Below are 56943 nucleotides of genomic sequence, written 5' to 3'. Positions count from 1 at the left end.
CGAGAGATACTTGCCACCGGTGTTTTCCGCCAAGCACGCCACCTGCTTGCCCTCGTCATCCGACAGGCCAAAGCCCAGCACATGGACGGTGAAGTCAACGCCCTTCTGCTCCAGTTCGGTCCCTAGCGCGCAGGGATCAACCTCGCAGGTCTCCAATCCATCGGTAATCAAAATCACCGTGGATTTCTCCTCGGTATACTTCAAATCTTCGGCCGCCAGCCGCACTGCGTCCGACAGCGGCGTCATCCCCTTGGGGTTGATATCCGCCACCGCCGCCTTGATCGCCTCCGCAGTCCCCGCCGCCGGCTCGACCAGCATTTCGATATCGCCGCAATTGCCTTTCTCGCGATGCCCGTAGGCCATCAGCCCGAGCTCGATGTCCGGCGACAGCGTGGACAACACCGAATCCAGCGTTTCGCGCGCAATGGTAATGCGCGCCTTGCCATCGATCTGCGCCCACATCGAGCCCGACGCATCGAGCACGATGATCGCCCGCTCGGCGGCCATGGCCGGCATCGCCAGCCCCAGCACCGCAACCGCGCCGACGAGAATTTTGTGAAGTAACCGCATGACCGACGCCCTCCATTGGCCTTGTCTGTAGAAAGACTGTAGTGCCGTCCGCAATTCACAGCATGCGTCGGCTGACGCCAAACTGAACACATCGTTCAGAGAGTACTCAAACTCTCAGAGATTTATGAAACTTGATCGGCGTCGCGGAAGCCAGACCGAGATATTCCAAGACCTAGACCACAGCCACGATGACGTGTGCCTGAATTTTGGCCGCAACCGCGCCGTGGCCATGCTTGTCTGCGATCACGGAGGCGACGTAGTCGGTTGCAGCGTCCAGTTTCCCCGCCTCTCTGGCCTCGATTTCGGTGCGAAGAACAGTTCCTTGGCAATAGGCAACCGCCGGAATGCGCGGCGATGACGCGCGGCTTTGTTCGGCTCTCATCTCGATCGTCACACGGGCGAAACCTGCGTCCTCCAACTCGCGACGGATCAGTGACGTGTCGTGGTAGCCGTGCGGCGTGCGTGCCAGAAAACGCGGCGGATCGTTTGGAAAAAGCTCCGCGAGAGCATTCGTCACGTCATTGGCAAATACATTCTCCTCGATACGGTCCCATACGTTGAATAGGAAATGTCCTCCGGGCCTCAGGACACGCTTTGCTTCGCGGTATGCAGATGAGCGATCGGGGAAGAACATCGCGCCGAACTGACAACACACGAGATCGAATGTCCCATCTTCAAACGGGAGCGCCTGAGCGTCCGCCTGGCGCCATTCGATACGACTGTCCGGCGCTTGCCGCGAAGCGGCATAGTCGAGCATAGGCTGGTTGAAGTCGGTGACCACATAGCGTGCGCCGGCGGGCAGTTCCGGCGCCAATGCGCGGGTGACAATCCCGGTCCCCGCAGCGGTTTCCAAAACAGCGTTCGGCGACAGGAACGCTGCCCGTCGTGCAAGATCTGCGGCGAACGGCTCGAAAATCAAAGGTACCATATAGCGGTCGTAGTTTTCCGGAATCGAGCCCGCGAATACCTTGTCCGTTTCCAACATTGCTATCACCCGCCGTCGTTTGATCGCTCGCTACACTAGCATATATTTGCCTGTTCCGGATTGTTTTCGGCCGCCTGCCGTCTACCACCAACTATCTGGCGTTCGTAAAACTTGGATCAATTCGGATTTGGCTGCGCTAATGAGCGCACGCCCAGTTTTCCGGTCGACGCCAATGGCCGTGCCCACTAGGCTGAAATCCTCCTGCTTATTCCAGCCATCGGTAGTCTCATGCCCGTCGGGGTCCTGTTCGCAATCGGCGCCTATTCGATCTATTCGGGCGGCGATGCCATCATCAAAGGCTTCGGCACGACCATCAGCGTCTTCGAAATCGGCTTTTTCGTCGCCCTGTTTTCCCTGCTGCCGGCCATATTCGCCAAGCCAAAGGCCGAACGCTGGCGCGACGCATTTCACCTGACCCGGCCCGCCCTGGTGCACCTGCGCTCATTCAGCGGCGTCATGTCCTCGCTGCTGGTCACCTACGCCTTCGTCCATATCCCCTTCGCCGAAACCTACTCGCTGGTCTTCATGATGCCGCTGTTCATCACCATGCTCTCGGTGATCCTGCTCAAGGAGAGCGTCGGCTTCACCCGCTGGGCCATGCTGCTCATCGGCTTTTGTGGTGTTATGCTGGTCGTGCGCCCCGGCTTCCGCGACCTCGAACTCGGCCATCTCGCGGCCCTGGCCTGCGCCGTCTTCGGCGCAACCTCCACCACGATCCTGCGCGTCGTTGCGGGCGACGAGAAGCGCGTCAGCCTCATCGCGCTGCCCGCGCTCTATCTCATCGTCGCCACGGGCCTGCTGATGCTGCCCGGCTTTGTCATGCCCAGCCCGGCCCAATTCGCCCTGCTGGCCCTCAGTGGCAGCCTTGTCGGCATGGGCCATATCCTGCTGATCGCCGCCACCCGCAACGCGCCCGCCAACCAGATCGCGCCGATCCAGTATATCCAGATTCTCTGGGCCATCGGGCTAGGCTCGTTCTTCTATTCCGAGCATCCCGACGCGCTGGCCTATGTGGGCATGGCGATCGTCACCCTGTCCGGCCTGATCAATGTCCTGCTCGATGGCGCCCGCGCCCGCATCGCCGGCCGTTATGCCGAATATCGCGCCCGCCAGGGTACATCGCCGACCGACATCGCCGAGGTTCAGGGACCGGAAATCTAGCGCCACCAACAGCTTCGTTCTCGACGCCGTTGCCACGATCTTGTATGGTAACGCTTATCCCCCGCCTTACCTCCTATACCCGGACTATTCGATGCCGATCGGCGTCATTCTTGCTTTTGTGGCCTATGCCAGTTTCTCCATGGGCGATGCGCTGATCAAGGCGGTCGGCCCGGGCTTCAGCGTCTTCGAAATCGCTTTCTTCACCACCAGTTTCTCGATCATCCCGCTCGCGCTGACCAACCGCCGGGAGCGTTGGCGTGAAATGTTCAAGATGAAGCATCCCTGGCTGGTGCAATTGCGCTGCCTGACCGCAATCTGCGGCACCTCCCTCATCGTGTATGCCTTCACCCACATTCATTTCGCCGAAACCTATGCCATCGCCTTCACCACGCCGATTTTCGTCACCCTGCTATCGGTATTGATCCTCAAGGAGCATGTCACGCCACTGCGCTGGGTTCTGCTGCTGGTCGGTTTCGTCGGCGTGTTGTTGGTGGTGCGGCCGGGATTCCGCGAACTTGGCCTGGGGCACCTCGCCGCCTTTGCCAGCACCCTGGTCGGAGCGGTGACCACCGTCATCCTGCGTCATATCGCGCCCACCGAGAAGCGGGTCACCCTGGTCGGCGTCCTCGTGGTCTATTCCGTCATTTTCAACGGAACGATGATGCTGCACAGTTTCGTCTGGCCCACTTGGGAGCAGTTCGGCCTCCTCGCGCTCTGCGGCGCCTTTGGCGGCTGTGGCGGCCTGCTGCTCATTGCCGCCACCAAGGTCACGCCGGCCAACCTGCTCGCACCGGTGCAATATAGCCAGCTGATCTGGGGCATTATCCTGGGCACCGCGTTCTATCACGAATATCCCGACGCTCTGGCCATCGGAGGTCTCTTCGTCGTCCTCGGCGCCGGCCTGATGAACGTGCTCAGCGAAAAGACCAAAATCCGCTGGAAACCCCGCGTCTTCTTCTATCGCAGCGGGCTGTGAGAACGACGAAGCCCGCACCGGTCAGGATGCGGGCCTCGATAAATCACGCGTAAGATCAGAGGGCCGCTCTGATCGCCGCCATGGCCTCATTGGCCTTGCTACCATCCGGACCACCGGCCTGTGCCATGTCGGGGCGTCCGCCGCCACCCTGCCCGCCCAGCGCAGCCGAACCGGTCCGCACCAAATCGACGGCCGATACCTTGCCGACCAGATCCTCAGTAACGCCGACAGCGAGCCCGGCCTTGCCGTCTTCGGTAATGCCGATCACTACGACAACGCCCGAGCCGACCTGCTTCTTGGTCTGGTCGACCAGGCCGCGCAAATCCTTGGGCTGCAGGCCATCGACGATACGGCCGACAAAATTGACGCCGTTGATCGTCTCGGTTTCGGCCGAGGGACTATCCGCCCCGCCGCCCATTGCCAGTTTCTGGCGAGCATCAGTCAGGGCCCGTTCGGACTTCTTGAGCTGATCCTGCAAAGCCGCGATGCGATTGAGCACCTCCGCTGGCTGGGTGTGCAGCACATCAGCCACGCTGGCGACCAGATTGGTATTGGTGCGGGCATGGTGACGGGCCCCGCGCGCTGTCAGCGCCTCGATGCGACGCACGCCGGCGGCCACGCCGGACTCCCCGAGCACTGAAATCAGCCCGATATCGCCTGTGCGGCCGACATGGGTGCCGCCGCACAATTCGACGGACCAGCCCACCGCATTGCCGGTTGGATCGCCCATCGAGACGACCCGGACCTCATCGCCATACTTTTCGCCGAACAGCGCGCGCGCGCCCGATTGCTTGGCTTCCTCAACGCCCATCAACCGCGTTTCCACGCGTGAGTTCTGCAATACGATATCGTTGGCGATATCCTCGATCTGCGCCATTTCCTGTGGACTGATCGGCTTGGAATGAACGAAATCGAAGCGCAGCCGGTCGGCCGAGACCATCGAACCCTTTTGGGCGACGTGATCACCCAGAACGATGCGCAACGCCTCGTGCAGCAGGTGGGTGGCCGAGTGATTGGCGCGAATAGCCGAGCGGCGGCTATGGTCCACCATCAGGCTAAGCGGCGCACCCAGTGCAAGCGTGCCCTGCCGGACAGTAACCTTGTGGCCGAAGACGCCATGATTCTTGACCGTATCTATGACGTCGGCGGCCACGCCTTCGCCCGAGATCGTACCGGTATCGCCGACCTGCCCACCACTCTCGCCATAGAATGGCGTCTGGTTGAGCACGACGAAGCCCTCCTCGCCGGCGGCAAGCGTCTCGACCATCGCGCCGTTGCGCACCAGAGCCGTGACGACGCCCTCGGCAACCTCGGTTTCATAGCCAAGAAATTCCGTCGGACCGACTTTGTCGGCGACGGCAAACCAGACCTTGTCCTCGCCGGCCTCGCCCGAGCCCGACCAGCTCTTGCGGGCTTCGGCACGCTGGCGCGCCATGGCGTCCTCAAAACCGGTCAGGTCGACATTGACGCCGCGCATGCGCAGGGCATCCTGCGTCAGGTCGAGCGGAAAGCCGTAGGTGTCGTAGAGCTTGAAGGCGGTTACACCCTCAAGCATGTCGCCATGACCAAGGCCGACAGTGGCTTCGTCAAGCAGTTGCAAGCCGCGGCTCAAAGTCTTGAGGAAGCGGTTTTCCTCAAGGCGGATGGTCTCTTCGATCATCCCCTCGCCGCGCACCAGCTCGGGATAGGCCTGGCCCATTTCGCGCACCAGCGTCGGCACGATGCGGTGGATCACCGGCTCCTCGGCACCTAGTAGCGTGGCGTGTCGCATGGCGCGGCGCATGATGCGGCGCAGCACATAGCCGCGGCCCTCATTGGAGGGCAGCACGCCCTCGGCAATCAGGAAGCTCATCGAGCGCAGGTGATCGGCGATCACGCGCAGGCTCGGTGTCGTCGGATCGCCATTGAAGCCGGTCGCCTGCATGGTCGAGGAGATCAGCGTCTTGAACAGGTCGATTTCGTAATTGTTGTTGGTGCCCTGCATGACCGCGGCCACGCGCTCGAGCCCCATGCCGGTGTCGACCGAGGGCTTGGGCAGCACGGTGCGGCTGCCGTCCGGCGCCTGCTCGAACTGCATGAACACCAGGTTCCAGATCTCGACGAACCGGTCGCCATCCTCCTCGGGCGAGCCCGGAGGGCCGCCCCAGTACTTGTCGCCATGATCAAAGAAGATTTCCGAGCACGGGCCGCACGGGCCGGTATCGCCCATCTGCCAGAAGTTCGACTTGGCGCCGAGCCGAACGATCTTGTCGTCGGAGAGGCCCGCGATCTTCTTCCACAGCGCGAATGCCTCGTCATCGTCCTGATAGACGGTGGCGCTGAGCTTGTCCTTGGGCAAGCCCCATTCCTTGGTCATCAGGTTCCAGGCGTATTCAATCGCCTGTTCCTTGAAATAGTCGCCGAACGAGAAATTGCCCAGCATCTCGAAGAAGGTGTGATGGCGCGCGGTGAAGCCCACATTGTCCAGATCGTTGTGCTTGCCACCAGCGCGCACGCTCTTCTGTGCCGTGGTGGCGCGCTTGTAGTCGCGCTTTTCGACGCCGGTGAAGACGTTCTTGAACTGCACCATGCCCGAATTGACGAACATCAGCGTTGGGTCATTGCGCGGCACCAGCGGGCTCGAGGCCACCGGCTCATGCCCGTTGCGGGCAAAGTAATCCACAAAACTCGACCGGATATCGTTTACGCTCGTCATCAGACACTTTCATCGCGGGAATGGCGCAGCAGAGTGGCACCGAAGAAGGTACGGCTTTCTATCGCGGGCCCGCCTTCCCTGTCCAGCATTGGCGCCTCAGTCGCGCCGCAATCCGCTCAGAAAAGCGCCATCCGCTAAAATTGCCGGCGCAAGAACACAAAAAAGGGGCAGTGCTTGCGCACCACCCCCTAAATCCCTGCATGGGATAATCTTATTCGGCGTCGTCCGCCGCATCCTCGTCACCGGCCACGGCCAGCAGCACTTCGCCCAACAGGCCAGAGCTCTCGCGCACGCCCTGCTCGATAGTGGCGGCAATCGCCGGATTGTCCTTGAGGAACTGGCGCGAATTCTCGCGGCCCTGCCCCAGGCGTTGGCTGTCATAAGAGAACCAGGCGCCCGCCTTCTCGACGATGCCGCTCTTGACGCCGAGATCGAGCAATTCGCCGGTCTTGGAAATGCCTTCGCCATACATGATGTCGAACTCGACCTGGCGGAACGGCGGTGCCAGCTTGTTCTTGACCACTTTGACGCGGGTCTGGTTGCCGACGATTTCTTCGCGATCCTTGATCGCGCCGATGCGGCGGATATCGAGGCGCACCGAAGCGTAGAACTTGAGCGCATTACCGCCCGTGGTGGTCTCCGGCGAACCATACATCACGCCGATTTTCATGCGGATCTGGTTGATGAAAATGACCAGGCACTTGGACTTGGAGATCGAGCCCGTCAGCTTGCGCATCGCCTGGCTCATCAGGCGGGCCTGCAGGCCCGGCAATGAATCGCCCATTTCGCCTTCGAGTTCGGCTCGCGGCGTCAATGCCGCCACCGAATCGATGACCAGCACGTCGATGGCGCCGGATCGAACCAGCGTATCGGTGATTTCCAGCGCCTGCTCACCGGCATCGGGCTGTGAGATCAGCAGGTCATCGATGTTGACGCCCAGCTTGCGGGCATAAATCGGGTCCAAGGCATGCTCAGCGTCCACAAAGGCGCAAATGCCACCAGCGCGCTGCGCCTCGGCGATCACATGCAGCGCCAGCGTGGTCTTGCCCGAGCTTTCTGGCCCGAAAATCTCGACGATACGGCCCTTTGGCAACCCGCCAATGCCCAACGCAATGTCGAGGCCCAGCGAACCCGTGGAGATCGATTCGACCTCGATCGCGGCGCTTTCGCCAAGGCGCATGATCGAGCCCTTGCCGAAATTGCGCTCGATCTGGCTGAGTGCAGCCGCGAGCGCCTTATCCTTATCCATCGATCCACCTTCAACAACGCGAAGCGGCGAGCCAGCCATGATTCTCTCCTTATTTCACGCTCTTGGGGGCCTGGCAACGCGCTGGCACCGTAAACAGTCGTGCATTGAATGTGCCCTATTTGTTCTCATTTTGTTTCCGTGCTGTCAATGGGGAATTTTTGCCTTTCGCGCAAACGTCGCCAACACTCCAAGAATACGCCCGCCCCGCCGACCGCGTACCATTTTCCGCTTGCCCCTGACTAACATGTTGCGTTTTATGCCCGCCAATCAGCCCGAACCGGGCCAGCCACGGCCAGGAGCCACGCTATGAACCTCATTCAGTTTTTCGACCTCAACGGCGAACGCGCCGTCGGCCAGGTCGATGGCGACATCACCCGGCAGGTTAATGACGCCGCCAGCGTCTACGATCTGGCCATCGCCGCTCTGGCCCGCAATATCGGCATCGGCGCGCTGATCGCGGAAAAAGGCCTCGGCGCCGCCGTCGACAAGGCCGCTATCCTCGCCGAAGGCCGCATGCTGGCGCCGGTCGATCACCCAGATCCGGCCCATCTCTACGTCACCGGCACCGGCCTCACCCATCTCGGCTCGGCCTCGACACGTGACGCCATGCACAATTCCAACAAGCCGGCCGGCGAGCTGACCGACTCGATGAAGATGTTCCAGATGGGCCTGGAAAACGGCAAGCCCGCCGATGGCAGCAAGGGCGTGCAGCCCGAATGGTTCTACAAGGGCAACGGCTACACCGTGGTCAATCCCGGCCACCCGATCCCCTCCCCGTCCTTCGCCCGCGATGCCGGCGAAGAGCCCGAGATTGCCGGCATTTATGTCATCGATCAGAACGGCCAGCCGCGCCGGCTCGGCTTTGCGCTGGCCAATGAATTTTCCGACCACGTCACCGAACGGGTCAACTACCTCTACCTCGCCCATTCCAAACTGCGTGCCTGCGCCTTCGGACCCGAACTACGCGTCGGCGACCTGCCGTCCCATATCGAGGGCATGTCGCGCATCAAGCGCGATGGCCAGGTGATCTGGGAAAAGCCGTTCCTCAGCGGCGAGGCCAACATGAGCCACACCATCGCCAACCTTGAATATCACCACTTCAAATACGAGCTGTTCCGCAATCCGGGCGATATTCACGTCCACATGTTCGGCACCGCGACGCTGAGCTTTGCCGATGGCGTGGTCACCCAGCCCAATGACGTGTTCGAGATCGAGGAAGCCCAGTTCGGCGCGGCTCTGCGCAACCCGATTCGCATCGAAGCCGAGCATCCCGTCATCGTCGGCAACGTCTACTAAGCGCAAACTTTGCGCGGCCCCCGGCTTTACGCCGCGCTACTAGCATGTCAGTTGTCCCTCCATCCGGAGGGACAATCATGACCAAGCTCAGTTTTGAAAAACGCCGCGTCGGCAAGACCGCGCTCGAAGTGACAACCCTTGGCCTCGGCGGCGCATCGCTCGCTGGCATTTTCAGCGCCGTGCCGGCCGAACAGGCCCGCGCCACGGTAGCGCACGCGCTCGATGTCGGCATCAATTATGTCGATACCGCACCGCAATACGGCCTCGGGCGCTCCGAGCATCTGGTCGGCGACGCGCTACGCGAGCGCCGTGGCGAAGCGATCCTGTCCAGCAAGGTCGGCCGCCTGCTGAAGCCCGTCAAAGTCGCCGAGCAGGACAAGGGCGCCTGGGTCGATCCCCTGCCCTTCAACCAAGCGTACGACTATTCCTACGACGGCATCATGCGCTCGTTCGAGGACAGCCTGCAGCGCCTCGGCGTCAACGCGATCGACGTTCTCTACGTGCACGACATAGGCGTCGCCACCCACGGCGTCGAAGCCAACAAGCCGCTCTGGGCGCAACTCGCCAATGGCGGCTACAAGGCGCTGCGCGAACTGCGCGACAGCGGCGTCATCTCGGCCATAGGCCTCGGCGTCAACGAGTGGGAGGTGCTTATGGACGCCTTCGCCCTCGGCGATTGGGACGTGTTCCTGCTCGCCGGCCGCTATACGCTGCTGGAGCAGACCTCCTTGCATCCCTTCATGTCCACCTGCATCGAGCGCGGCGCATCCGTCGTGGTCGGTGGTCCGTTCAATTCTGGTATCCTCGTGGGTGGCGACAAATTCAATTATGCCAAGGCGCCCGAGGAAATCGTCGCCAAAGTCAAGGCCATCGAAGCCGTCTGCAAGGACTTCAATGTGCCACTACCCGCCGCGGCGCTGCAGTTTCCGCTGACCCACCCGGCCGTCTGCAACGTCCTCCCCGGCCCGCGGTCACCAGCCGAACTGGATGGCATTCTCGATTGGTGGCAGGTCAAAATTCCGGCCGAACTGTGGACTGCGCTGGCCGACAAAGGCCTGCTCGCGGATGGCACACCGATCCCTCACGCCGCTGGCTGATCGCTTGACGTCGCGCGGCGTCCAGCATTAATATAACCAGATAGTTTTAGAACTCTTGGGTTATAGAAATGTTGGACGCAGCGCGCCTCGATGCCACCTTTGCGGCCCTGTCCGATCCGACGCGGCGGGCCATTCTGGCGCGATTGGCGCAGGGCGACGCCTCGGTCACCGAGCTCGCCGAACCGTTCGCCATGAGCCAGCCGGCGATTTCCAAGCATCTCAAGGTGCTCGAAGGCGCTGGCCTGATTTCGCGGGGCCGCGACGCCCAGCGCCGCCCTTGCAAGCTGGAGGCAGAGCCGCTCGCCGAAGCCACTGGCTGGCTGATCGAATATCGCCAATACTGGGAAACCAGCTTCGAGCGCCTCGATGACCTGCTGGACGAATTGAAGCGGCTCGAAAAACTGGCTGGCAATCGCAACTGAGGAGGACCGCATGGGCTTTGCCGGGCCATTGACCGTCACGACGCCGAGCGACCGCGAAATCGTCATCACCCGCCAGTTTGATGCCCCGCGCCATCTGGTGTTCGCCTGCTACACGCAGGCGCCATTGATCCGCCGCTGGCTCAACGGCGCGCCGGGCTGGACCATGCCGGTCTGCGAGTTCGACCCCAAGGTCGGCGGCCGCTATCGCTATGAATGGAAAAGCCCGGATGGCTATGTCATGGCCATGGGCGGGGTGATCCGGGAAATCGAGCCGGTGGAGCGCATCGTCAGCGCCGAAATCTTCGATGAGGACTGGACCGGTGGCGAGACGGTTTCCACAATCGTGCTGAATGAAGCCAACGCCCAGACCACGCTGATCAACACCATAGTTTACAGCTCCAGGGAAGCCCGCGACGGGGCATTGGCGACGCCGATGGCTGAGGGCATGGAATACGGCTACAGCCAGCTCGACCGGTTGCTTGATGAGGGTTTTGATCCCTGAATCATCAATTCAGGTCGCGCGCATAAGCCCTTAGCGTCTCAAGCGAAATCAGTTCCAGCACGGCTTGGTTGGTGGCGCGCAGATAGACTCGTGGCGCCATGCCGGCTGCGTGCGCCTGCTTCCAGCGCATGGCCACCAGACACCAGCGGTCCCCGGCCTTGAGTCCGGGGAATGCAAAGGCGGGCATCGGGCAGCTGAGATCATTCCCCATCGACTTGGAATAGGCCAAAAATTCCTCGGTCGCCTCGATGCAGACCAGATGCTGCGCCGCCCCGTCGGGGCCGGCGGCACAATAGCCGGTGCGAAAGAACCCGGTCAGCGGGTCGTTCGAGCATGGCTGCAGCGCCTCGCCGAGAACGTTGAATTCAGTTGGTCCCTCGAAACGTCCGGCGACGTTCACGCCTCGTCGCCCTTGCCGATTTTCTGCAGCACTTCCTTGACCTTGGTATTGATCTGGTCGAGCGAATAGGGCTTGGGCAGGAACTCGACGCTCTGGTCGTCCTCGATATCGCGGCGCACGCTTTCCTCGGCATAGCCGGACACGAAGATGACCTTGAGATTGGGCATGGTCTCGCGCACATGCTTGAGCAGCGTCGGCCCGTCCATTTCGGGCATAACCACGTCGGAGATCATCAGGTCGATCTTGAACTCAAGCTCTTCCAGCACTTCCAGTGCCTCTTCGCCGCCATCGGCCTCAAACACCTCATAGCCGGTGGTGCGCAGCGCCCGCGCGGAGAAGGCACGCACGCTTTCCTCGTCTTCCACCAGGAGGATGCGCTCATGCCCGGTCAGGTCGCGTACCGGTGCCGCCACGGCCGCCTTGACCGCCTCGGCTTCCACCGGGATGTGGCGCGGCAGGTAGATCTTGAAGGTCGTGCCGACACCGACGACTGAGACCGGGTAAATGAAGCCCTCGGTTTGCTTGACGATGCCATAGACCGTCGACAGACCCAAGCCGGTGCCCTTGCCCAATTCCTTGGTGGTGAAGAACGGCTCGAAGATCTTTTCGATGATCTCGGCGCTCATGCCCGTGCCGGTATCCTGCACTTCGATCAGCACGTAGTCGGCCGGTACCATGCCCTTGAAGGTCAGCTTTTCGGCGTCGTCATGGGTCACATTGCCGGTTCGGAGCGTGATCGAGCCACCGTCGGGCATGGCGTCGCGGGCGTTGACGACGAGGTTGATGATCACCTGCTCCAGCTGCACCACGTCGGCGCGTACCGGCCAGATATTGCGGCCATGCTCGACTTGCAGCGTGTTCTTCTCACCGATCATGCGCTTGAGCAGCACGGTCAGGTCGTCGACGATCAGCGGCAGTTCCAGAGTTTGCGGCCGCAGCGTCTGCCGGCGCGAAAAAGCCAGCAATTGCCGCGTCAAACCCGCGGCGCGATTGGCATTCTGCTTGATCTGCATCAGCTCGCTGAACGATGGATCGCCAGGCTTGTGCTTGAGTAGCAATAGATCCGAAAAGCCGATTATTGCGGTCAAAAGGTTATTGAAATCATGCGCAACACCACCCGCCAATTGGCCCACAGCCTGCATCTTCTGGCTCTGCGCGAACTGCGCTTCGAGCTTGCGCTGGTCGGTCATATCGAGCGCATAGACGTTGACCTGCTCTGGCGAGCCGGCGCTCATTTCCGAGCCGGACACATAGAGCCGCACCGCGTGATCGCCCTCGGCGGTCAGCAGGGCATCGACCGGGTCGATTTCGGACTGATGCGCCGCCGCGTCCTCGATTGCACGGGCGAACTTCTCGCGGCTGCCCTCGCCGATCAGATCGGCCAGCGGTTGGAGTTCGAGGCTCTTTTCCTCGCCCGACCATTTGAAGATGCGCCCGAAAGGCGCATTGGTGCGGATGATCCGGCCAGCGCCATCCAGCGTCGCGATGGCAAATGGCGTATCGTTGAAAAAGCGCGAGAACCGCACTTCGGCGGCTCGCAATTCTTCCTCATTGTCCGGCGCGCTCGAGCGATCCAGCACCAGCGTGCGCGTTTCACCCAGTTCGCCATCGGCCATGCGCGCCGCCCGGTGCAGCAAGCGCACCGGAAAGCTGGTGCCATTGCGCCGCACCAGGTCGATATCGATGATCTCGGTACGGATTTCGCCGTCGCTGCGCCCGCGCATCAGCAGGGTCGCCCCATCGCCGCGCACGATATCGGCCATGCTCAAATGGCCCGAATTGAACTCGGCCAGGTCATAGCCCAGCCAATCGGTCAGCGTCGAATTGAGATACTGGATCGCCCCATGCGCGTCGGCCGAGAAAAAGCCGGCCGGCGAATGGTCGAGATAGTCGATTGCGCGCTGCAGGTCGCGGAAGGCGCTCTCGTTGTTGTCGCGGTCGCGGGTGATGTCCTCGACAGACCACATGATCAGCGGTTTGCGGACCTCGTCGGTCTCCGGCAGCGGCCGCACTGCCACGCGATACCAGAATGCCCGATTGCTCTCGGCCTGCGAACCGCCGAGCCCGCCGACCAGCCGAATGTCCTCGACCGCTCCCCGGCCATCCTTGGCCGCTCGCGACAGCCGGTAGATCGCCTCACTAGCCTCGGACTGCCCGGCAAACAGCCGCGGAACGCCCAGCGGCACGCCATTGCTGACCCCGCCAGCGAACGAGCCATAGTGGCCGTTCACATAAGAAATCTTGCCGTCCCGGTCCGCCACCACCGCCCCATAGGGCAGGCTATCGACCACAGCGCGAGAAACCGTCCGCCGCTCCTCGGTGCTGCCGAAGCGGAACAGGCCCGCCGCCAGCCCGAACAGGCAGAACACGCCGACCACAGCCAGCACGCCGACAAAAGCGATGATCCAGTCGCCAGGAATCTGATCTCCGAACACCGAAAACACCACGGCCACGGCGACCAGCACCAGGCCCAGCCCGGCCACGCGCCACACGCCGGCATTGCTGCGGGACGATGCCAGCAGCGGCTCCGGATAATTACCCTCGCCCAGCGGCGTCGATGTCATGGATGTCGCGCTCCGATGCCGAATCAGTGGCTGCCCCTAGCTCTAGCAAATGGCCCGCCCGTGCGGGAGGTGCATGCGGGTTATCAACATAGTGCACCCACCCGATGGCGGTAAAAAGACCATACAACCTGCGCCATTCGGTCTATTTTGCCGGAGTGCCCGCTTTCCATCCGGTCCGGCTCTTGAGCCGCATCACGAAGCCGATGACCTCGGCGACGGCCTTGAAGTGATCGGCCGGGATCACTTCGTTGACATCGACGCTGGAGAACAGCGCTCGCGCCAGTGGCGGGTTCTCGATGATCGGCACATTGTTTTCCGTCGCGACCGTGCGGATACGCAGCGCCACAGCATCGGCACCCTTGGCGACGCAGATCGGCGCCCGCATGGCCTTGTCATAGCGCAAAGCCACGGCAAAGTGGGTCGGGTTGGTGATGACCACCGTCGCATTGGGCACGGCCGCCATCATGCGCGAGCGCGAACGCTCCTGCCGCAATTGGCGCAGGCGGCCCTTGATCTTGGGATCGCCTTCCATCGATTTGTATTCTTCGCGGGTTTCCTGGACCGTCATCATCTGCCGCTTCCACCATTTCTGGCGCTGATAGATGAAATCGGCCATGGCGATGATGGTCATCACCGCCAGCACCGCGGTAAAAATCTTCACCCCGATTTCCTGGAAATCCATCAGGATCATCCGCGGATCGGCGGTCATCATGGTGTCGAGGCGATCGCGCTCGGGCCAGATCGTGAAGAACAGCACCGCGCCCATGATGCCGATCTTGGCCAGGCCCTTGCCGAAATTGACCAGCGCCTCGGCCGAAAAGAGCCGCTTAAAACCGGCCAGCGGCGAGACCTTGGAGAATTTGGGCGTGATCGGCTCGGCCGACAGCAACGGCCGATGCTGCACCAGGTTGGAGGCAATGGCGCAGGCCGACAGAATGGCCAGCGGTGGCAATACGATGCCAAGCAATGACAGCGCCAAACCGTTGAAGAAATTGCCAAATGCCGCGCCGCCAACTTCGAACTGGTCCGAATTGGCCACCAGGACCCGAAGCGACGCCATCAGGCTGGCACTGGCCGATGGCGCAAACATCGCGAACACCGCCGCCGAGCCGAGCAGCATGAACCAGGTCGTCACCTCCTGGCTTTTGGCGACGTCGCCCTTGTTGTGGGCGTCCTCCAGCTTCTTTTGTGAGGGGTCTTCGCTTTTGCTGGATTCTTCTGGGGCTTCGTCGGACATGCCTCAGCCCCTCCACATCGCCAGATGCTCTTCGAATGCCGATAGGTACCAGCCCATCATCATGGTCAGAAGCAGTGCGAAAAGGATCAGCCCGCCAATGATATTGGCGGGCATCAGCACGAAGAAAACCTGCATCTGCGGCATCAACCGCGCCAGGATCCCGGCGCCCAGATTGAACACCAGCCCGAACACGATGAACGGCGCCGACATCTGCACGCCGATAATGAAGGCATGCGCTACCGTCTTGATCATCAACTGCGCCGCATCGTCGAACATCAGCGGGCTGTCGATGGTGAACACCATGTAGCTGTCGTAGATCGCCGCCAGCGCCACGTGATGCAGGTTGGTGGCGAAGATCAGCGTCACGCCGACAAAGGACAGGAAGCTACCGAATACCGCACCCTGAATACCGGCCTGCGTCGGATCGGCTGACTGCGCCGTGCTAAGGCCCGACTGGAACGCCACGATGGCACCCGCCACCTGCGTGGCCATCACCGTGACCCGCACGATGGCGCCAAGCATCAGGCCGATCGCCAGCTCGTGAAACAACAGGCCAAAAACCGCCATCGTATCGGAGGGCAAAGCGGGCATACTGGGCGACAACAGGGGATAAAGCACCAGCGTGAAGGCCAGCGCGAAGCTGAGACGCATCCGGGCAGGAATCATCTGCTCGCCCAAGGCGGGCATCAGCATCAGAATGGCGCCGATGCGCGCAAACAGCAAAATATAGATAAAAGCGGTCTGGGGCAGCCAGTCGAGCCCGATGGTCAAGGGCCTATCCGCCCACGATGATCATATCGACCACCCGATTCATGAAACCGCCCATGGTGGCGCCGAGAAACGGCAGCGTCAGCAACATGGTCAGGAAGATGGCGATGATCTTGGGCACGAAGACGAGGGTCTGTTCCTGAATCTGAGTCAGCGCCTGGAACAGCGAAATCACCACGCCGACGAGCAACCCAACCAGCATCATCGGCGCCGACACGATAATCAGTGTCCAGATGCCATCGGTGGCAATATCGAGAACTTCAGCACCGTTCATCGTAGCTTCCCATGGCGTCTCGCCGGCGAATCGTCGCCCCACTCTACTCCCGCGGTATCATTCTGGCACAAGCCAGAATCCAGTATTCAGCACTCGAACGCCCCAAGCGCGGCCTGGGCCGGAATGAAGTCCGAAGGACGTTAGATCGGCATCCGCATGATTTCTTCGTAGGCCGAGATGACGCGATCGCGCACGGTCACCATGCTCTCGATAGCGATTTCGGTCTGCGACAGCGCCGTGACCATATCGACCACGTCGGCCTTGCCGTTGACCATGTTCATCGACATGGCATCGGAGGTCTTGCCGGTATCGATCACGCCCTGCACCTGCTGCGAGAGCATCTTGGCGAAGTCCGGCTGCAGCGCGTGCTGCGCCAGCAGATCGTTGCCCGGTGTCGAAGGCTGAGACACCTGGGATATGAGTTGGGAGGCATTGTTATAGGCCGCAGTGGCCGCATTCAAAGGTACGGTCGTCATGATCTGGTCCCTTAACCACGCAGGATGTCGAGCGTCCGGCCCAGCATCTGCCTGGTCACGGTCACTACATTGAGATTGGCTTCATAGGTTCGTTGGGCCTCGCGCATATCCATGGCCTCGATCAGGGGATCGACATTTGGATATTGCACGTAACCCTTGGCATCGGCGGCCGGGTGCCCCGGCTCATAACGGCTTTGGAAATCACTCATGTCATAGGCCAGCTTGCCGACCTCGACGATCTTGCCGCCCACATCGGCATCGAACTTGGTGTCGAAGGTGGGAACGCGCCGGCGATAAGGGTCTTCCCCCGGCTTCTTGCCGGTCGAGTCGGCATTGGCCAGGTTCTCGGCGATCACCCGCATCCGCGCGGTCTGCGCGTGCAGGCCGGTGGCCGCGATCCGTAGCGAAGCATTGAAATCTGCCATGCTCTAAACTCCTAGGCCTGCCGGCCCATTGCGGTGCGCAGGATCTTGATCGACTTCTGGTACAGCGAGGTTGCCGCTTGGTAGTCCATCAAGTTGGTGGAAACCTTCATCATCTCGTCTTCGAGCGACACGCCGTTGCCTTCGGGGGTAATCTCGAAATTGGCCATCGGTTGACCGCCAAAGGCGCCCTGCCCGTCATTGCCCACGGAAAAGTGCTTGGGCTGCGTTGCCGTGGTCGTAACGGTGGCCGAGGAAAATGGCCCCACCTGATCGTCGAAATTGAACTCTTTCAGGTCCCGACCACGAAAACCGGGCGTTTCGGCATTGGCGACATTTTCGGCCAGCAGCCCTTGACGCGCCTGATGCCAGTGCATTTTGTCGGTCAGTGCAGTAAAGACTGGCATGTCCAGCAGGCCCATAGATCAAACTCCCCACGACTCTGGCGTGATGGGCAATTCTTGCCGCCTGATGGTTAACCAAGTGTTAACGTTGGCGGTCGTAACAGCCTACTGCCTCGCAATTTGCAAGTTTGCGGGGTCTAATCGGCAAAATATGCCGCCTCAGGTCGGCGAGTCTCGGAGATTAAACCGTGCAGTTCATCACCAGCCTTTTTGGAGGCGAGGGCAGTTCCCTCTTCACCGCCCTGTTTGCGCTTGGCGCCGTCATCGTCTTGATCGTGCTCGCCGTTTGGCTGCTCAAGGTGGTGTTCAATGCCTCGGGCAATATGGCGCGCGGCCGCAACCGGCGCCTGTCGGTGGTCGATAGCCTGGCGCTCGATCCCAAGCGCCAACTGCTGATTATCCGCCGCGACAATGTGGAGCACCTGATTTTGACCGGCGGCCCGCAAGATGTGGTGATCGAAGCGGGAATCGCCATGGCAGAAGCGGCTTCGCAGCCCAGCCGCCGCCCCATGCCGGTGGCGCCGCGCCGTCCAATGCCGATTCGCCCGGCTGTTGCCGGCGTCCCCCCCGTGGCTGCACCGACCACCGTTGCCGAGCCTTCTGCCGCCCCTGCCCGCGCCATCGAGAAGCTGCGCGACCCCGAGCTTCGCTCCCCGGCAAAGTCGCTGCGTCACACCGGCCTGATGCGCCCGGTGCCGCCAGTGGAACCCTCTGTTAACCTCTCCGAGAATTCAGATCAGCTCGATCACGACTCAGCTAAAGAGGTTGAGGGCTACTCCAGCACTGGAATCACAGAGTTTGACGAACAGGACGGCGATATCCGGCGAGATGAACGAAAAGCCGACGGCGTCTAGGCGCCGCCGTTACCTGCCATGGCTAGGGTTGGCTGCCGCATTGGTGCTGACCTTCGCGCCTAGCCTGGCCTTCGGCCAGGAACTTTCCATAGACTTCGGCGACGAGACGACGCTGACCCAGCGGGCCATCCAGCTCATCGGGCTGATCACCCTGCTGTCGCTGGCGCCGTCCATTCTGGTGATGGTCACCAGCTTCACCCGCATCGTGGTGGTGCTGTCGCTGCTGCGCACCGCCATCGGCCTACAGACCGCGCCCCCCAACTCGGTGATGGTGTCGCTGGCGTTGTTCCTGACGCTGTTCGTCATGGCGCCCACCTTGCAGCAGACCTACGATCAGGCCATCGCCCCCTTGATGGCCGGGCAGATCGAGGCCACCGAGGCGTTCGAATTGGGCAGCAAGCCGATCCACGAATTCATGCGCGCGAATGTGCGCGAGAAGGATCTGCAGCTCTTTTACGACCTGACCGATGCCCAGCCCCCGGCCGAGCCCGAAGCCATTCCGCTGCAGTTGCTGATCCCGGCCTTCATGATCTCGGAACTGCGCCGCGCCTTCGAAATCGGCTTCCTGCTGTTCCTGCCCTTTGTGGTCATCGACATGGTGGTGGCCTCTGTGCTGATGTCGATGGGCATGATGATGCTACCGCCCATCGTCATCTCGCTGCCGTTCAAGCTGATCTTCTTCGTGCTGGTCGACGGCTGGTACCTGGTCGCCGGCTCGCTGGTCCGCAGCTTCGTTTCCGGCACCACCGGAGCCGGCTAGGCTTTCGCCAGCCGGCCTCCCAGCCTACTGCGCGCTGGCCAGCGCAGGCTGACCATTGGTCGCGAATGGCGGCGCCAGGGCCCCGGTGCCGCCATAGGTCTGGCGATAGGAGTCGAGGAAGGCGTTGAGCCCGTCGAGGCCCGACACGTCGCGCGCGACCTTCTTGAACTCGAGGCTGCTGGTGGTGATCTGGCCGGTGACGTAGTCGAACATCGGCCATTCCGGTGTCGTCACCATGCGATCGGCGAATTTGGAACGCAGCCGGGCCGAGCCGAAATCGTCGCCGCTCAACACATAGCCGACCGCCGCCTTGATCACGCTCATGCGCGTCGTCGGTCCCAGCGGTTGCGTGGGATCTTGCCCCAGCACCATGGCCTCGATCATTTCGCTGGCCTGCGAATACCGCCCCGCTTTCCAGTGCGCATCGATGCGCAGCAGATCGGCATCCTGCCCGTCCATGTCCTTGAGCACATCCAGCGCCAGTTGATCGCGCCCGCCATCGATCAACGCCCGCGCCTCCAGCACCCGCCGCTGCCGCGCCAATGACGGCGGAATGCTGGGCAGCCGGCTGCCGTTGAGCACGCGCAGGGCGTCCTGCGGCTTGCGGTCGGCCAGGTAGATCACCGCCAGGTCGGCGGCGATCTGCGTGCGCGCCACGCCATGCAGCCGGTTCTCCAACTGATAGTTCAGCAATTGCGCCGCCTGCGCCAGCAGGTCCACCTTCACCAGCCGCCGCGCCAGATTGCGGATCATCTCGTCGCCCCTGGCGCCAGCCGGCGTCAACTGGCGGAAATCGTAATACAGGCCCAGTGCATCGACCGGCCCCAGCGAATCCGCCAGGCCATCGAGATAGAGATCGCTGAAGATCTTCTGGGCGTCGTCGCGCAGTTCGTTGACCGGCACGCTCTCCGGATAATTGGCCACCGCCTGCTTGACGGTCTCAAAACCCTGGCGATAAGCGCCCTCGCGGAAATAGAACCCGGCCAGCATCCGCTGCATGTCCGATTCCAGCGGATTGCCGCGCCATAGCAGCGCCTCGGCCGCCAGGGTATCGGTCGCCTTTGTCAGGTCGAGATTGCCCTGCTTATCCAGCAGGCCCAGCGTGCGATAGATCGCCTCCGCCCGGGTCGGCCGGAAGTCGGCGGTGATCACCTGGCCATAAGTGTCGATGGCCTCCGCCGTCCGCCCCGCCGCCTCGTCGATCCGGCCCGACAGCAGATGATAGAGGCTGACCTCCTCAAGACTGAGGCTGCCGAAATCGATCTCGTTCAGCATCCGCTCGGCCATCGGAATGTCGTCGCTCTCGACGGCAGAGCGCACCGCAGCGAAGTAGAAGCGCTTGCGCGCCCACAATGGATAGCTGGAGACGATGCCCTGGGCCTCCAGCGCATCGCTGCGCGCGCCCTTGAAGTCATAATTGTCCGCCCGGGCGATCGTGCGCCACAGCAGGGCGTCGACTTCCTCGGCCAGCGAGTCCGAGTTGAGGATTTCCAGCGCGTCCTTGGGCCGCACGGCCATGGTATCGGCAATGGCCAGCGACATGCGGACCTTGCGCGTCAGATTCTTGTCCTTGAGTTCGTTCTCAAGCACATGCAGCACCCCGATCGCCTCATGGGCGAACTGGTTGGCCAGGTAATAATCGGCCAGGTTCAGGCGGGCGATATCGCGCTCACGACCGTCCGCCGCCGAAGCGGCGACGGTCAGATCTTCGCGCGTCGTCACGAAGGCCGCGGTATCGCGCTCTTCCAGCCGCGTCAGGTCGATGAAGCTCGACCGCGTCGATTCTGCCGCGCCATTGCCCAGCTCGCGTGGATGATCGAGCGCCGAGACGGTCAGTCCTTCATCGGTTGAAATCACCGCGATGTCGTTCTCGACCGCCACTTTGACATCAAGATTGGCCGGTTTCACCACCAGGCCATGCACGCTGCGCAGGGCGGAAAAGTCGACATAATCCAGCGTCCGCGTCAGCCCGCGTGCCGGCGGATAGGCGGTCACCACTTCCAGCACGTCGCCGACCGATGGGTCGCGGAATTCGTGCACCCGCGCTGGCCGCTCCAGGTCGGCCGTCATTTCGAACAGCCCTTCCAGATCGCGGCGACGCGTCAGCGTCACCGGCTCGGTCGGGGTCAGCATGATATCGCCCAGCGACAGCACCCACGCCATGCCTTCGGAGCCCAGCGTCGCCAGCCGGTCCTGCGACAGGTCGATCCGCACCACCTGGGTGTCGCCCGATGCGATCACTGAAAAATCGTTGGCCAGCGCATTGAGCGCGTCATTATCTGCCGGCGGGGTGATCCCCGCGACGGTATCGAACAGCATCCACACCGTATCGCCGCGCCGGAAGACGGCCGCCGGCGTGTCCTGCTCGAATGGGAACACCACCCGGACGGTCGAGCCCAGCACGCTGACAAACGGCGTTATCGTATGGGCGGCCTGCGGATAGAGCGCGTTGATCGGATGAGCCGTCTGCCCCGGATTGGCGCGGGACCCCTGCGCCGCCGCATCGACAGCCGCAGCGTCCTTGGCCAGGTCGGGCGCGGTGAGCTCCGGCAGCTTGGCGCCGCCCGCCAGATCGACATCGATCACATATTGACGGGGCGAGGTCTCGTAGAAGCGTGGCGTCACGCCCTTGGCGAACGCCATGATCACGGTGGCGCCGTCGGGGGTATTGTCGCTATGGACCGACAGGATTTCCGCCGGCAGGTCGGTGGCCAGCGCCAGCATGTCGACATCCACCGGCCATTCGAAGGTCACTTCCCCAGTCTGGTCGGTCTGCACGAACTTTGCCGTGGTATCGACGCTCCAGTCGAACTGCACGCGCATGAAGGTCGGGTTGCGGCCGATCCGCACCGTCGCTGCCGGCTTCAGCTCCAGGGCGCCGGCCGCCTTGCGATCCTGCTCCGCCTTGATGGCAGCGAGGCGCGCGCGCTCGGCCAGTTCATCGATGACTTCCTGCGGCAGCGCCGGCGGCATGCCCTGCCACGTCAGCGGCAGCAGATCGATGAACAGCTTCTCGCCGGCATCGATCTTGTTGAAATTGAAACCCGATTTCAGCGCCAGCCGCAGTCCCTTGCCATCGGGATCGACCCGCGCAATCGACACATAATTCGGCAGGATCGTCCCAACGTCGGGGAGCTGGATATTCACCGGCTGCTCGAACTGCACGGACAGCACGCCATTGTCGGCCTTGATCGTATAGGCCGGCAGGCTGTCGCGGTCGGGGAAGCTGAGAATCAGCCTGGCATAGCCGCCGGCTTCCTCGGTGACGAACAGCTCGCCCTGATCGACCGCATAAGCGGCGACCGGGGCCACTACGGCGCCGAGCACCATCAGCATGATGGACAGCATCAGGGCGCGCGCACCCTTCCGCCACTCTTGTTTGAACGCAGTCGACACCGGCTGCCCTACCCGACGCAATTTGCGTTTCTGGGCGAAGTCCAGGACTTCGGTTCCCAAAAACGCGGGTTACAACTCTACTGGAGGTAACCATATCGCGCCGGACTTAACGTGGCCTTACAAAGACCGAGAAGGCATTGCTACTCTTCGATATTATTGACCGACAATTTGCGGCAGGGCGGCCAGCGCATCGGGCGACATCTGCTCGGGCGGCTGGTCGGATAGCGCCGCCATCCGCACCGTCAGTTCCTGTGCCCGCGTGGGATCCATCGCCGCCAGAATTGGCGACATCTTGCGCGGATTCATCAGCTTGGCGACCCGCAACAGCACTTCGATGTCGAGCGTATTGAAGATGACGGCCGCGTCCTTGGGCTTCATGTTCTGATAGAGCGTGACGATGCCGGCAAACTGCCCCGCTTCCATGGCGGTGCGTTGATCGACCAGTGCCGAGATCTGGTCTTCAAGGGCCTGCAAGGTCGCCTGACGTTCGGCGACCTTCTTTTCGGCCGCATCGACCAGCGACGAGCGCAGCACCAGTTCCTGCTCGTAATTCTGCAGTTCGGCGCGGCGCTTGCCCAGGCTTTCCAGCACGGCGGCTTCGCTCAGGGTCTGGCCATCCTCGCCAACCAGCGGGATCGGCTGCCCATCGGCGCCCAGCCGCGTCGGCAAGGCATCGTTCAGCGGCACGCAGCCGGCGCTGACCGTCGGCGCGGCAGGAGCCCCATGATCGCCGGCTGCAGGTGCAACCGCCGCCGTAGGATCGAGTGATGCCGGACTGGTTGCCCCTTCGCCAAGGACAGGAGTGGCAGCGGCCGCCGTAGCATCGGTTGGTGGGCAAACCACGTCGAGACCGGCAGGAAGGCCACCTTCGGCGCCGTGTTCGCTCGGGGCGCCATGCTCGCCTTCACCCGCAGGCGCGGCTTCATGTCCTGTATCGGCCTGCGCAACCTCGGTCGGTGCCGGCGCACCATGATCACCCGCAGGAGCGGCCGGCGCAGCGCCATGATCGCCTGCTGCGACCGCTGGCTGTCCCAGCGTCGGCGAGGCGTCGGACAGCGTCGGGCTGTTGTCGGCCATAGTGGGCTCGACCGGCAGCGTCATCGTGCCATCCGCCCCGACCTGGGCGGCGGCAGGCGCACCATGCCCGCCCGCTTCTTCCGCCTGCACCGCCGTTACGCCGCCGAGCACATAGCTGCCGGTAACCGCAAGGCCCATGATCTTGAGAACCAGCAGCGCAGAGACGGCCAGAATAACGACAGGAAGCAGACGGATCGATTTCACGCCGCGTTCTCCCGGGCACGAGCGCGCGCATTCAACTGCTGCAGCGCCGATTGTACCTTGTTGGTCTCTTCAACAACCGGCTCGACAACGGCGACCGGATTACTGCGCGCAATGCTGGTGATCTTGGCAATGCGTTCCATCAGCATCGAGCCGGCGCTGACATGGTTTGCCAACTCGATGCCGAAGCGCTCGGCCTCTTCCAGCCGTGCGCTGAGCGCCAGGTCTGCGTCCATGGCGGTGGTCTTGAGTTCCTTGATCGCCTGGTTGGCCAAATTGGTGGCCCCCACCAGGTCCGCCACCATCTGCTGCAACACCGAGCGGTCGGCATGCAGCCGCTTCAAGCGCCCGTTGAGCACGATGCAATATCCAATTGTCAGCATCAGCAGCACAGCGACTGCCGATTCCACGAAAAACCCCAGGGGCAAACCGAACATCATCGTCCTTCCATTTTCTCGTCGATTGCCTCGAATGCCGCCATGGTGACCTTGGGCGGGTTGAGCGGGCGAATCGCCCGCACCGAAACATGATTACCAATATGGCCCATAATGGCCTCCGTCAGATCGACATTGCCGCAGCGCAGACGCACCGGATCGTTCGGCGAACGTTCGAACATGATGGTATCGCCGGGCTTGAGGCCCAGCACGCGCGACAGCGATAGGTCCTGCTCATGCAGCACCGCTTCGACCTCGACATCGGCCGCGTAGATCTCGGTGGCCAGATGGCCTTCCCAGGTCGCGTCGCGGCCGAATTTTTCGCCCATGAACATCTGCAGCAGCTGTTCGCGGATCGGCTCGATGGTGGCGTAGGGCAGAAGGATTTCGACCTTGCCGCCGCGATCGTCCATCTCGATACGCAGCTCGATCAGGATCGCCGCATTGGCCGGGCGCGTAATCGCCGCGAACCGCGGATTGGTCTCGATGCGCTCCAGCTTGAAATGCACCTGCGTCACCGGCTCGAAGGCGCGATGGGTGTCCTCAAGAATGATGTCGATCATCTTGCGGGCCAGCGCCATCTCGATGGTGGTGTACGGCCGCCCCTCGACGCGCACATTGCCGCCGGAGCGACGGCCGCCCAGCAACACGTCGATCATCGAATAGATCAGGTTGGAATCGACCGTCAGTAGCCCGTAATTTTCCCATTCCTCGGCCTTGATGACCGACAGAATGGCGGGCAGCGGGATGGAATTCAGATAGTCGCCGAACCGCACCGACGAGATCGAGTCCATGGTGACTTCGACGTTGTCGGAGGTGAAATTGCGCAGCGACACCGTCGCCAGGCGCACCAGCCGGTCGAACACGATTTCCAGCATCGGCAGGCGTTCGTAGCTCACCAGCGCCGAATTGATCAGCGCCTGCACGCCGGTCAGTTCGACATTGCTGGTGGCGCTCGAGTCAAAGCCCAGCAGGTTGTCGATTTCGTCCTGGTTGAGCACCCGGTCGACGCCGTCATTCACAGCACCGGCCTGAGCGTCGATCATCGCCGCCCACTCGGCGGCGGCGTCGGCAGCGCTGGTCTCGCCTGCGGCCTCGGAACCGTTCTGGATATCGTCCAGGCCCCAGTCGTCCGCCAATTTATCCTGATCGTTGGGACCAGCCATTATTGCACCAGGATTTCTTTGAACAGGATGCTTTCGACACGCTCAGGATAGATCGCCACGTTCACGCGCCGCAGCAGCTCTTCCTTGAGCCGGTAAATGCCGGCCGAGCCTTCGAGATCGCTCTTGCGCAGCTCGCGCAGGTAGACCTGGAAGGCATCGACGACCTTGGCCATGCTCGGCTGGATCTTGGTCATCATCTCTTCATTGGCGACTTCCAGCGCCACTGTGAGCTTCATGAAAGCCTCGCCGTCGGTCTCGTTGTTGAGATTGACGGTCATGGTCGGCAGGTTGAAAATAAAGGTCTGCGGCGCTGCCAAAGCCGCGTCTGCGGCGGCATCCGCGGCCTTGCCGGCGGACAGGAACAGGTAGAGCCCCGCCCCTGCCAGCAGGACGGCGACGACTGCGGCAGCGATGATGATCAGCTTGCCTCTGCCCTTTTTGGCAGCAGTACCGCCTTCGATTTCTGCTTCAGCGGCCATGCTAAACCTCGGAGAACAGGGGATTTTCGGACGATTCCGTCCCCGCCACCAGCTAAGCGACCGATGGTTAACGAATAGTTACAAATCCCGTCCGGGCGGCAAAAATTGCCGGGCAGCATTTGCCGCTCTGCCGAGGTAGTTCCTGCCAAAATCCACCCCAGCACCGAACCAGATCATTGAATTCATTCATCTTTCCGATCTGGCATGGTTTCTGCAAGGTTAACGGCGAGCCTGCCAGCTTGGGGAAGCGGGACGGCTCGGGGACATACGGGGACTGAACGATGATTAAGAATGCGCAACTGATTGGACTATCTCGCCAGATAGCCTTGGCGCGCCAGATGGACGTGGTGGCCAACAATATGGCCAACATCAACACCACCGGCTTCAAGGCGGAAGAGTCGCTCTACGAGGAATATGTGGGCCCCGTCGCCCGCGACCAGGACTTCATGGGCAAGGACCAGCCGCTGTCCTATGTGCAGGACTGGGCCACCATGCACGATCTGTCCGCCGGCGACATGGTGCAGACCGGCAACCCGCTCGACGTCGCCATTAACGGTGCCGGCTTCTTCGCCGTGCAGACCGCAGCCGGCGATCGCTGGACCAAGGCCGGCTCGTTCCAGATCAACAATGCAGGCACCCTGGTCGACCTCAGCGGCAATCCAGTGCTCGGCGATGGCGGCCCGATCCAGTTCGGCCCCGAAGAAACCGACGTCAATATTTCCGAGGATGGCGCCATCAGCAGCAGCGCCGGCGCCAAGGGCCGGCTGCGCCTCGTCGAATTCGCCAATCCCCAGGCCATCAAGCATGAGGGTGGCAACCTGTTCTCCGGCGGCACGCCGATCGCACCGACCGATACCCGCGTCATGCAGGGCTTCATCGAAAAGTCCAACGTCTCGGGCGTCTCGGCCATGGCCGAAATGATCAAGGTGCAGCGCGCCTATGAGTCGGCCGCCGCCCTTTCGCAACGCCAGGACGATATGCGCCGCAGTGCCATTCAGCGCCTCGGCGACCCTAACGCTTAAAGGATCATGCCATGAAAGCCCTTTATATCGCATCGACCGGCATGAGCGCTCAGGAGCGCAACGTCGAAGTCATCTCCAACAATATCGCCAACATGCGCACCACCGGCTTCAAGCGCCAGCGCGCCGAGTTCCAGGACCTGCTGTATCAGCAGATCACGCGCGCCGGTTCGCAGACCTCGGACCAGGGCACCAACCTGCCCGCCGGCGTCGAAATCGGCTCGGGCGTGCGCACCGTGGCCACCCCGCGCATCATGAGCCAGGGCAGCGTCGAGCCCACCGAGAAGGAACTCGACGTCGCTATCCGCGGCGAAGGCTTCTTCATAATCAACATGCCAGACGGCACCACCGCCTATACCCGCGACGGCTCGTTCGACCGCAGCGACCAGGGCACCATCGTCAATTCCAGCGGCTATGAACTGCAGCCCGGCATCACCATCCCCGGCACCGCCAAGTCGGTCAGCATCTCGCCCGATGGCTTGGTCGAAGCCGTGCTGGCCAATGACTCGGTGCCGACGCAGATGGGCCAGCTTCAGCTCGCCCGCTTCGTCAACAAGGCCGGCCTGGAATCGCTGGGCGATAACCTGTTCGGCGAAACTGCTGCGAGCGGCGCGCCCCAGATCGGCACGCCCAATGCCGATGGCGTTGGCGACCTGCTCGAAGGGTACCTCGAAATGTCCAACGTCAACTCCGTCACCGAAATCGCCGATCTGATCGCCGCCCAGCGCGCTTACGAGATGAATGCTCGTGTGATCAGCGGTGCCGACGAGATGATGCAATCCACCACCCAACTGCGTTGATAGGAGCTCGATAAATGATCATGCGCTCCCTCATCGCCGCACTCACCACGGCCCTGCTGGCCGGCAGTGCCCTGGCCGCCCCGCAGCTCAAGGCCGAAGTCGTCGTCATCGGCGCCGTAGTCACCGTCGGCGACATGTTTGACGATGCCGGGCTGCAGGCCGAGCTCCCGCTGTTCCGGGCGCCCAATCCGGGCACCACCGGTTCAGTCCCCGTCGCCGCCATCACTGCCGCCGCCGCCCGCATTGGCATCGCCGACTTCGAAGCCAACGGCCTGCAGAGCGTCAATGTCATCCGCAGCGCCAGCGTCGTCGATGAAGCCGTCCTGACCGACCTGATCACCCGCGACCTGGTGAGCCGCGGCACTATCGGCGCCGCCGTCACTGCCCAGGCCATGTTCACCGTGCCTTTCGCCCCGATCAATGCAGAAGCCACCGACGCACCGGCCACCCTGCTCAGCCTGCGCTACCTGCCTGGCAACGGCGCCTTCAACGCCCGCTTCGCCGTCGCCGGCATGGCCAAACCGCTGGACGTGTCCGGCACGCTCGACCTGTCCGTCGAGGCCCCGCATCTGGCAACCAGCCTGCCCGCCGGCACCGTCATCTCGGCCAGCGACATCGAAATGCGCCCGGTCTCGCTGCGCAATGGCGACACCAGCGGCTTTGCCGACCCGGCACAATTGGTCGGCATGCAGCTCAACCGCCAGAGCCGCGAGGGCATGCTGCTCAAGCCCGCCGATGTCTCCACGCCCACGCTGATCGCCCGCAATGATCTCGTCACCATCTACTTCCGCCAGGGCCCGATGACCCTGACGGTCAAGGGCCAGGCCATCACCAACGCAGTCACCGGGGCTCCGGTCCAGGTGCTCAATCTCATGTCCAAGCGCGTCATCACCGCCACCGCCATCGCCGCGGGCGCCGTCGAAGTGAGCAAGGATCCGCTCGCCCTCGCCGGCCTCTGACCAGCTTTCAGGAGAATTTTCATGACCCTCTTCAAGATCACCGCAATCCTGACCCTGGCCGCGACCCTTGCCGGCTGCAACACGATGGATCGCCTCGCCGATGTCGGCAACGCCCCGCGCCTCACCGCCATCGAGGACCCCACCACCGTGGCGGGCTATGTGCCGGTTCGCATGCCGATGCCCGAGGCAATCGCCGACACCTACCAGCCCAACTCGCTCTACCGCATGTCGGCCAAGGGCTTCTTCAAGGACGAGCGCGCCCACCGCATCGGCGACATCCTGACCGTGATCGTCACCATCGATGACAACGCCCAGATCGACAACGCTACCCAGCGTGCCCGCAGTTCGTCCAATTCGGCAGGCCTCGGTGGCATCCTCGGCTCCGCCGTCACCAATCTCAGCGCTGGCGCAATCGACCCGGCCGGTGCCATTGATATCACCTCGGGCATGAAGGATACCGGCAACGGCTCGGTCAACCGCTCGGAAACCCTGCAGACTTCGGTCGCCGCGGTCGTCACGCAGGTCCTGCCCAACGGCAACCTGGTGATCGAAGGCCGCCAGGAAGTGCGCGTCAATTTCGAAGTGCGCGACCTGATCGTGGCCGGCATCGTCCGCCCGTCTGACATCCAGGCCAACAACACCATCCCGTCGTCCAAGATCGCCGAAGCCCGCATCGCCTACGGCGGTCGCGGCCAGATCACCGACGTGCAGCAGCCACGCTACGGCCAGCAGGTGATGGACGCCATCCTGCCCTTCTAGGCAGCACCAATACCCAGCCGCGCAATCCCCCATTGGTGCGGCTGGGCTCCTCGGCAAGGTCCAGAAGGAATTGCCATCGGTCGACTCCAGAATGGAGGCGGCCACTTGAGAGGCGCAGTCCCCCGGCTGCGCCTCTTCCCCATTTTGGCCATGGCTCTTTTGCATTCTTACCCGAGCACCCATGTGAGAGTGACCAGAAGGGAGAACCCGAATGACCAAATCCATGACCTCCGGCATCATCCTAGGCATCCTGCTCGGCGTCGTGATCGGATTGCTGATGGACAATATCGCGATAGGTATCGGCATCGGCATTGCGTTGGGCATCGCCATGGCGGGCACGCTCAAGGCCATAAATGGCGACGACCGTTCAAAATAAAACGCCTGCATGGCGGCCGAATATTAACTTCCGCCCAGAGTTCAATTAGCGAAACATTATCCATACCAATACTAATCAGTGGAACTTCAAACTGTAACTTTGCGTTCTTTCGGGTTCAGGAGGACGCGCTATGGCTTTTCTTCCGCTCGGCATTTCATTTGGATTATGCCTCGGCCTCATTCTTGGGCTCGCCACCGGTAACTTGATGCTCGGCATGGCGCTGGGAATTGCCATCGGCGCCGGCGTCGGCGTGGTGCTGATGGCGATGACGCACGAAAAACGCTGGCACTGGCCTTTCATCTGGCGCTAGCCTGTGGAACATCTCCGGCACTGATATCCGGAGCCTCCCATGTCCTTTGCCAAACTCGACGACCTCGGCCGCAAGCTCGAAGCACTCGAACATGCCCTGTCCATTCTTGGCGCCGACGAAGCCACCCATATGGCGGTCGGCGGCGGCGAGAAGCGGGCCGAGGCCATGTCGAACCTGGCCGGCATGTATCACGCGCAGGCCACCGCCCCTCAGATCGCTGACTGGATCGAGGCCGCCAACCCCGAATCCGAGGACCAGCGCCTGGCGCTGGCCGAGTTCAAGCGCAGCTATATCAACGCCACCTGCCTGCCCACCGAATTCGTCGAACGCCGGACCGCCGCCACCATGCGGTCGGAACAGCTTTGGCGCGAGCTGCGCGCCAAGAACGATTGGGACAGCTTCCTCCCCGCGTTGGAAGGCGTCGTCGCCCTCGTGCGCGAAGAGGCACAACTGCGTGCCGACGCCCTCAAGCTGGCGCCCTACGACGCGCTGATGGAACAATACGATCCCGGCAACCGCACCGCCGAACTCGATACCGTATTTTCCGATCTCAAGACCTTCCTCAAGGGCTTCGTTCCAGACGCGCTCGACGCCCAGGCCGAACGCCTCGCCAAGCGCCCGCGCAAAGCCCTCAACGGACCCTACCCCATCGAAAAGCAGCGCGAACTCGGCCTCGCCGCCATGCGCGCCGTCGGCTTCGATTTCACCCATGGCTCGCTCGCCGTCTCGCACCACCCGTTCTGCGGCGGCGTGCCGACCGACGTGCGCATGACCACGCGCTACCGCACCGACGAATTCCTCTCATCCCTGATGGGCGTGCTGCACGAAACCGGCCACGCCCTCTACGAACAGGGCCTGCCCAAGGCTTGGTCGCACTGGCCGCTCGGCAAGGCGCGCGGCATGGGCATTCATGAGAGCCAGTCGCTATTCGTGGAAATGCAACTCGCCCGCTCGCCCGAATTCTGGGAATTCGCCCTGCCGCTGGTGCATCTGCATCTCGGCGCCGATGCGATTCCCGGCTGGGATGTCGAGGATGTGCTGGCGGAAGTGAACTTCGTCGAACGCGGCTATATCCGCGTCGATGCCGACGAGGTCACCTACCCGCTCCACGTCATCCTGCGTTACGAGTTGGAACAGGACCTGGTCAACGGCAAGCTCGAGGCCAGCCAGATCCCCGAGGCCTGGGACGCCAAGATGACTGAGTATCTCGGCCTCTCGACCCTGGCCGATCCCAAGGATGGCCCGATGCAGGACGTGCACTGGCCCGGCGGCGCCTTCGGCTATTTCCCCAGCTACACCCTGGGCGCAATGATCGCCGCCCAGCAATGGGCCGCGCTGGAAAAGACCAATCCCAATGTGCGCTCGGACATCGCCAAGGGCGATTTCACCGGCGTCAACCAATGGCGCAGCGACAACATCTGGAAGCAAGGATCGCGCTACTCCACCCCCGACCTCATCACCCGCGCTACGGGCGAACCACTCAACGCGGACGTGTTCAAATCACATCTGAAGCAGCGCTATCTCGGCTGATTGCTGCATTGGCTTGCGGCACCTGCTCTCCTCCCCGCCGCCCGACCTTGAGGCACCGCCTCCCCCCACCGATCTTCCCGCGGGCTTGACCCGCGGGCCATTGGCCGCTTGCGCCATGCTGATGGAGGCCCGCGGATCAAGTCCGCGGGAAGGTCCGTGAGTGGGGCGATATCCTCGTCTGTTGAGTGAGTTGAAGGCACTAACCCCAAAAGCAACAGGCCGTCCCAAGGGACGGCCTGCTTCGTTTCACGAGATCGTGGGAACCGACTAGAACTCGTTCCAGTCCTTATCCACTGCGGCATTGCCGTGCGTCATATACGTGCGGGCTGCGGAAACCACCTTTTTCTGCAACGCCTTGATGCCCATGCTTCGCGGGGCCGACTCACGCGCCGGGGCACGAGATGGCGCCGCAGCGCGGTGCTCGTTCAGCGTGAAGATGCTCACCACGCGGTCGAGTTCGCTGGCTTGCGCCTCGGTCTGCTCGATTGCCGCATTGGTCTCTTCCACCAGCGCGGCATTGTGCTGGGTCATCTCGTCCATGGTGCGAACCGCCACGGTGACTTCCTCGATCGCCGAGGCCTGCTCGCGGCTTTCGCGGGCAATGCCGTCCATCAGTTCGTGGCTCTGGCGAGCGGCTACCAGCATGGCCTGCAGTTTGCCGGCGGCTTCCGCCACCAGCTTGCTGCCGCCGCTGACTTCGCTGGCGCTCTGCTCGATCAAAAGCTTGACCTCGCTCGATGCCTGCGCCGCCGATTGCGCCAGGCGCCGCACTTCCACGGCCACCACCGCAAAGCCCTTGCCGGCCTCGCCAGCCCGCGCCGCTTCCACGGACGCGTTCAATGCCAGCAGGTTGGTCTGGAAGGCGATGTCGTCGATCAGCCCGATGATGTTGGAGATCTTGGACGACGACGCCGTGATGCGGTCCATGGCGAGATTGGCCTGGCTCATCACCTGGCCACCCTCTTCGGCGGTACGGGTCAGCGTGCCCGCCGCCACGCTGGCATTGTTCGCCCGCTCGGCATTCTGCACCACCGTGGTCGCAAGCTGCTCCATCGCCGCCGAAGTCTCTTCGATCGTCGCCGCCTGCTTGGTGGTGCGTTCGCTGAGGTCATTGGCGCCGGACAGGATTTCGCCGGTGGCCGTCTTGAGCGCACCCGAGGTTTCGCGCAACTGCCCGACGATATCGGTCAGCTTGTCCGCCACCGCATTGGTGTCGGCCTTGAGCTTGGCGAAGGCGCCGGAATATTGCCCCTCCATGCGCTTGGTGAGGTCGGTGTCGGCCAGCGCGGCCAGCACGTCGCCGGTCTCGGCAAGCCCATGCTCGACGGTTTCCACCAGGCCATTGACGCTCGTCGCCAGGCCATTCAGTTCCGGATCAGGGAATTCCACCTCGACCCGGCGGCTGAAATCGCCCGCAATGGCGGCGTCGACCACCAGCCCGAAGGCACTCTGCAACTCGCTCATCATGGCGGCGCGGTTGGCCTGGTCGGCAATGATCCGCGCGGCTTCCGCCTCGGTCATCTGCGCAACGCGCTGGCCGTTTTGGCGGAACACCTCGACGGCGTTCGACATCTCCCCGATTTCGTCCTTGCGGCCGGCATAGGGCACTTCGAGGTCGAACTCGCTATTGGCGATCCGGCGCATCGTCGCCGTCATGCGGATCACCGGCTTGGCGATGGAATTACCCACCAGCCAGAACACCGCAATCGCAGCCAGCAGCACGCCGACGCCGCCGCCAATCATCACATTGCGCTGCTGGTCGGCTGCCGCGAGCAGCGTTGTCTCGGGCACCGCGGCAATGACCAGCCATTTCTCGCCCGTGTTAGGGACGTCGAAATCCTTGACCGTCACGCGCCAGGACGCGCCGGCGACGGTATCGACATATTGAAATACGTCCTTGTCCTTGAGCGCGTTGACCGCGTTCACCACCCAGGCGTCCTCCGCCTTGGTGCCCAGCACTTTTTCGTCGGCATTGAGCAGCCAGACCTGCTGCTCGTCGAGTGCGCCGATGAAGCCATTGCCCAAGGGCGGCTCGGCGCCGACCACGGCCTGGATCTGGCGCGAGTCGAAGTCGATGCCGGAGATGCCCACGACCTTGCCGCTGGCGTCGTGGATCGTGTTGTAGAACGAGGTGTACAGCACCCCGTCGTAATTGATCGGGCCCTGGATCGTCGGACCGTCGGCGGCCATCGGCGCATCCATCCAGGCGAAGCCGGCAGTGGATGGAAAGGGAATGAGGCTGGCCTTGCCATTGGCATCGCGCTGGGCGAAGGCGGCAAAATGGCCATCTTCCGTCATGAACTGGGAGGACGCATAAAACTGATTGGCCGCGACCCCGGCATCGGGCGTCAGCACGATCGAGACGCTGCTGGCGTCGGGCAGGCTTTCCAACTGCTGGAGCACGATGGCGCCGTAGACATCCGGCATCATGGTTTGCGCCGAGAGCAGGGCCGTTGCCGTCTCCGCATTGGCCGTGCTGGCCGAGACGTAGCGACCCAGTTCGACATTGATGGCCGATGCCTTGTTGTCGGCGATGCCGAGCACGACCCGGTCCGCGTCCACAAGGTCGCCAGCGCGGATGGTGTTCACCACGTAGAACAGGCTACCCGCAATGGCCAAAGTGAATACCGCCGCGGCGGCAACGATCAGCTTGCCGCGCATCTTCAGCGCCGGCAGCCGGAAATTAGATGATGTGAACATTCGATTCTGCCCCGCAGCGTTCTGCCGCCCGTTTCAGCGCCTCATGCGCGTCTATGGGAATCTGCGGATTCGTCGTTAACGAGAGGTCAATTTCCTAACCATGGGACCAATATGAACCATGGCGCCGATGTGCTAAATTGTCGCAGTCCTTGCGCCTAAGCGTAAATCCCTACCACTAAAGGATAACGAGCCCGAAACCGGCCTCATGCTGTAGCCATAAACCGCTCCGATAACGTATCGGGGCGACGTGCCGACGTCCCAGGCGCCCGGCAAACCCTTAACGCGCTGCATCCAGGAACGTTTGCAGCGCGCGTTCGTTCTCACTCCAACCCATCCGCAAGCATCAGTGTACAAATCCAGCTACTCTCGGTCGCCTGCCATTACGTCCGGTAGAGCCCCATGACAGAACGCCGCTACCCAATTGGTGCAGAGGCCACGGCCGATGGCACGCACTTTCGCGTCTGGGCGCTGGGACGCCGCGCGGTGTCGCTGATCGTTGAAGGTCACCCGGCGATCCCGATGGAGGCGACGGGCGACGGTTATTTCAGTGTCCTCGTTCCCGATATCCGACCGGGAACCCGCTACCGCTTCCAACTCGATGGCGGCGAGCCCCTGCCCGATCCCGCCTCACGGTGGCAGCCGGAGGGCCCCGAGGGGCCATCCGTCGTCACGGACAATATCTTCGCCTGGAGCGACGCCTACTGGCGCGGCGTCCCACCCGACGGGCAAGTGCTTTACGAAATCCATATCGGCACCTTCACCCCCGAAGGCACCTGGGCCGCCGCCACCGAACGGCTGCAGACCCTGCGCGATCTCGGCATCACCGTCTTGCAGGTCATGCCGATCGGCGAGTTCAATGGCGCCTTCGGCTGGGGCTACGACACCGTCCTGCCCTACGCCCCCAGCCACCTTTATGGCCCGCCGGACGATCTGCACCGCTTTATCGATCGAGCCCATGCGCTGGGGCTCGGGGTCATTCTCGACGTGGTCTACAACCATGCCGGCCTTGGCGACCATTTCAAGGATTTCACCCCCCATTATTTCAGCACCAGCCACCATGGCGAATGGGGCGCGATCTTCAATTTCGATGGCGAAGGCGCCACCGGTGTGCGGGAGTTCATGGTGCAGAACGCCGTCTATTGGGTCCGCGAATTCCATTTCGACGGCCTGCGCCTGGACGCGACCCAGGCGCTATTCGATGACAGCGACACCCACATCATCGCCGAAATCGCTGCCGCCGCCCGCGCCGCAGCGCCTGAGCGCCAGCTTTTCATCGTGGCCGAAAACCAGCCGCAGGACCACCGCCTGGTCGACCGGCCGGAAGCCGGCGGCTACGGCCTCGAAGCCATCGGCAATGACGACTTCCACCATGCTGCCCGCGTGGCGCTGACGGGCCATAACGACTTCTACTATCGCGATTACCACGGCACCTCGAGCGAGCTGCTGGCCAGCGCCAAATACGGCTTCCTCTACCAGGGCCAACGCTCCGACATGCGCGACAAGCCCTACGGTACGCCGTCGCTCAACCTCAAGCCCACCAATTTCGTGCATTTCCTCGAAAACCACGACCAAGTGGCCAATTCGGCACGCGGCTTGCGCATGGATCGGCTCGGGTCGCCCGGCGCCGTACGGGCCATCACCGCGCTGTTCCTGCTGTCGCCGCAAACCCCCTGCCTGTTCCACGGCCAGGAATTTGGCGCCTCGACACGCTTTCTGTATTTTGCCGGCTTCACCGGCGAAACCGCCGCCGCCATCGCCAAGGGCCGCACGCAAAACCTGCGCCAGTTCGCCGGCGTCTCCGACCCCGCCATGGACGAACGGCTGGCCGACCCAGCCGACCCGGCAACGTTTGCCGCCAGCAAGCTGGACTGGAGCGAATTCGAGCGGCACGGCGAAATCGTCGCCCTGCACCGCGATCTGCTCCGCCTGCGCCGCAGCGAAACGGCCTTCACCCAACAGGGCCAGGGCGCGCGCCTCGACGGCGCCGTGCTGGGTGAGCAGGCATTTTTCCTGCGCTATCTGTCAGAGGATGGCGATGATCGCCTGCTGTTCATCAATCTCGGCCGCGACCGGCACATGGCCATCATCCCCGATCCCCTGGTGGCCCCGCCCGCCGGCCGGCACTGGGAATCGATCTGGTCGAGCGAGCATCCCGACTATGGCGGGTCTGGGCGCTACGCCTCAGACATGAGCAAGTTCTGGATTTTGCCAGGCCATAGCGCGCTATTGTTTGCCGCCATCGATATGAAGGCCCGCATTGCTGCGAGCCTCATAAGTTCGATCAGGCGATCGGTGCAGTGACCTATTCGTCCCGATAGACCTTCTCGCGGCGCTCATGCATTTCCTGGGCTTCCAGGCTGAGCGTGGCGATCGGGCGGGCGTCGAGCCGGGCGATCCCGATGGGCTCGCCGGTTTCTTCGCAATAGCCGTAAGTGCCATCATCGATCCGCTTGAGCGCGGCGTCGATCTTTGAGATCAGCTTGCGCTGACGGTCACGCGTGCGCAGTTCCAGCGAACGATCGCTTTCCGAGCTGGCACGATCGGCCATGTCGGGATGGTTCTGGCTTTCTTCCTGCAGGTTTTCCAGCGTGCCGCGGCTTTCGCGAAGGATATCTTCCTTCCAGCCATTCAGCCTGGCTCGAAAATATTCCCGCTGCCGCGGGTTCATGAACGGCTCGTCGTCACTGGGCCGGTATTCAACTACGTCAACAACCGAAGACATCAGCAGACTCAACTCCAATGCACCCCTTAGGTGGGCCTCTATAGTCCAGCAGGCCGGGACCGGCAAGCGGCCAACAACATGGTGCTTAACTTGTGAGAGGCCTTGCGCATCAGGCGCATAGCGCCGAATCGATGACATTGTAACGACGTTGCCTCTCACAGAGGCCGTCTTACGCGGGATAGAGCCCGAGCTTGGCAAGTTCGACCCGCACGCGCAAGTCGATGTCATCAAGCAGACCATCGAGGCCAGGCTCTGATCGTTCGCGCGCCTGGGCCACCATAGCCATGAGATTATTGAGCCGTTCGGGGCTGACCTTGCCGGCCAGCAGATCGGCTTTCACCTCTTCCAGCTCATCGAGCAGCGTACGGGCGAGCATGATGACCTTTTTCTTGCGGCCGTGCAGCGGGTCTTCGACACCCTGCAGCGCCAGCAGGTAATCCAGCGGCGCGGCGGCGGCGACCGGCGCGGTGGTGGCGGCGCGGGTCGGTGCCTCGGCACCGGTCGGATTGAAGACAGCGCCGCCCTGATCGCGGCCAGCCGGGCCGCGTCCATTGACGCCATTGTTTCGCTGGACGGTGTCGATGCGCAAAGGAGGGACTCAAATGGATTGGTGTCTATGTCCGGCAAAATCTGCCGCAATCTCTTAACAAGACGTTAACAGACCCGGCAAGAATTGCTCACCCCACCCCTCGCCACTGCCCTCGCGGTGCCAAATGACAGTTCCAACCGGATAAAACCCCATAGTTATCAGCCCATTAACCCCAGTGTCTCTGCTTTGGCACGGTTTTCGCTAATGGGAGGGTGAAGCGGCGCCATGGGGATGGTGCTGCCCCATCGGGGACCCAGGACTATGGCAAAGCTGTTTCGGATTGTATTTGCGGGCTGGATCGCGGCAGCGACCCTGATCGTCCCGATGGCGCCGGCCCAGGCCGCCGCCGCGCGGATCAAGGACATCGTCAATGTCGAAGGCATCCGCGAAAACCAGCTCGTCGGCTACGGCCTGGTAGTCGGCCTCGACGGCACCGGCGACAGCCTCAACAATTCGCCCTTCACCAAGCAATCGCTGCAATCCATGCTGGAACGGCTGGGCGTCAACACCGCCGGCCAGAACGTGCGGACAGCCAACGTCGCCGCGGTGATGGTCACCGCCAACCTGCCGCCCTTCTCGACGCAGGGTTCGCGCATGGACGTGTCCGTCGCCTCGCTCGGCGACAGCAAGAGCCTGCAGGGCGGCACGCTTCTGGTCACCCCCCTGCTCGGCGCCGATGGCGAAGTCTATGCCATCGCCCAGGGCCCCGTGGCCATCAATGGCTTCAAGGCCCAGGGCGACGCCGCCACCATCATCTCGGGCGTGCCGACCACCGGCCGCATTTCTTCCGGCGCGGTGATCGAACGCGAGATCGACTTCAAGCTTGGCGCCCAGTCCACGCTCCGCCTCGCCTTGCGCAATCCCGATCTCACCACCTCGCGCCGCATTGCCCTGGCCATCAACGATTTCATCGGGACGCCAACCGCGACCCCCGAAGATCCCTCCACCGTGCGGATCACCCTGCCTCGCGGCTTCAACGGCAATATCGTCGACCTGGTGACTGACATCGAGCAACTGGTCATCGAAACCGACCAGACCGCCAAGATCGTCATCGATGAGAATTCCGGCATCATCGTCATCGGCAAGGATGTGCGGGTCTCCAGCGTCGCCGTCGCCCAGTCCAACCTGACTGTCACCATCGCCGAGAACCCCACGATCGTTCAGCCCGCGCCGCTCAGCAATGGCGTAACCGCGGTGCAGCCCAGCACAAACATCAACGCCAACCTCTCCAATACGGCGCTGGCCGTAGTCAACGAGTCGGTGACGCTGCAGCAACTGGTCGATGGCCTCAATGCTCTGGGCATCGCCCCACGCGACCTGATCGCCATTCTGCAGGCCATCAAGGCGACCGGCGCGCTGCAAGCCGAAATCGAGGTGCTGTAATGGAACTTCGCGGCGCAACGCCTACCCAGCCCTCCAGCCTCGATCCGGCCGCCATGGGCCGCCTGCGCAAGCAGGCCGAAGAACTCGAAGGCGTGTTCCTCAACACGCTGACCAAGCAGATGTTTTCCTCCCTCAAGACCGACCAGGCCTCGTTTGGCGGCGGCTTCGGGGAAGAAACCTGGCGCTCGATGCAATCCGAACAAATCGCCAATTCCATGGCCCAGAACGGCGGTCTCGGTATCGCCGACCAGATGATGGGCGATTTGATGAAGATGCAGGAAGCCGCCCAAAATCCTTACAATATGACCTCTCAGGGAGCATCGACACGATGACCGCCGCAGCCCGCATTGAAGCTCTCGACACCATGCCTTCGCCCGATCTGTGCAGCCAGGCGGAAATCGCCCTGACAGCGCTGGTCGACGTGATGAACCAGGAGACCACGCTGCTGCGCGCCGGCCGTCACAATCAGGCCGTGGCCCTGACCGCCGAAAAGGCACGTCTGGCCCAGGACTATGTGGTGCTGGCCCGCTCGGTGCAGCGCCAGGCCGCGCGCTTGCAGGCCGACGCTCCCGAACTGATCGAGCGCCTGCGCAATGGCCACGAACGGCTTGCCACCCAGATGGCGGAAAATCTTCGCGTGCTGGCCACTGCCCGCACGGTCACCGAGGACCTGTTGAGCGACGTCGCTGAAATCGTCGGACAGCACGACAAGGCGCGCATCTACGGCAAGAGCGGCGCCATTGCCATTGATCCTTCGGCCTCGGCCCGCGGCATTGCGGTCAACCGTTCGCTCTGATCTGCCTCGCATTTGATTAAAAACCCTGGAGATCGGGCAAGACTGGCGTAAAGGCCATGCGGCTATCCTGCGAACGGCATTAAAGCCGCAAAGGATAGTTTCATGGTCGCCAGAATCGCGTCCGATCCCATTTTGGTCAGCACCCAGGGTCTGACCGATCTTCGTTCGCGCCAAGTGACCGGCGAGCGCTCCCAATTGCAGGACGGCATCCAGGCGGCGCCGAAGAATTCCGATGCCGGCGGTCGCTTTCCCGACCCCGAGCAAAAGTCTCCCCCCAAATACGAAGAACCGGCAGCGCCATTGCTGCCTCCCGGCGCGATGTTCGCCGCGGCGATTATCGCCGGCCGGCTGTCGCCGCGCCCGGAGACCCTGGAAGAAGTTTACGCTCGCATCGGCAGCGCCTGGATTCCCCCCGAATCCGAACTGCGGCTCCGCGATTTCGCGGTCTAAAAGCCAGAACGCCCTACCGCCGCCGAACCGCTGCCTGACCGGATGATTCCCGTGTCGGTGGCGATTTCCGTCGTGAGCGCCCTCCCTGCCAGCGCAGAAATAGCGCAGGGCCGGCGCCACGACGTCCCGGCATTCTCAATCTGTCCACAAGCCACTCGGCAAACCTTGCCGAGCGCCCGCGCTATCAGGCGTTTCCGGGCAAAACCTGCCTCTTCACACGCCATTAACCGGCCGTTGAAATCGTACAGATAGTTGCCAATGCACGGGTCCAATTAACCAATTTTTATATCCTGTCGGGCAAGGATTAGGGCGTCTCAGGAAGAGGCGTTCGTAACTAATCGAATCCTAGAAAAGGACTACAAGAATGGCCAATATCAATTTGACGGCAGCCGTCCGTTCAAACCTGTCGGCTCTCCAGGGCACTGCGACCCTGATGAACAAGACCCAGGACCGCCTGTCGACCGGCAACAAGGTCAACTCGGCCCTCGACAACCCGACCAACTTCTTTACGGCCGCTTCGCTGAACAGCCGTTCGAACGACCTGAACAACCTGATGGATTCGATGGCCAATGGCGTCAAGACCATCGAAGCTGCCAATAACGGCCTGACCTCGATCACCAAGAACCTGGAATCGATGCAGTCCACTCTGCGTCAGGCTCGCCAGGACAAGTCCTTCGCGACCGCGTCCTACACCCTGGCTTCCCCTCCCCCGACTGCTCTCGTGGGCAGCGCCATCACGCTGACCGGCGGTTCGCTCGGTACTGCCAGCGTTCTGACCTCCAAGGCAGTCTCGACCTCCAGCGTCGTTGCAGGCACGGTTCTCCTTGCCGACAATGGCAAGCAGTTCAAGGTCGGCGACGGCACGAACACCACGGCCGATATCACCTTGGCCACTGGTGACACCCAGCAGATGATCGCCGATAAGATCAACTCCGCTACCGATACTGCCAGTGTGAAAGTTACAGCTTCGGTCGACGCCACCGGCAAGCTGGTAGTCACCAAAATGGACAGCACCGCGACTGCTGTTACCGCTGCAGCTCTGACGGAAGGCACCGTAACTGGTGGTATGGCCGCCAGCTTCGGCACTGCCGTGCAGACCTTTGCGACCAAGACTGCCGACGAAATGGTCAACACCATCAACGACACCGTTTCGCTTCAGGGCAAGGTTCGTGCGTCGAACGACAACGGCAAGCTCCGTATCGAAAACGACTCGACCCAGGCCCTGACCGTTGCCGGCACCACCTTCATGAGCGGTTCGGCCAGCATCGCTGGCAACACCGTCCGTTCCGACCTGGCCACCCAGTTCAACCAGCTGCGTGACCAGCTCGACAAGCTGTCGGACGATGCTTCGTTCAACGGTATCAACCTGCTGCGTGGCGACAAGTTGAAGATCACCTTCAACGAAACCGGCACCTCCTCGATCGACATCAGCACCAAGGGCCAGAAGGCCGTCAACTCGTCGAACCTCAAGGTCACGACGACGCTTGCTGCCAAGGATCTGGATAGCGACGACAACATCGACAAGTACATCGCTCAGATCGGCACCGCTCTGACTTCGGTTCGTTCGCAGGCTTCGTCCTTCGGCTCGAACCTGTCGATCGTCCAGAACCGTCAGGACTTCACCAAGTCCATGACCAACACTCTGGAAACCGGTGCTGGCAACCTGACCCTGGCCGACATGAACCTGGAAGCCGCCAACATGCTGGCTCTTCAGACCCGTCAGTCCCTGGCTCAGTCGACCCTGTCGATGGCCAACCAGGCCGACCAGGGCGTGCTCCAGCTGCTCCGTTAATCACGGCTCGGCAACTATCGGAAAAGGCGGGCCTCGTGCCCGCCTTTTCTTTTTTCGCCTCCCCTATCGGCACGCCGGGACGGTTTGGGCTACAACGATTACGAATTGATTCAATTCGGAGGCATGCAATTGGCACTCAAGGTCGAACTGAAGCCGGGTGAGAAGCTGCTGGTGGGCAATTGCATCATCACCAACTCGGACCAGCGCACGCGACTATTTATAGAGGGCCAGGCGCCTATTCTTCGTGAAAAGGACATCCTGACACCAACTACCGCGGATACGCCCGCCAAGCGCGTCTACCTGGCGGTGCAGATCATGTATATAGAGAATAATACTGATGTCTTGCGTCGGGAATACTTCTCTCTGATCAACGACATCGTCACCGCCGCCCCGTCCAGTATGGCCATTGTGGATCGAATTAGTAACGACATCTTAACGGGCACATTGTACAAAGCTCTTAAGTCGGCGAAGCAACTTATTCAATTCGAACAGGAACTTATCGAAAATGCAGCATCACGGGGCGCAAGCTTATCAGCAGGTGACCAAGACCGTTGAGACCCCCCGCGAGCGTGAAGCGGCCCTGCTGATCAAAGCCGCGGCTTCCCTGCAGAATATTCGAGACACCTGGCCCCAGGACTTCGATCAGCTGAGCAAGGCGCTCACGTTCAACCGCAAGCTCTGGACCATCTTCATGAGCTCGGCCGCCATGGAAGATAGCCCCCTCCCCCACCAGACTCGCCAGAACATCGTCAACCTCGGCCTGTTCATCCTGAACCAGACACGCGAATTGACCATGGAACCCCAGCCGCAGAAACTCGACGGCATCATCAACATCAACCGCCAGATCGCCGCCGGCCTCCGCGCCATGCCGGCCTGATCGGCAGGACCGATAATGAAAAGCCCCTGACTTCGGTCGGGGGCTTTTTTGTTTGGGGATATTGAACATCTAGCGCGTCGCCGACGGTGACTTTCACCGGCAAACGAAAAGCCCCCGGCCAAGGCCAGGGGCTTCGTCATTGCTGATCGGCAGCTACATATAATTCGACAGGCTGAGTTTGCTCACCGCTGCGGTCACCTGGTAGCTCGCCTGCAACCGGGTCTGCAGCGCCAGGATCGCCATCGCCGTGTCGTTCTGGCTGACCGTTTCGACATTGGTCAGCAGATTTTCCAGCTGGTTCTTGTAGTTGGTGTGGCGTTCCGAGGCGCTGTGGCTGGCCATGGTGGCCACCGCCAGATCCATGGTGATGCGCTCGATCGAGCCGGCCTCGGCATTGTGGCCTTCCGACATCGCCTTTTGTTGCCGGCTGGCCATGCCATCGAACAAATCCCGCGATTGCCGATAGCCCGCGCTGACCGCGGCTTCGTACTCTTCCAGCTTGGCGACGCGGGTAGCGTCATCCGGCAGCGCCATGGCATCGAGCCTGATCTGCTCGATGGCGGGCGTGGCCCGCACATCGGCTTCGACCGGATACGTGGTCACCGCCAGAGCCGCCTGCGTTCGAACCAGCTTCAGCAGCCCGCTTTCGGTGGCTTGGATGCCATATTTGGCCGTCGTTGCATCATCGACCTTGGCCGCAACGCTGGAGCGCGGATCGGCGCTGGTTTCGCCAGCATACCAGAACACCACCTCAGCAGGATCGGCATCCACGAGGCTAGTGGCCGGCGGGCCGCCCGCGGGACGCTTGGGTATGCCTGCCTCATCAAAGAAGTCCTTGGCGGCGGCGAAGGTCGATGCCGCCTGCAGTTCTCCGCTGGTCTTCTGCTTGAGGCTGGTCTCCAGCGCCGTACGGAAATTGGCGGCCATCACGTCCGGATCGGCATCGATCTGGAAGCCGCCGTCGCCGGGAATGGCGTCGGTTGTGGCCGTCAGGGTAATCTGCGTCTCGCTGCCATCGGGCAATGTCATGCCGATGATGACATGCTGGCCCGGCGTAGGCTCTGCAGAGAAGGTCACCGACAGGTCTTTCGGCGTCCCGGCGGGTTGGGTCACCGCAATGGCCGGAGCGCCGTTGGTGGAGACCGTGGAGAGCTTGTAGCCAAACGGATGCGTGCCATCCTCGGCCAGGTGGACCGCGCCACTGCCGGCGACGACGGCGGGCAGGCTCAGCCGCCCCAATCCGTCCGTGCCCTGGTCGGCCGCCAGGCGCTCGGACAGGATCTGCCGATAGCCAAGCCGGCCGCCTTCGCCGTTTAGCAATACGTCGGTAGTCTGGACCGGCGGCTTGTCGGTGACATTGCCACCGAACAGGTAGCGCCCGGCAACATCCTGGTTCAGCATGGTGACGACTTCGTCGAGCCGGGCAAGGGACAGGCCCGGCAGCGTCGCCATGTTGATGTCGTTGGTGCCATAGTCACCGGTGGTGACTGCGGTGCGCGCTTCACTTTCGATCGCGTCGAACCGGCTCATGGCTTTGTCGAGAAAGCTCAGGCGCAGATCGATGATGTCGATATTGCCCGAATAGCCTTCGATCTTGTCGAGCCGCGAGCGCACGCTGAGCGACATCGGCAGGTCGCGCCCCATGCCAGCCAGCGTTGATGCCTTCTGGCCACTGCCGAGCTGCATCTGCATGTCGGACAGCTGCTGCTGCATCTGCGAGATCACGGAGAAACCGGTCTGCACCGGGAACATCGTTTTGTTGACGATCATCTTGGTTCTCCTCAGACAGCGTTCAGCAGGGCGGTGAGCAGTTCCTTGACCACGCCCACGACCTGGGCATTGGCGGAATAGGAGTTCTGCAAGTCCATCAGGCGCGCCATTTCCTCATCGACATTGACCCCATATTCAACGTCCATCTGTTGAATAATCGTGTCCAGGGCGAGCTGCCGATCGGAACTCTGGGTCAGCACCTTCTGCGTACTGGAGCCCTGGAAGCCGATAACCTGGCTGATGACGTCGCCGAGCTTGCCGCTGAGCTGGAACTGCCCCTTGTCGGCCGCCGGATTACCGCCGCCGACGAACTGCATGCTGTTGAGCTGGTCGATCAACATGTTCGGCCGCGCGGCGTCGCCCAGGGTCTGCCCGGGCACCGCCTGCACCATCAGGCTATTGTCCGCCAGCACCGCATTGTTGATGGAGATGCGCGCCGCAAAGCCCACCTTCTGTGGCGGATTGCCGTCCAGGTTGTTGGTGAAGGCGCCGTTGTCGGAATCCACGAACAGGTTGAGGGCCAGGCCCTGCCCTTGCAGTCCCGTGGAGGTGCTGCGCTTGGTCAGGCCGGTGACCTGGGTGGAGCCGGCACCGGTAAAATCGAGCGCGCCGGCATTGGAAACGACGGTTACTCCCAACGCCGGCCCGTTGGCGGTGCTGGCAAACGCTGCGGTCAACTGGCTGACCACGGCCGCGTCGCCTTGCGCCATATTGACGCCGACGACACGGTTTCCCGAGGCATCGCGGTAGTCCATGCCAGGCTGGGTGGTGTTGACGATCTTGACCGTCTGCTCGACGCCGTTGACCTTGACCTTCAGCATCAAATCGTTGCCGGGAGCCACGTTGGTGGTATTCGACGAATAGCCGATGGTTGCGGGTGGAACGCTGGCATTGAGTATCGCGGTGCCGGGCGTCTGCACCGTCGAAAATGCCTGGGCCAGATTGCCGGCAATTTCGTCCAGTTGCGATTGCGCCTCGACCAGCGTCTTGTCGCGCAGCGTCAACAGCCCACCCAGCTCGCCGCCCTGGATCACGCTATGCTCAACCAGGTCCACCTTGAGGCCGGATGGCGTCGTCAGCGTCAGCTTGCCGACCTTGACCTTGCTCGGATCGGTATCGAACTGCGAGGTGGCCGCCAGGCTCCCGGCGCTCTCGAAACTGAAGACCGACACGGCGCCATCGATGAGGCCGACGCCGGAACGGGTCATCAGCGCCACGGTGCCGTTGGGGCGATAGTCAGCCTGCACGTCGATCAGTTCGGACACTGATGAGACCAGCCGATCGCGCTGATCCATCAGCGCCGAGCGCGACGCATCGCCAGTGCCCAGGTCGAGCAGGCGCGAGTTGACGTCCTGCAGCGATGACATCAGCCCATTGAGGCTCTCGACGTCGACCGCGATCTGCCCTTCCGTCTCCCGACGCAAGTCCTGGACGGAGGCGGAGAGCCGGTTGAGGTTGCTGGCCATGTCCTGGGCCGTCTGCACCGCCTGCCCGCGCGCCGTATAGTCGTCGGGGCTGGTCGCCAGGGTCTGCAACGAGTTCTGCAGCTTGCCGAACAGCGTATCCAGCGAACCCGCCGAGCCCGGCTTGCCCATCATGCCCTGCAGGCGATCCAGATAGTTCGCCTGCACGCTGGACGTCGCTGTGTCGGAAACCTGCCGCGTATAATAGGTCTGCAGGCTGGTGTTGAATGCCCGGTTGATACCCGCCGTCCGGCCATAGGTCGAATTGGCCGAGTTGTAGTCGATGATGTTCAGCGACTGCTTGTGGTAGCCCGGCGTGCCGGCATTGGAGATATTGCGGCTCAGTACCGCCAGCGCGTCCTGATTGACGTGCAGGCCGGAAACCGCATTATTCAGCGACGTTGTAAGACCCATTCTTGAGTTCCTCACAAAGGGTTTGGGCCCGGGTCAAAATTGACCGGGCCCGGAGATGATCCAAATTCTGGATCAGCGGATCATGCTAAGAGCCTGCTGCAGCATGTCGTTTGCCGTGCTGACAATCTTGGTGCCGGCCGCATAGGCCTGCTGGGTGATGATGAGCTTGGTGAATTCGTCAGAGATGTCGGAGTTGGAGGCTTCCAGCGAACCGCCCAGGATGCCGTTGCCAGTGGTGTCCAGCATCGGCTCGCCCGACTCCGAGGTCGCCGCGAACACGCCACCATCCATGCGCTTGAGCTGGTTGACGGCGTTGAACTGTGCCGTCACCACCTGCGCCATGTCGATGCGCTCGCCGTTGGAATAGGTCGCCACGACACGGCCGTTGTCGCTGATGCCCACGGACACGAATTCGCCGGCGCCATAGCCATTCTGGTTCAGCGTCGAGGTGCTGACCTTGCCGTTGACGTCGGCCTGCTGCGACATGCCACCATTGCCATGCTGCAACTCGACATTGCCGACATTGACGCCGTTGACGGTGAGCCCGGTAATGGTGGTGGTGGGGATGGACGGAGACATCGAGCCATCGGGGCCAAAGGTATAGTCGCCGCCCGCCTGCGTCCACATTGTGGCGCTGCCGGTCGCGGTGCTGTCCGACATGTAATAGAGGTTCCAGGTATCGGCGTGACCGACGCCCGAAGCCGCGCTGTCCACCTTGGCCCATTGCAGGACGACGACGGCCGGCGCGCCGTTCTTGGCGTAGGTGGTGATCGACCCACCCGGGACGGAGTCGGCCAGGAACTGCGAATTGCTGCTTGCCGGGATGGTGGAGAGGCGCGGCAAGACCGGAGCCGGAGTGGCATCGGGGCTACCCGTCGCCGGCAGGCCGAGCACGCCACCGGCGGACGTCGCCCCCAACGTCGCGGTCTTGTTGGCGCCGAGGGTAACCGAAATCTGCCCGCCGCTCAGCCCAATGGTCGCGCTTTCAGCACCGGTACCGCCAAGGGCCCGGAACTTGGTCTGCATGTCGGCAAGCGCCGCATCGATGCTGACGGGCGGGACGGTCCGGATGTCGATGCCGGTATTGGCGCCCGCATAGGCACCGGCCGCACCATCGAAGAATTCAAAGACCACCGCGGTGCCGGTGCTGGCCTTGACTGTGACCATATCGCCGGCATTCACGATGGTGTCCATCGCAGCCGAGCCATCCAGGCCTGCCGTACCGATCGTCGTCGCCGGAGCGGCGTAATCGACCGTGTTCATCAGCTCGCTACCCTTGACGGTCGCGTCATAGCTCGCGTTCTTCGGCAACTGGGGCAGATTGGCCTGGTAGTTGATGCGCGTCGTCTGCTGGGCCGGCAGGAAGGCGTTGGACAGCCTGATCACGTCCGGCACGGCACCGGAGACGTTACCGGTCTTGGTGTCGACCGGCAGGCCCTTGAGGTAATAGCCCGCGCCATTGACCAGGAGGCCGTCCTTGTCGATTTCGAAGTCGCCGCGACGGGTATAGTAGTTGCTGCCGGCAAAAGTCGGCACACCGTCCGTTGTACCGTTTTTCGGCTCGACCACGAAGAAACCGTTGGAATTGAGCGCGATAAAGGTCTCGTTGGTAACGGCCTTGATATCGCCCTGCTCGCCATTGGTGCCGCGCGATTGCGCCGCTACCGCGCCGGCCACCTGCTGCTTGACCGGGGCATCGGCAATCATATCGGAGAACGAGGTTTCGATGCGCTTGTAACCCGTGGTCTGCGAGTTGGCGATGTTGCCCGAAATGTTCTCCAGCGCATGGGACTGAGCCCGCAAACCGCTGACCGCAGTGGAAAGTGCCCCGTAAATGCCCATCAAAAAACTCCGTAGAAGCTATTGGCGCCAGGCGACGCCTTCGCTCAAATCAATGCAATTGCGGTGCCAACTTGGTTAACCGTTGATTTTATTGAACAATCGCCAGAGCGCATGGCTAGGGGCCGATCCAGACCGGCAACTCCGTCCGGGCCGATGGTAGAAATTGCCGCCTGCTTGTGAAGTTGCCGCCATTCGATTAAACGCAAAGCCAGTTGCTCCCCGGCGTCATTCCCCCTTTTGCAAGGCGTGGCGTGGTGGGATGGAAGGGCCGCGATGCTGTTCAAGAATGCCGATGAGTTCGTCAAATCCCCGCATCGCGCGGTGACCGTGTTCGGCATGGCCGGCGTCGGCAAGACGCGGCTGAGCGCCATGCTGCGCAGCTCGAACTGGTTCCACTATTCGGCCGATTATCGCATCGGCACCCGCTATATGGGCGAGCATATCGTCGACAACTTCAAGCGCGAAGCCATGAAGAACCCCTTCCTGGCCGAACTGCTGCGCTCGGATTCGATCTACATCTCGTCCAACATCACCTTCGCCAATCTCGACCCGCTGTCGACCTACCTTGGCACGCCTGGCAATCCCGACAAAGGTGGCCTGCCGCTGGAGGAATACCAGCGCCGCCAAGAGCAGCATCGCGTCTCCGAAATCGCGGCCCTACGCGACGTGCCGCACTTCATCGAGCGGGCCAAGGCGCTCTATGGCTATGACGATTTTATCACCGACACGGGTGGTTCGCTGATCGAGGTGGTCGACCCCACCGATCCCCATGATCCGGTGATAGAGACGCTGACCGCCAGCACCGCCCTGCTCTACATCCGGGGCACCGAAAAGGACGCGGGCCAGCTCATTGCGCGGTTCAAGCAAAGCCCCAAGCCGCTCTACTACACCCCGGAATTCCTGGTGCGGATCTGGGCGGAATACAAGGCGCTCAACAAAATCGCGGAAGACTGCGACGTCGACCCCGCCGCTTTCGGCGCCTGGGGCTTCGAAGCTCTGCTGCATGACCGCCTGCCGCGTTACCAGACGCTGGCCGACAATTTCGGCTATGTGGTGGAAGCCTCCGACCTCGCCATCGTGCGCGACGGCGACGAATTCGTCGACCTGATGGCCGCAGCGATCGAGGCGCGAATGCGCTAGCGCGCCTCCCATTGGAGACGCGCCAGCCTGCATTACGCCCTATCGCCAACTACGAACCCGAAAGAGGGTCATATGCCTATTCGCATTCCTGATGATCTGCCCGCCCGCAAGACGCTCGAGGCCGAGGGCGTCAACGTCATGGATTCCACCCGCGCCGCGCGGCAGGACATCCGCCCGCTCCATGTCGGCCTGCTCAACCTGATGCCCAACAAGGAACGCACCGAAACCCAGTTCGCCCGCCTGATCGGCTCGACGCCGCTGCAGATCGAACTGACGCTGGTGCGCGTCTCCGACCACAAGTCCAAGAACACCTCGGAGGACTACCTCAACACCTTCTACAAAACCTGGGAAGAGGTGCGCACGCAGAAGTTCGACGGCTTCATCGTCACCGGCGCGCCGGTCGCCAATATGCCCTTCGAGGAGGTCCGCTACTGGCCCGAAATGCTCGAAATCATGGACTGGACCAAGACCAACGTGCACCAGACCATGTTCATCTGCTGGGGCGCGCAGGCGGCCCTGCACCATTTCCATGGCGCCCAGCGCTACCGCATGAAGGACAAGGCCTTCGGCGTGTTCCGTCACCAGGTAACGAACCCGCTTTCGCCGTTCCTCCGCGGTTTTTCAGATAGCCCGATGATCCCGGTGTCCCGTTACAACGACATCGACAAATCGACGCTGGGCGCCAACCTGGAAGTGCTGATCGACAACGCCGAAATCGGCGTTTGCATGCTGGGGGACCTGCAGCGGCGCGCGATCTATTTCCTCAATCACCTGGAATACGACAACCGCTCACTGGCCGACGAATACGAACGCGACGTCAAGGCGGGCCTGGGCACGCCCCCGCCCGCCAACCTGTTCCCCAATGGGGACGTCACCGCCGTTCCCGAAAACCGCTGGCGTAGTCACGCGCATCTGTTGTTCCAGAACTGGATCAACGAGATGTACCAGACCACGCCATACGAGATGGAAGAGATCGGGAAATAGGATGGGGGCGCTTCGGCGCCCTCAATGCTTCTCCACGCTCTCCTTCAATCCATCCAGCATCATCTTCCAGTTCTTGGTGTATTCCGCCTTGGTCTTGGCATCGATGTCGGCCGCCTCGCCCATATTGAGCTGGCTCAGCCGCACCCTCGTCTTGCTTCCGGTGGGCTCCAGCACATAGCGCACGACGTGGTAATTCTCCGGCCGGTCCGGCTCGCCGCTCATCGCGCTCCAGTGGGTGAAGCTGAGCTCCTTGCCCTCGTCGAACCGCTGAATCTCTCCGTGGTCCTCAAATTTCTTCCCCTTCCAGTCACCCGAGAAGGTGATCTTGTGGCCAACTTTCCAATCGGTCTTCACGTCGGTTCCGGCGAACAGCGCTGACTTGCCCTTTGCGGTCATGGCTGACCACACGGCCTTGGGATCAGCCGCGATGATGGTATCGACTTCGACAACAGGTTTTTGCATGGCACGTCTCCTTTCGTAGGAAAACGCCTGGGCCCCGCACCCGTTCCGCCCTTGCATTGCCCCGCCAACACCCTATTTTCTGCCCGCACACCGAGGATGATCGCTTGGCACAATCTCCGACGACCATCGTCGACGAACTGGGCATCGCCCTCACCAATCTCGCCGATGCCGCCACCGGCAATTTCACCCCCACCCTGCGCCTTGGCGTCACCGGCCTCAGCCGGGCCGGCAAGACCATTTTCATCACCGCGCTAATCCATAACCTGCTGACCGGCGGCCGCCTGCCCGGCTTTGCTCCGCTGGCCGAGGGCCGCTTCATCGGCGCCCGCCTCGCCGAATATCCCGAAGCCACCATTCCGCGCTTCGCTTACGAGCAACATCTTGAGGCCCTCACCGGCAGGACCCCGACCTGGCCCGACAGCACCCGCCGCATTTCCCAATTGCGCATCGTGCTCAAATACCAGTCCACCGCCTGGTTCTCCGGCCTGCGCGGCCCCTCGACGCTCAATCTCGACATCGTCGACTATCCTGGCGAATGGCTCCTCGACCTCCCCCTCCTGACCATGAGCTTTGCCGACTGGAGCCGCGACGCCCTGGAGCGCGCCCAGCGCCCCGGCTCGGGCAAGGAAGCCGGCCCCTTCCTCGAAGTCCTGGCCAGCATCGACACCAAGAAGGAGGCCAACGACCCCGACGCCGAAAAGCTCGCCGCCGCCTTCACCGACTACCTCCGGCGCAGCCGCGAACACGGCGCGCTCTCCACCCTCCCCCCCGGCCGCTTCCTGCTGCCCGGCGATCTGGAGGGCTCGCCAGCGCTCACCTTCGCGCCGCTGCCGCCACCAACCCAGCCGGTCCGCAATGCCAGCCTCTACGCCATGCTGGAACACCGCTACGAGGCCTATAAGGATCAGGTGGTCCGCCCGTTCTTCAAGGACCACTTCGCCCGCCTCGATCGCCAGATCGTGCTGGTCGATACCCTGCGCGCGCTGAATGCCGGCCCGGCCGCCGTCGCCGATCTGGAAACCGCACTAACCTCGGTGCTCTCCTGCTTCCGCCAGGGCGATACCAATCCCCTGCTGCGCCCCTTCGTGCGCAAGATCGACCGCATTCTGTTTGCCGCCACCAAGGCTGATCACGTCCACCACACCAGCCACGACCGGCTGGAGAGTATCCTCAACCGCCTCGTCGCCGACGCCAGCAAGCGCGCCCGCTTCGTCGGCGCCGAAACCCGCTCCATAGCCCTGGCCGCCATCCGCGCCACCCGCGAAGGCACCATTAGCGAGGCCGGTGAAACCCTACCCACCATTATCGGCACCCCTATGGCGGGCGAGGCGCTGGACGGCACAAAATACGACGGCAAGACCGAAATCGCTCTATTTCCCGGTGACTTGCCCGAGCGTCCGGATTCACTTTTCGAAGACGGCGCGCCGGTTTCGCTGAACTTCCTGCGCTTCGTGCCGCCGCAAAAGCTCGACCGTAACGCGGCCGGCGACCCCATCCTGCCGCATATCCGCTTCGACCGGGCGCTGGATTTCCTCATCGGAGACTGGCTCAAATGAAGCGCCCCATTGCTCGCCCCACCGCCGCTGCCGCCGAGCCCGACGACAGTATCCGCCTGCCCCGCGCCTTTCTTCCCGCCAAGGTCGAGATCACCGAGACCGACTTCGACCCCGCCGCCGACGAAACCCTCGTTGCCCCCGCCGCAAAGCCGATGGGCTGGGTCGGCCGCGCCGCCTGGACCGCTGGCAGCATTCTGGTGTCCGCCGGCATCAGCCTTGCAGCCGACCGCCTCATCCGTGATCTCTTCGCCGCCAATGAATGGCTCGGCTGGGCCGGCATCGGCGTGCTGGCCATCTTCGTGCTCGCCGTTATCATCCTCGCCGCCCGCGAAATCTTCGCCCTGCGCCGCCTGAAGGTCCTGGACGGCCTCAAGCGCGATGCAGCACTCGCAACCGCCAACAATGATCAACACGCCGCCCAGCACGTCGTCAGCCGCCTGGAGGGTATCTATGCCGGCCGGCCGGACCTTGCCCGCGCGCGCCAGTCCGTCGCCAACAACGTGCCCCACTTGTTCGACGGCCATGAAATCGTCGCCCTCGCCGAACGCAGCCTCATGGCCCCGCTCGACGCCCGCGCCAAGGCCCTGACTGCCGCCTCCGCCCGCCGCGTGGCCCTGGTCACCGCCGTGTCGCCTCGCGCGCTGGTCGATATCGCCTTCGTCGTCTACGAAAGCGTCCGCCTTGCCGGCGCCATTGCGGCCCTCTACGGCGCCCGCCCAGGCTTCTTTGGCTTCTGGCGGCTCACCGGCGCCATCCTCGCCCATCTCGCAGTCACCGGCGGCCTAGTGCTGACCGATGGCATCGTCGAGCAATTGGTCGGCCAGGGCATTGCAGCCAAGCTCTCGGCCCGCTTGGGCGAAGGCGTTGTTAACGGCCTGATGACGGTTCGCGTCGGCATCGCCGCCATGCGCGTCGTCCGCCCACTTCCGTTCGAAACGCAAAAGCAGCCCATGGTGCGCGACTTCATCCCCGAGCTGACCAAAGTCGCCCAACCCACCACATAGACGCATAGCTGGAATGATCTTGCTGCATATCTTCTAGATGTGGGCAGTTTCTTCCAAGATACTTTTGGATATTCCGGGCGTCTGCCGATCCGGAGCCACAACATCTATGCGGGAAGCTTCCCATAGACCGCAAAAACATGACGATCTGATGACTTGAAAGCGATCGTAAGTGTACTTACCTTCACCGTAGGCGATTGATAACACTGAAAAATCACTCGCTACCACAGTAGCGTCTAACGGGTCTCGGCATAGCTGAGGACCGGGAGGGTAGCTGTGCCCAAAGTAAAGGAAAAGTAAAATGAACACCTATTTGAAATCTGGTTTCGCCGCTGCAGTTGTTGGTCTGGGCATTTTCGCCAGCGCCGGTTCTGCGTTTGCCGCTGGTTGCCTCACCCCCGACCAGACCGCCCAGTCGCTGATCGACTCCAGCGACGCAGACTATGATGCCGCCGCTGCAGCCAACGTTAAGGGCTTCCGTTGCGATGTCGTTGCTTCCGACTATTCGGTTCAGCAGCCCGCTACCAAAGTGACCCCCAAGGTCTACTTCCAGGCCGCTCCTGAGCAGGCAACGCCTACCAGCCTGATGGACTAATTGATCACGATGCCAAGGCGCCCTAGGCGCCAGGTAATCTTTCGCCGACGCATGTATACCCCGACCCGGAATTGCAGGGGCTCCGGGCCGGAGTAGGCGGAAGCGCCGACCACCTGACCCACACAAAACCTGAACAAGCACACCGCTTGCCCTCCCGGGGTCGGCGGCGCGCTGTTTTGCGCATTGCCCCAACGCCAGCACACAGATGCATGGCTGGAATGATCTGCCTGCATACTACGGAACACCAGGTAGTTTCTTCGAAGATACTTTAGACCGCTCCGGCGTCTACGCCTCGTGCGGCACCACGTCTGCTCGGGTTCTGCCCGTAGATGGCCAAAGCATGACCACTTCTTAACTTGAAAGCCGTCTCAGCACGGTCTTAGATTGCGTTAGACGACTGAAAACAAAAGAAAATCAGCCGCCATTGCAACTCTGCCCAAAGGCCACCAGCCTCGCTGGATTGCCCACTGTCGGGTACGGCCGAAGTAAAGGAAAAATAAATGCACACATTTGTGAAATCGGGTTTTGCTGCCGCCGCTATCGGCCTAGGGATTCTGGCGACGGGCGGTTCTGCCTATGCCGCCCCCGGCTGCCTGACCCCTGAGCAGTCCAGCCAGTCGTTGGTCGAGCACAGCAGTGCGATCCAGGATGCCGTCACGGCAGCCAATGCCAAGGGTTTCCGCTGCGATGTCGTGGCGTCAGAAGTTTCGGTCCGCCAGCCCGGCGCCAAGGCGGTCAAGGTGGCCCCGAAGACCCCTGTGGAAACGCCCAAATACGATATGCCGCTGAGCATCATGGGCGACTAATCCATCACGATGCCAGGTGCCTATGAGCGCCAGGCAATCTCTGGCTGACCACTGTACACCCCGACCCGGATTTGTCGCAGCGCTCCGGGCCGGAGTAGGCGAGCCGCCCCTCCGACTACCTATCCCACAAGATGCGAATAACCGACACCGCTGGCCGCCTTGGGTCGGCGGCGCCGTGCCAGGCACGCCACGGCGCGCGGCGCCACCCGGTCACGCTTTGGGCTACTCCGCTGCCTGCTTGAGCTCCGCTATCCGCCCCATCCGGGCGGGCATGGCATCGGGATGCTCGGCGAAATATTGCCGGCGGGCATCGAGCACCTTTGGCCGGTTGATGGTGGCCCATTGCCCGATAGCCTTGAGCGGCACCTGCAGGTCATAGCCCAGATCGGTCAGTTCATAATCCACCCGCGGCGGGATCGACGGCGTCACCGTGCGGGTCACAAACCCATCCATCTCCAAATCACGCAGCGTCGCGGTCAGAACCTTCTGGCTGATGCCGCCGATCATGCGCTTGATCTCGCCAAAACGCATCGGCCCGTCGGCCAGCTTGGTGATGATCAGCACGGTCCACTTGCCGCCGATCTGGTGCAGGATTTCGCCAACCGGGCGGCAATCGTGATGTTCGTCAATTGGTTTCATTTTGGTGCCTGATGTATCGAAAAAGTGCCGTCTTGCGGCGAATTTCATAGGCACTCATATAGCGTCAGTTACCAACGGATACCAGTGAGATTATCGTGAAAACTGTCGCAGTTATGGTCGGGAGCCTGACCAAGAATTCCATCAACGCCACTTTTGCCAAGACGCTGGAAAAGCTGGCAGCCGGACAGCTCAAGTTCGATTATCTCGATATCGGCAGCCTGCCCCATTACAATAACGACCTGTGGGATAACCCGCCCGAGGCCGTCACCAAGCTTAAGGCTCAGATCACCGCCGCCGATGCCGTGCTGATCGTCATGCCGGAAATCAACCGCTCCTTCCCCGGCGTGATCAAGAACGCCCTCGATTGGGGTTCGCGCCCTTGGGGTCAGAGCGCCTGGCTGGGCAAGCCCGTCTCGCTCGTCGGCACCACGCCGGGCGCCATCGGCACCGCCGTCGGCCAGGGCCACCTCCGCCAAATCCTGCCCCTGTTCGATCTGGTCGTCATGGGCCAGCCCGAAGTCTACTTCCAGACCAAGCCAGGCCTGATCGATGAGCACTTCGAGGTCACCGACGACACCACCCGCGGCTTCCTTACTGGCTATCTCGACAAGTTCGCCAACTTCATCAACCACCACGGCCCGCGCGAAGTGCTGTCGGTTGCAGCGGAATAATCACTTCGGGACAGAATAATCGCCAGCCCTTCCCCACCCACGATCCTTCCCGCGGACTTGATCCGTGGGCCTCTCGCCGCTTGTGCCGTGTTGAGAGTGGCCCGCGGATCAAGTCCGCGGGAAGAACAGTGGGTGGGCTAGATCGGGGAACGAAATCAGCAGCCTAGGCCGCGACATCATCCTTGGCCGCACTGGCCGCCAACGTGACCTTGAGGCCATCAAGCTCATCGCTCATCAAAATCTGGCAGCTCAGCCGCGAGTTCGAGCGGACATCGCCGACTGTATCGAGCATGTCCTCCTCCTCATCGCTGGGCGCGCCGACCTTGTCGAACCAGTCGGCATCGACATAGACGTGGCAGGTGGCGCAAGCCATGGCCCCGCCGCACTCGGCCTTGATGTTGAGGCCCCAGTCGCGGATCACTTCCATCACGCGCCAGCCGTCGAGCGCTTCAAGCTCGTGCTGCTCCCCGGCCTGGTCGGTGACGTTGACGATCATCAGGCGACCCCGAGCTTCTTCTGCAGCTTGGTGGAGCTGGTCGTGTACTGGAACACCACCCGCTCATCGGGCGACACGATCTTCTTGGCCCGCTGCGCCATCAAGGCGGCTTCATGGAAGCCCGACAGGATCAGCTTGAGCTTGCCCGGATAGGTATTGATATCGCCGATCGCGAAC

The 56943-nt window shown here is 62.3% G+C and carries 57 protein-coding genes (2 of these 57 cut by a window edge); 30 read left to right on the top strand and 27 right to left on the bottom strand.

The features are described from left to right. Both JWR51_RS04775 and JWR51_RS04770 read right to left on the bottom strand, forming a co-directional pair. Window positions 1–570: the 5' portion of a VWA domain-containing protein gene (locus tag JWR51_RS04775; protein ID WP_299744356.1), read on the bottom strand. It extends 1107 nt beyond the left edge of the window; 570 of the gene's 1677 nt are visible here — the first part of the coding sequence; it begins with the start codon at window positions 568–570; the stop codon falls past the left edge of the window. Between the two features lie 172 nt (window positions 571–742). Continuing rightward, entirely contained in the window at window positions 743–1555 is an 813-nt protein-coding gene (locus JWR51_RS04770) for a class I SAM-dependent methyltransferase (RefSeq protein WP_299744353.1), read from the bottom strand. 228 nt (window positions 1556–1783) lie between these two features. On the opposite strand from JWR51_RS04770, the gene JWR51_RS04765 reads away from it, so the two are divergent. Both JWR51_RS04765 and JWR51_RS04760 read left to right on the top strand, forming a co-directional pair. Further along, entirely contained in the window at window positions 1784–2716 is a 933-nt protein-coding gene (locus tag JWR51_RS04765) for a DMT family transporter (RefSeq protein ID WP_299744350.1), read from the top strand. Window positions 2717–2807: 91 nt separating this feature from the next. Continuing rightward, window positions 2808–3692 (top strand): DMT family transporter, encoded by an 885-nt coding sequence (locus JWR51_RS04760; protein ID WP_299744347.1) that lies wholly within the window; start codon window positions 2808–2810, stop codon window positions 3690–3692. Between the two features lie 55 nt (window positions 3693–3747). Here the strand turns inward: JWR51_RS04760 and alaS are convergent, their stop codons facing one another. Together alaS and recA are read right to left on the bottom strand one after the other, a co-directional pair. Further along, entirely contained in the window at window positions 3748–6387 is a 2640-nt protein-coding gene (gene alaS, locus JWR51_RS04755) for an alanine--tRNA ligase (RefSeq protein WP_299744344.1), read from the bottom strand. A 211-nt stretch (window positions 6388–6598) separates the two neighbouring features. Beyond that, the gene (gene recA, locus JWR51_RS04750) at window positions 6599–7675 is read right to left on the bottom strand and encodes a recombinase RecA (protein ID WP_299744341.1); all 1077 of its coding nucleotides are present in this window, start codon (window positions 7673–7675) and stop codon (window positions 6599–6601) included. 267 nt (window positions 7676–7942) lie between these two features. On the opposite strand from recA, the gene araD1 reads away from it, so the two are divergent. The 4 genes from araD1 (at window position 7943) to JWR51_RS04730 (ending at window position 10953) form a co-directional block, all read left to right on the top strand. Beyond that, window positions 7943–8932: an AraD1 family protein gene (araD1, locus tag JWR51_RS04745; RefSeq protein ID WP_299744336.1), complete on the top strand. Its 990-nt coding sequence runs from the start codon at window positions 7943–7945 to the stop codon at window positions 8930–8932. 77 nt (window positions 8933–9009) lie between these two features. Then, window positions 9010–10029 (top strand): aldo/keto reductase, encoded by a 1020-nt coding sequence (locus tag JWR51_RS04740; protein WP_299744334.1) that lies wholly within the window; start codon window positions 9010–9012, stop codon window positions 10027–10029. 68 nt (window positions 10030–10097) lie between these two features. Then, complete coding sequence (locus tag JWR51_RS04735) at window positions 10098–10451, top strand: metalloregulator ArsR/SmtB family transcription factor (RefSeq protein ID WP_299744331.1); 354 nt, start codon at window positions 10098–10100, stop codon at window positions 10449–10451. Between the two features lie 10 nt (window positions 10452–10461). Further along, window positions 10462–10953, top strand: a complete 492-nt coding sequence (locus JWR51_RS04730) for an SRPBCC family protein (RefSeq protein WP_299744328.1) — start codon at window positions 10462–10464, stop codon at window positions 10951–10953. Between the two features lie 4 nt (window positions 10954–10957). Here JWR51_RS04730 and JWR51_RS04725 read toward each other — a convergent pair whose 3' ends face one another. The 8 genes from JWR51_RS04725 to JWR51_RS04690 all read right to left on the bottom strand — a co-directional run bounded on the left by JWR51_RS04725 (window position 10958) and on the right by JWR51_RS04690 (window position 17516). Further along, entirely contained in the window at window positions 10958–11353 is a 396-nt protein-coding gene (locus tag JWR51_RS04725; protein ID WP_299744325.1) for a DUF2237 domain-containing protein, read from the bottom strand. Next, window positions 11350–13917: a cell cycle histidine kinase CckA gene (gene cckA / locus JWR51_RS04720; RefSeq protein ID WP_299744322.1), complete on the bottom strand. Its 2568-nt coding sequence runs from the start codon at window positions 13915–13917 to the stop codon at window positions 11350–11352. Before cckA ends, JWR51_RS04725 begins: the two co-directional genes overlap by 4 nt. A 142-nt stretch (window positions 13918–14059) precedes the next feature. Beyond that, the gene (flhB, locus tag JWR51_RS04715; protein ID WP_299744319.1) at window positions 14060–15154 is read right to left on the bottom strand and encodes a flagellar biosynthesis protein FlhB; all 1095 of its coding nucleotides are present in this window, start codon (window positions 15152–15154) and stop codon (window positions 14060–14062) included. Window positions 15155–15157: 3 nt separating this feature from the next. After that, entirely contained in the window at window positions 15158–15925 is a 768-nt protein-coding gene (gene fliR / locus JWR51_RS04710; RefSeq protein WP_299744316.1) for a flagellar biosynthetic protein FliR, read from the bottom strand. A gap of 4 nt (window positions 15926–15929) precedes the next feature. Further along, entirely contained in the window at window positions 15930–16196 is a 267-nt protein-coding gene (gene fliQ, locus JWR51_RS04705; protein ID WP_299744313.1) for a flagellar biosynthesis protein FliQ, read from the bottom strand. Between the two features lie 140 nt (window positions 16197–16336). Beyond that, window positions 16337–16672, bottom strand: coding sequence for a flagellar hook-basal body complex protein FliE (locus tag JWR51_RS04700; protein ID WP_299744310.1), 336 nt, complete (start codon window positions 16670–16672; stop codon window positions 16337–16339). An 11-nt stretch (window positions 16673–16683) separates the two neighbouring features. Next, on the bottom strand, window positions 16684–17097 hold the full coding sequence (gene flgC, locus JWR51_RS04695) for a flagellar basal body rod protein FlgC (RefSeq protein WP_299744307.1): 414 nt from the start codon (window positions 17095–17097) through the stop codon (window positions 16684–16686). 11 nt (window positions 17098–17108) lie between these two features. Next, the gene (locus JWR51_RS04690) at window positions 17109–17516 is read right to left on the bottom strand and encodes a flagellar basal-body rod protein FlgB (protein ID WP_299744305.1); all 408 of its coding nucleotides are present in this window, start codon (window positions 17514–17516) and stop codon (window positions 17109–17111) included. 170 nt (window positions 17517–17686) lie between these two features. On the opposite strand from JWR51_RS04690, the gene JWR51_RS04685 reads away from it, so the two are divergent. Next, window positions 17687–18352, top strand: coding sequence for a flagellar biosynthetic protein FliO (locus JWR51_RS04685; protein ID WP_299744302.1), 666 nt, complete (start codon window positions 17687–17689; stop codon window positions 18350–18352). Further along, a complete protein-coding gene (gene fliP, locus JWR51_RS04680; protein ID WP_299744299.1) occupies window positions 18327–19112 on the top strand; it encodes a flagellar type III secretion system pore protein FliP in 786 nt (261 codons plus the stop codon). The genes JWR51_RS04685 and fliP overlap by 26 nt, the downstream gene beginning before the upstream one ends. Window positions 19113–19136: 24 nt before the next feature. On the opposite strand, the gene JWR51_RS04675 is transcribed toward fliP, so the two are convergent. From JWR51_RS04675 to JWR51_RS04655, 5 genes are all read right to left on the bottom strand, one after another. Beyond that, on the bottom strand, window positions 19137–22460 hold the full coding sequence (locus JWR51_RS04675) for a hypothetical protein (RefSeq protein WP_299744297.1): 3324 nt from the start codon (window positions 22458–22460) through the stop codon (window positions 19137–19139). A 201-nt stretch (window positions 22461–22661) separates the two neighbouring features. Next, a complete protein-coding gene (locus tag JWR51_RS04670) occupies window positions 22662–23789 on the bottom strand; it encodes a hypothetical protein (protein WP_299744294.1) in 1128 nt (375 codons plus the stop codon). Continuing rightward, window positions 23786–24223 carry a DUF6468 domain-containing protein gene (locus JWR51_RS04665; protein ID WP_299744291.1) on the bottom strand — a complete coding sequence of 146 codons (438 nt, stop codon included), beginning with the start codon at window positions 24221–24223 and terminating at the stop codon, window positions 23786–23788. The genes JWR51_RS04670 and JWR51_RS04665 overlap by 4 nt, the downstream gene beginning before the upstream one ends. Next, the gene (gene fliM / locus JWR51_RS04660; protein WP_299744288.1) at window positions 24223–25386 is read right to left on the bottom strand and encodes a flagellar motor switch protein FliM; all 1164 of its coding nucleotides are present in this window, start codon (window positions 25384–25386) and stop codon (window positions 24223–24225) included. The genes JWR51_RS04665 and fliM overlap by 1 nt, the downstream gene beginning before the upstream one ends. Then, a complete protein-coding gene (locus JWR51_RS04655) occupies window positions 25386–25865 on the bottom strand; it encodes a flagellar basal body-associated FliL family protein (RefSeq protein WP_299744285.1) in 480 nt (159 codons plus the stop codon). The genes fliM and JWR51_RS04655 overlap by 1 nt, the downstream gene beginning before the upstream one ends. A 284-nt stretch (window positions 25866–26149) precedes the next feature. On the opposite strand from JWR51_RS04655, the gene flgF reads away from it, so the two are divergent. The 7 genes from flgF (at window position 26150) to JWR51_RS04620 (ending at window position 31618) form a co-directional block, all read left to right on the top strand. Beyond that, window positions 26150–26887, top strand: a complete 738-nt coding sequence (gene flgF, locus JWR51_RS04650) for a flagellar basal-body rod protein FlgF (RefSeq protein ID WP_299744490.1) — start codon at window positions 26150–26152, stop codon at window positions 26885–26887. Window positions 26888–26898: 11 nt separating this feature from the next. Continuing rightward, window positions 26899–27684, top strand: coding sequence for a flagellar basal-body rod protein FlgG (flgG, locus tag JWR51_RS04645; RefSeq protein ID WP_299744282.1), 786 nt, complete (start codon window positions 26899–26901; stop codon window positions 27682–27684). 14 nt (window positions 27685–27698) lie between these two features. Further along, window positions 27699–28643, top strand: a complete 945-nt coding sequence (flgA, locus tag JWR51_RS04640) for a flagellar basal body P-ring formation chaperone FlgA (protein ID WP_299744279.1) — start codon at window positions 27699–27701, stop codon at window positions 28641–28643. 21 nt (window positions 28644–28664) lie between these two features. Continuing rightward, on the top strand, window positions 28665–29402 hold the full coding sequence (gene flgH / locus JWR51_RS04635; RefSeq protein ID WP_299744277.1) for a flagellar basal body L-ring protein FlgH: 738 nt from the start codon (window positions 28665–28667) through the stop codon (window positions 29400–29402). A gap of 211 nt (window positions 29403–29613) precedes the next feature. Beyond that, window positions 29614–29778, top strand: a complete 165-nt coding sequence (locus JWR51_RS04630) for a hypothetical protein (RefSeq protein ID WP_299744274.1) — start codon at window positions 29614–29616, stop codon at window positions 29776–29778. Between the two features lie 130 nt (window positions 29779–29908). Continuing rightward, complete coding sequence (locus JWR51_RS04625; RefSeq protein WP_299744271.1) at window positions 29909–30088, top strand: hypothetical protein; 180 nt, start codon at window positions 29909–29911, stop codon at window positions 30086–30088. A gap of 39 nt (window positions 30089–30127) precedes the next feature. Then, complete coding sequence (locus tag JWR51_RS04620; RefSeq protein ID WP_299744268.1) at window positions 30128–31618, top strand: carboxypeptidase M32; 1491 nt, start codon at window positions 30128–30130, stop codon at window positions 31616–31618. Between the two features lie 267 nt (window positions 31619–31885). Here JWR51_RS04620 and JWR51_RS04615 read toward each other — a convergent pair whose 3' ends face one another. Beyond that, window positions 31886–34318: a methyl-accepting chemotaxis protein gene (locus tag JWR51_RS04615; protein WP_299744265.1), complete on the bottom strand. Its 2433-nt coding sequence runs from the start codon at window positions 34316–34318 to the stop codon at window positions 31886–31888. Between the two features lie 399 nt (window positions 34319–34717). Here JWR51_RS04615 and treZ point away from each other — a divergent pair, with 399 nt between their 5' ends. After that, entirely contained in the window at window positions 34718–36619 is a 1902-nt protein-coding gene (gene treZ / locus JWR51_RS04610; protein ID WP_299744262.1) for a malto-oligosyltrehalose trehalohydrolase, read from the top strand. Window position 36620: 1 nt separating this feature from the next. Here the strand turns inward: treZ and dksA are convergent, their stop codons facing one another. Both dksA and JWR51_RS04600 read right to left on the bottom strand, forming a co-directional pair. Next, window positions 36621–37040: an RNA polymerase-binding protein DksA gene (gene dksA, locus JWR51_RS04605; protein ID WP_299744259.1), complete on the bottom strand. Its 420-nt coding sequence runs from the start codon at window positions 37038–37040 to the stop codon at window positions 36621–36623. A 169-nt stretch (window positions 37041–37209) separates the two neighbouring features. After that, on the bottom strand, window positions 37210–37629 hold the full coding sequence (locus JWR51_RS04600; RefSeq protein WP_299744256.1) for a flagellar assembly protein FliX: 420 nt from the start codon (window positions 37627–37629) through the stop codon (window positions 37210–37212). 324 nt (window positions 37630–37953) lie between these two features. Here JWR51_RS04600 and JWR51_RS04595 point away from each other — a divergent pair, with 324 nt between their 5' ends. The 7 genes from JWR51_RS04595 (at window position 37954) to flaF (ending at window position 42927) form a co-directional block, all read left to right on the top strand. Then, complete coding sequence (locus JWR51_RS04595) at window positions 37954–39012, top strand: flagellar basal body P-ring protein FlgI (protein ID WP_299744487.1); 1059 nt, start codon at window positions 37954–37956, stop codon at window positions 39010–39012. Further along, window positions 39012–39344 (top strand): rod-binding protein, encoded by a 333-nt coding sequence (locus JWR51_RS04590; RefSeq protein ID WP_299744253.1) that lies wholly within the window; start codon window positions 39012–39014, stop codon window positions 39342–39344. The genes JWR51_RS04595 and JWR51_RS04590 overlap by 1 nt, the downstream gene beginning before the upstream one ends. Beyond that, complete coding sequence (locus JWR51_RS04585) at window positions 39341–39808, top strand: flagellar protein FlgN (protein ID WP_299744250.1); 468 nt, start codon at window positions 39341–39343, stop codon at window positions 39806–39808. Before JWR51_RS04590 ends, JWR51_RS04585 begins: the two co-directional genes overlap by 4 nt. A gap of 102 nt (window positions 39809–39910) precedes the next feature. Then, on the top strand, window positions 39911–40258 hold the full coding sequence (locus JWR51_RS04580) for a hypothetical protein (protein WP_299744247.1): 348 nt from the start codon (window positions 39911–39913) through the stop codon (window positions 40256–40258). A 364-nt stretch (window positions 40259–40622) separates the two neighbouring features. After that, window positions 40623–42050, top strand: coding sequence for a flagellin (locus JWR51_RS04575; protein WP_299744244.1), 1428 nt, complete (start codon window positions 40623–40625; stop codon window positions 42048–42050). 129 nt (window positions 42051–42179) lie between these two features. Beyond that, a complete protein-coding gene (gene flbT, locus JWR51_RS04570) occupies window positions 42180–42605 on the top strand; it encodes a flagellar biosynthesis repressor FlbT (RefSeq protein ID WP_299744241.1) in 426 nt (141 codons plus the stop codon). Further along, window positions 42589–42927, top strand: coding sequence for a flagellar biosynthesis regulator FlaF (gene flaF, locus JWR51_RS04565; RefSeq protein ID WP_299744238.1), 339 nt, complete (start codon window positions 42589–42591; stop codon window positions 42925–42927). The genes flbT and flaF overlap by 17 nt, the downstream gene beginning before the upstream one ends. Before the next feature lie 153 nt (window positions 42928–43080). On the opposite strand, the gene JWR51_RS04560 is transcribed toward flaF, so the two are convergent. The 3 genes from JWR51_RS04560 to JWR51_RS04550 form a co-directional block, all read right to left on the bottom strand. Beyond that, window positions 43081–44697 (bottom strand): hypothetical protein, encoded by a 1617-nt coding sequence (locus JWR51_RS04560; RefSeq protein WP_299744235.1) that lies wholly within the window; start codon window positions 44695–44697, stop codon window positions 43081–43083. A gap of 11 nt (window positions 44698–44708) precedes the next feature. Next, window positions 44709–46574: a flagellar hook-associated protein FlgK gene (flgK, locus tag JWR51_RS04555; RefSeq protein ID WP_299744232.1), complete on the bottom strand. Its 1866-nt coding sequence runs from the start codon at window positions 46572–46574 to the stop codon at window positions 44709–44711. Window positions 46575–46646: 72 nt separating this feature from the next. Continuing rightward, on the bottom strand, window positions 46647–48416 hold the full coding sequence (locus tag JWR51_RS04550) for a flagellar hook-basal body complex protein (RefSeq protein WP_299744229.1): 1770 nt from the start codon (window positions 48414–48416) through the stop codon (window positions 46647–46649). Between the two features lie 273 nt (window positions 48417–48689). On the opposite strand from JWR51_RS04550, the gene JWR51_RS04545 reads away from it, so the two are divergent. Beyond that, window positions 48690–49556 carry an ATPase gene (locus JWR51_RS04545; RefSeq protein ID WP_299744227.1) on the top strand — a complete coding sequence of 289 codons (867 nt, stop codon included), beginning with the start codon at window positions 48690–48692 and terminating at the stop codon, window positions 49554–49556. A 72-nt stretch (window positions 49557–49628) separates the two neighbouring features. Next, window positions 49629–50540, top strand: a complete 912-nt coding sequence (metA, locus tag JWR51_RS04540) for a homoserine O-succinyltransferase (RefSeq protein ID WP_299744224.1) — start codon at window positions 49629–49631, stop codon at window positions 50538–50540. Between the two features lie 21 nt (window positions 50541–50561). Here the strand turns inward: metA and JWR51_RS04535 are convergent, their stop codons facing one another. Further along, window positions 50562–51002: an SRPBCC domain-containing protein gene (locus tag JWR51_RS04535; protein WP_299744221.1), complete on the bottom strand. Its 441-nt coding sequence runs from the start codon at window positions 51000–51002 to the stop codon at window positions 50562–50564. 104 nt (window positions 51003–51106) lie between these two features. Between JWR51_RS04535 and JWR51_RS04530 the strand changes: the two genes are divergently transcribed. The 4 genes from JWR51_RS04530 (at window position 51107) to JWR51_RS04515 (ending at window position 54960) form a co-directional block, all read left to right on the top strand. Beyond that, window positions 51107–52558 carry a YcjX family protein gene (locus JWR51_RS04530; RefSeq protein WP_299744218.1) on the top strand — a complete coding sequence of 484 codons (1452 nt, stop codon included), beginning with the start codon at window positions 51107–51109 and terminating at the stop codon, window positions 52556–52558. Next, the gene (locus JWR51_RS04525; protein ID WP_299744215.1) at window positions 52555–53562 is read left to right on the top strand and encodes a TIGR01620 family protein; all 1008 of its coding nucleotides are present in this window, start codon (window positions 52555–52557) and stop codon (window positions 53560–53562) included. The genes JWR51_RS04530 and JWR51_RS04525 overlap by 4 nt, the downstream gene beginning before the upstream one ends. 298 nt (window positions 53563–53860) lie before the next feature. Beyond that, window positions 53861–54154 (top strand): hypothetical protein, encoded by a 294-nt coding sequence (locus JWR51_RS04520; RefSeq protein ID WP_299744212.1) that lies wholly within the window; start codon window positions 53861–53863, stop codon window positions 54152–54154. 500 nt (window positions 54155–54654) lie between these two features. Beyond that, window positions 54655–54960, top strand: coding sequence for a hypothetical protein (locus JWR51_RS04515; protein WP_299744209.1), 306 nt, complete (start codon window positions 54655–54657; stop codon window positions 54958–54960). Between the two features lie 222 nt (window positions 54961–55182). Here JWR51_RS04515 and JWR51_RS04510 read toward each other — a convergent pair whose 3' ends face one another. Continuing rightward, entirely contained in the window at window positions 55183–55599 is a 417-nt protein-coding gene (locus JWR51_RS04510) for a helix-turn-helix domain-containing protein (protein ID WP_299744206.1), read from the bottom strand. Between the two features lie 95 nt (window positions 55600–55694). On the opposite strand from JWR51_RS04510, the gene JWR51_RS04505 reads away from it, so the two are divergent. Beyond that, window positions 55695–56270, top strand: coding sequence for an NADPH-dependent FMN reductase (locus tag JWR51_RS04505; protein ID WP_299744203.1), 576 nt, complete (start codon window positions 55695–55697; stop codon window positions 56268–56270). 163 nt (window positions 56271–56433) lie between these two features. Here the strand turns inward: JWR51_RS04505 and JWR51_RS04500 are convergent, their stop codons facing one another. Next, window positions 56434–56766: a 2Fe-2S iron-sulfur cluster-binding protein gene (locus JWR51_RS04500; protein ID WP_299744200.1), complete on the bottom strand. Its 333-nt coding sequence runs from the start codon at window positions 56764–56766 to the stop codon at window positions 56434–56436. Beyond that, window positions 56766–56943, bottom strand: the final stretch of a protein-coding gene (locus tag JWR51_RS04495; RefSeq protein WP_299744198.1) for an NAD(P)/FAD-dependent oxidoreductase. It continues 851 nt past the right edge of the window; the window shows 178 of its 1029 coding nt (coding positions 852–1029); the start codon falls outside the window, past its right edge; it ends in the stop codon at window positions 56766–56768. Before JWR51_RS04495 ends, JWR51_RS04500 begins: the two co-directional genes overlap by 1 nt.

This window comes from Devosia sp., from assembly GCF_028290625.1.
Classification (GTDB): domain Bacteria; phylum Pseudomonadota; class Alphaproteobacteria; order Rhizobiales; family Devosiaceae; genus Devosia.
This window is presented reverse-complemented; position numbering and strand designations above follow the sequence as displayed.

Coding starts and splice junctions, on each gene's coding strand:
- treZ (WP_299744262.1), top strand. CDS start 34,718: ATGACAGAACGCCGCTACCCAATTGGTGCAGAGGCCACGGCCGATGGC.
- fliM (WP_299744288.1), bottom strand. CDS start 25,386: ATGGCTGGTCCCAACGATCAGGATAAATTGGCGGACGACTGGGGCCTG.
- JWR51_RS04765 (WP_299744350.1), top strand. CDS start 1,784: ATGCCCGTCGGGGTCCTGTTCGCAATCGGCGCCTATTCGATCTATTCG.
- fliQ (WP_299744313.1), bottom strand. CDS start 16,196: ATGAACGGTGCTGAAGTTCTCGATATTGCCACCGATGGCATCTGGACA.
- recA (WP_299744341.1), bottom strand. CDS start 7,675: ATGGCTGGCTCGCCGCTTCGCGTTGTTGAAGGTGGATCGATGGATAAG.
- JWR51_RS04500 (WP_299744200.1), bottom strand. CDS start 56,766: ATGATCGTCAACGTCACCGACCAGGCCGGGGAGCAGCACGAGCTTGAA.
- JWR51_RS04735 (WP_299744331.1), top strand. CDS start 10,098: ATGTTGGACGCAGCGCGCCTCGATGCCACCTTTGCGGCCCTGTCCGAT.
- JWR51_RS04730 (WP_299744328.1), top strand. CDS start 10,462: ATGGGCTTTGCCGGGCCATTGACCGTCACGACGCCGAGCGACCGCGAA.
- JWR51_RS04585 (WP_299744250.1), top strand. CDS start 39,341: ATGACCGCCGCAGCCCGCATTGAAGCTCTCGACACCATGCCTTCGCCC.
- JWR51_RS04770 (WP_299744353.1), bottom strand. CDS start 1,555: ATGTTGGAAACGGACAAGGTATTCGCGGGCTCGATTCCGGAAAACTAC.
- JWR51_RS04625 (WP_299744271.1), top strand. CDS start 29,909: ATGGCTTTTCTTCCGCTCGGCATTTCATTTGGATTATGCCTCGGCCTC.
- flgG (WP_299744282.1), top strand. CDS start 26,899: ATGAAAGCCCTTTATATCGCATCGACCGGCATGAGCGCTCAGGAGCGC.
- alaS (WP_299744344.1), bottom strand. CDS start 6,387: ATGACGAGCGTAAACGATATCCGGTCGAGTTTTGTGGATTACTTTGCC.
- JWR51_RS04675 (WP_299744297.1), bottom strand. CDS start 22,460: ATGCTGTCCATCATGCTGATGGTGCTCGGCGCCGTAGTGGCCCCGGTC.
- JWR51_RS04595 (WP_299744487.1), top strand. CDS start 37,954: ATGGCGCCGGCCCAGGCCGCCGCCGCGCGGATCAAGGACATCGTCAAT.
- flhB (WP_299744319.1), bottom strand. CDS start 15,154: ATGTCCGACGAAGCCCCAGAAGAATCCAGCAAAAGCGAAGACCCCTCA.
- metA (WP_299744224.1), top strand. CDS start 49,629: ATGCCTATTCGCATTCCTGATGATCTGCCCGCCCGCAAGACGCTCGAG.
- flgC (WP_299744307.1), bottom strand. CDS start 17,097: ATGGCAGATTTCAATGCTTCGCTACGGATCGCGGCCACCGGCCTGCAC.
- JWR51_RS04525 (WP_299744215.1), top strand. CDS start 52,555: ATGAAGCGCCCCATTGCTCGCCCCACCGCCGCTGCCGCCGAGCCCGAC.
- flgK (WP_299744232.1), bottom strand. CDS start 46,574: ATGGGTCTTACAACGTCGCTGAATAATGCGGTTTCCGGCCTGCACGTC.
- JWR51_RS04615 (WP_299744265.1), bottom strand. CDS start 34,318: ATGTTCACATCATCTAATTTCCGGCTGCCGGCGCTGAAGATGCGCGGC.
- JWR51_RS04580 (WP_299744247.1), top strand. CDS start 39,911: ATGGTCGCCAGAATCGCGTCCGATCCCATTTTGGTCAGCACCCAGGGT.
- araD1 (WP_299744336.1), top strand. CDS start 7,943: ATGAACCTCATTCAGTTTTTCGACCTCAACGGCGAACGCGCCGTCGGC.
- JWR51_RS04550 (WP_299744229.1), bottom strand. CDS start 48,416: ATGGGCATTTACGGGGCACTTTCCACTGCGGTCAGCGGTTTGCGGGCT.
- flgA (WP_299744279.1), top strand. CDS start 27,699: ATGATCATGCGCTCCCTCATCGCCGCACTCACCACGGCCCTGCTGGCC.
- JWR51_RS04575 (WP_299744244.1), top strand. CDS start 40,623: ATGGCCAATATCAATTTGACGGCAGCCGTCCGTTCAAACCTGTCGGCT.
- JWR51_RS04515 (WP_299744209.1), top strand. CDS start 54,655: ATGCACACATTTGTGAAATCGGGTTTTGCTGCCGCCGCTATCGGCCTA.
- JWR51_RS04700 (WP_299744310.1), bottom strand. CDS start 16,672: ATGACGACCGTACCTTTGAATGCGGCCACTGCGGCCTATAACAATGCC.
- JWR51_RS04590 (WP_299744253.1), top strand. CDS start 39,012: ATGGAACTTCGCGGCGCAACGCCTACCCAGCCCTCCAGCCTCGATCCG.
- JWR51_RS04665 (WP_299744291.1), bottom strand. CDS start 24,223: ATGTTCGGTTTGCCCCTGGGGTTTTTCGTGGAATCGGCAGTCGCTGTG.
- fliP (WP_299744299.1), top strand. CDS start 18,327: ATGAACGAAAAGCCGACGGCGTCTAGGCGCCGCCGTTACCTGCCATGG.
- JWR51_RS04655 (WP_299744285.1), bottom strand. CDS start 25,865: ATGGCCGCTGAAGCAGAAATCGAAGGCGGTACTGCTGCCAAAAAGGGC.
- JWR51_RS04560 (WP_299744235.1), bottom strand. CDS start 44,697: ATGATCGTCAACAAAACGATGTTCCCGGTGCAGACCGGTTTCTCCGTG.
- cckA (WP_299744322.1), bottom strand. CDS start 13,917: ATGACATCGACGCCGCTGGGCGAGGGTAATTATCCGGAGCCGCTGCTG.
- JWR51_RS04620 (WP_299744268.1), top strand. CDS start 30,128: ATGTCCTTTGCCAAACTCGACGACCTCGGCCGCAAGCTCGAAGCACTC.
- JWR51_RS04545 (WP_299744227.1), top strand. CDS start 48,690: ATGCTGTTCAAGAATGCCGATGAGTTCGTCAAATCCCCGCATCGCGCG.
- dksA (WP_299744259.1), bottom strand. CDS start 37,040: ATGTCTTCGGTTGTTGACGTAGTTGAATACCGGCCCAGTGACGACGAG.
- JWR51_RS04520 (WP_299744212.1), top strand. CDS start 53,861: ATGAACACCTATTTGAAATCTGGTTTCGCCGCTGCAGTTGTTGGTCTG.
- flgH (WP_299744277.1), top strand. CDS start 28,665: ATGACCCTCTTCAAGATCACCGCAATCCTGACCCTGGCCGCGACCCTT.
- JWR51_RS04690 (WP_299744305.1), bottom strand. CDS start 17,516: ATGGGCCTGCTGGACATGCCAGTCTTTACTGCACTGACCGACAAAATG.
- JWR51_RS04760 (WP_299744347.1), top strand. CDS start 2,808: ATGCCGATCGGCGTCATTCTTGCTTTTGTGGCCTATGCCAGTTTCTCC.
- JWR51_RS04535 (WP_299744221.1), bottom strand. CDS start 51,002: ATGCAAAAACCTGTTGTCGAAGTCGATACCATCATCGCGGCTGATCCC.
- JWR51_RS04630 (WP_299744274.1), top strand. CDS start 29,614: ATGACCAAATCCATGACCTCCGGCATCATCCTAGGCATCCTGCTCGGC.
- JWR51_RS04740 (WP_299744334.1), top strand. CDS start 9,010: ATGACCAAGCTCAGTTTTGAAAAACGCCGCGTCGGCAAGACCGCGCTC.
- JWR51_RS04510 (WP_299744206.1), bottom strand. CDS start 55,599: ATGAAACCAATTGACGAACATCACGATTGCCGCCCGGTTGGCGAAATC.